Annotated in this window: 53 protein-coding genes and 4 pseudogenes (2 of these 57 cut by a window edge); 25 read left to right on the top strand and 32 right to left on the bottom strand. The window is 63.7% G+C overall.

All coding sequences use genetic code 11. The features are described 5' to 3' along the window. From NCR34_RS15875 to NCR34_RS15865, 3 genes are all read right to left on the bottom strand, one after another. A protein-coding gene (locus NCR34_RS15875) for a metallophosphoesterase family protein (RefSeq protein ID WP_250500420.1) crosses the window boundary here: on the bottom strand, nt 1-658 show its 5' portion. It extends 185 nt beyond the left edge of the window; only the first 658 of its 843 coding nucleotides appear in the window; it begins with the start codon at nt 656-658; its stop codon lies off the left edge, out of view. Further along, the gene (locus tag NCR34_RS15870) at nt 655-1,662 is read right to left on the bottom strand and encodes a diacylglycerol/lipid kinase family protein (protein ID WP_250500419.1); all 1,008 of its coding nucleotides are present in this window, start codon (nt 1,660-1,662) and stop codon (nt 655-657) included. The genes NCR34_RS15875 and NCR34_RS15870 overlap by 4 nt, the downstream gene beginning before the upstream one ends. A gap of 117 nt (nt 1,663-1,779) precedes the next feature. Further along, nucleotides 1,780-2,220 (bottom strand): CBS domain-containing protein, encoded by a 441-nt coding sequence (locus NCR34_RS15865; protein ID WP_175941349.1) that lies wholly within the window; start codon nt 2,218-2,220, stop codon nt 1,780-1,782. 293 nt (nt 2,221-2,513) lie between these two features. Between NCR34_RS15865 and NCR34_RS15860 the strand changes: the two genes are divergently transcribed. After that, nucleotides 2,514-3,470, top strand: coding sequence for a chemotaxis protein (locus tag NCR34_RS15860; RefSeq protein ID WP_175941347.1), 957 nt, complete (start codon nt 2,514-2,516; stop codon nt 3,468-3,470). 121 nt (nt 3,471-3,591) lie between these two features. Here NCR34_RS15860 and NCR34_RS15855 read toward each other — a convergent pair whose 3' ends face one another. The 3 genes from NCR34_RS15855 to NCR34_RS15845 form a co-directional block, all read right to left on the bottom strand. Further along, nucleotides 3,592-3,867 (bottom strand): hypothetical protein, encoded by a 276-nt coding sequence (locus tag NCR34_RS15855; RefSeq protein WP_244850042.1) that lies wholly within the window; start codon nt 3,865-3,867, stop codon nt 3,592-3,594. A gap of 295 nt (nt 3,868-4,162) precedes the next feature. Next, nucleotides 4,163-4,594 carry a response regulator gene (locus NCR34_RS15850; protein WP_175941343.1) on the bottom strand — a complete coding sequence of 144 codons (432 nt, stop codon included), beginning with the start codon at nt 4,592-4,594 and terminating at the stop codon, nt 4,163-4,165. 62 nt (nt 4,595-4,656) lie between these two features. Then, nucleotides 4,657-5,004 carry a hypothetical protein gene (locus tag NCR34_RS15845; protein WP_248322515.1) on the bottom strand — a complete coding sequence of 116 codons (348 nt, stop codon included), beginning with the start codon at nt 5,002-5,004 and terminating at the stop codon, nt 4,657-4,659. Nucleotides 5,005-5,233: 229 nt separating this feature from the next. On the opposite strand from NCR34_RS15845, the pseudogene NCR34_RS15840 reads away from it, so the two are divergent. After that, nucleotides 5,234-6,254, top strand: a pseudogene (locus NCR34_RS15840) (transporter). Nucleotides 6,255-6,275: 21 nt separating this feature from the next. Here NCR34_RS15840 and NCR34_RS15835 read toward each other — a convergent pair. Continuing rightward, nucleotides 6,276-6,743 (bottom strand): nuclear transport factor 2 family protein, encoded by a 468-nt coding sequence (locus NCR34_RS15835; RefSeq protein WP_175941336.1) that lies wholly within the window; start codon nt 6,741-6,743, stop codon nt 6,276-6,278. Between the two features lie 93 nt (nt 6,744-6,836). Here NCR34_RS15835 and NCR34_RS15830 point away from each other — a divergent pair, with 93 nt between their 5' ends. Continuing rightward, nucleotides 6,837-7,421, top strand: a complete 585-nt coding sequence (locus tag NCR34_RS15830) for a TetR/AcrR family transcriptional regulator (RefSeq protein ID WP_250500418.1) — start codon at nt 6,837-6,839, stop codon at nt 7,419-7,421. A 10-nt stretch (nt 7,422-7,431) separates the two neighbouring features. Here NCR34_RS15830 and NCR34_RS15825 read toward each other — a convergent pair whose 3' ends face one another. From NCR34_RS15825 to NCR34_RS15810, 4 genes are read right to left on the bottom strand one after another with little or no spacing between them, the layout of a single operon-like run. Continuing rightward, nucleotides 7,432-8,763, bottom strand: a complete 1,332-nt coding sequence (locus tag NCR34_RS15825) for a TolC family outer membrane protein (protein WP_250500417.1) — start codon at nt 8,761-8,763, stop codon at nt 7,432-7,434. Then, a complete protein-coding gene (locus NCR34_RS15820; RefSeq protein WP_250500416.1) occupies nt 8,756-10,876 on the bottom strand; it encodes a peptidase domain-containing ABC transporter in 2,121 nt (706 codons plus the stop codon). The genes NCR34_RS15825 and NCR34_RS15820 overlap by 8 nt, the downstream gene beginning before the upstream one ends. A gap of 1 nt (nt 10,877) precedes the next feature. Continuing rightward, complete coding sequence (locus NCR34_RS15815) at nt 10,878-12,107, bottom strand: HlyD family secretion protein (RefSeq protein WP_250500415.1); 1,230 nt, start codon at nt 12,105-12,107, stop codon at nt 10,878-10,880. Nucleotides 12,108-12,148: 41 nt separating this feature from the next. Continuing rightward, a complete protein-coding gene (locus NCR34_RS15810) occupies nt 12,149-12,646 on the bottom strand; it encodes a lysophospholipid acyltransferase family protein (RefSeq protein WP_250500414.1) in 498 nt (165 codons plus the stop codon). 39 nt (nt 12,647-12,685) lie between these two features. On the opposite strand from NCR34_RS15810, the gene NCR34_RS15805 reads away from it, so the two are divergent. Both NCR34_RS15805 and NCR34_RS28030 read left to right on the top strand, forming a co-directional pair. Next, a complete protein-coding gene (locus NCR34_RS15805; protein ID WP_250500413.1) occupies nt 12,686-13,360 on the top strand; it encodes a hypothetical protein in 675 nt (224 codons plus the stop codon). A 357-nt stretch (nt 13,361-13,717) separates the two neighbouring features. Further along, nucleotides 13,718-13,852 carry a hypothetical protein gene (locus tag NCR34_RS28030; RefSeq protein WP_284506572.1) on the top strand — a complete coding sequence of 45 codons (135 nt, stop codon included), beginning with the start codon at nt 13,718-13,720 and terminating at the stop codon, nt 13,850-13,852. A 155-nt stretch (nt 13,853-14,007) separates the two neighbouring features. Here the strand turns inward: NCR34_RS28030 and NCR34_RS15800 are convergent, their stop codons facing one another. The 6 genes from NCR34_RS15800 to NCR34_RS15775 all read right to left on the bottom strand — a co-directional run bounded on the left by NCR34_RS15800 (nt 14,008) and on the right by NCR34_RS15775 (nt 22,802). Further along, complete coding sequence (locus NCR34_RS15800; protein WP_250500412.1) at nt 14,008-14,526, bottom strand: fimbrial protein; 519 nt, start codon at nt 14,524-14,526, stop codon at nt 14,008-14,010. Between the two features lie 76 nt (nt 14,527-14,602). Then, nucleotides 14,603-15,685, bottom strand: coding sequence for a fimbrial protein (locus NCR34_RS15795; RefSeq protein ID WP_250500411.1), 1,083 nt, complete (start codon nt 15,683-15,685; stop codon nt 14,603-14,605). Between the two features lie 34 nt (nt 15,686-15,719). Then, entirely contained in the window at nt 15,720-18,311 is a 2,592-nt protein-coding gene (locus NCR34_RS15790) for a fimbria/pilus outer membrane usher protein (RefSeq protein WP_250500410.1), read from the bottom strand. A gap of 136 nt (nt 18,312-18,447) precedes the next feature. After that, complete coding sequence (locus NCR34_RS15785; RefSeq protein WP_250500409.1) at nt 18,448-19,191, bottom strand: fimbria/pilus periplasmic chaperone; 744 nt, start codon at nt 19,189-19,191, stop codon at nt 18,448-18,450. A gap of 117 nt (nt 19,192-19,308) precedes the next feature. Next, nucleotides 19,309-19,854 carry a fimbrial protein gene (locus NCR34_RS15780; RefSeq protein ID WP_250500408.1) on the bottom strand — a complete coding sequence of 182 codons (546 nt, stop codon included), beginning with the start codon at nt 19,852-19,854 and terminating at the stop codon, nt 19,309-19,311. Between the two features lie 422 nt (nt 19,855-20,276). Further along, complete coding sequence (locus NCR34_RS15775) at nt 20,277-22,802, bottom strand: adenosylcobalamin-dependent ribonucleoside-diphosphate reductase (RefSeq protein WP_250500407.1); 2,526 nt, start codon at nt 22,800-22,802, stop codon at nt 20,277-20,279. Nucleotides 22,803-22,979: 177 nt separating this feature from the next. Between NCR34_RS15775 and mobB the strand changes: the two genes are divergently transcribed. After that, complete coding sequence (gene mobB / locus NCR34_RS15770; protein ID WP_250500406.1) at nt 22,980-23,504, top strand: molybdopterin-guanine dinucleotide biosynthesis protein B; 525 nt, start codon at nt 22,980-22,982, stop codon at nt 23,502-23,504. On the opposite strand, the pseudogene NCR34_RS15765 reads toward mobB, so the two are convergent. Then, nucleotides 23,501-23,997, bottom strand: a pseudogene (locus tag NCR34_RS15765) (cupin domain-containing protein). The gene mobB and the pseudogene NCR34_RS15765 overlap by 4 nt on opposite strands. Before the next feature lie 74 nt (nt 23,998-24,071). Here NCR34_RS15765 and NCR34_RS15760 point away from each other — a divergent pair. Continuing rightward, a complete protein-coding gene (locus NCR34_RS15760) occupies nt 24,072-24,809 on the top strand; it encodes an ABC transporter substrate-binding protein (protein ID WP_250500405.1) in 738 nt (245 codons plus the stop codon). 1 nt (nt 24,810) lies between these two features. Then, on the top strand, nt 24,811-25,230 hold the full coding sequence (locus NCR34_RS15755) for a GNAT family N-acetyltransferase (protein ID WP_250500404.1): 420 nt from the start codon (nt 24,811-24,813) through the stop codon (nt 25,228-25,230). Nucleotides 25,231-25,233: 3 nt separating this feature from the next. Here the strand turns inward: NCR34_RS15755 and NCR34_RS15750 are convergent, their stop codons facing one another. After that, on the bottom strand, nt 25,234-25,923 hold the full coding sequence (locus NCR34_RS15750) for a DJ-1/PfpI family protein (RefSeq protein ID WP_250500403.1): 690 nt from the start codon (nt 25,921-25,923) through the stop codon (nt 25,234-25,236). A 92-nt stretch (nt 25,924-26,015) separates the two neighbouring features. Between NCR34_RS15750 and NCR34_RS15745 the strand changes: the two genes are divergently transcribed. Beyond that, the gene (locus NCR34_RS15745) at nt 26,016-27,014 is read left to right on the top strand and encodes a GlxA family transcriptional regulator (protein WP_250500402.1); all 999 of its coding nucleotides are present in this window, start codon (nt 26,016-26,018) and stop codon (nt 27,012-27,014) included. A 136-nt stretch (nt 27,015-27,150) separates the two neighbouring features. Continuing rightward, nucleotides 27,151-30,027: a bifunctional diguanylate cyclase/phosphodiesterase gene (locus tag NCR34_RS15740; RefSeq protein WP_250500401.1), complete on the top strand. Its 2,877-nt coding sequence runs from the start codon at nt 27,151-27,153 to the stop codon at nt 30,025-30,027. A 13-nt stretch (nt 30,028-30,040) separates the two neighbouring features. Here the strand turns inward: NCR34_RS15740 and NCR34_RS15735 are convergent, their stop codons facing one another. Next, a complete protein-coding gene (locus tag NCR34_RS15735; protein WP_250500400.1) occupies nt 30,041-30,277 on the bottom strand; it encodes a hypothetical protein in 237 nt (78 codons plus the stop codon). A gap of 124 nt (nt 30,278-30,401) precedes the next feature. Here NCR34_RS15735 and NCR34_RS15730 point away from each other — a divergent pair, with 124 nt between their 5' ends. Both NCR34_RS15730 and pqqA read left to right on the top strand, forming a co-directional pair. Continuing rightward, nucleotides 30,402-30,635 (top strand): DUF2795 domain-containing protein, encoded by a 234-nt coding sequence (locus NCR34_RS15730; RefSeq protein ID WP_175941298.1) that lies wholly within the window; start codon nt 30,402-30,404, stop codon nt 30,633-30,635. A gap of 389 nt (nt 30,636-31,024) precedes the next feature. Next, nucleotides 31,025-31,099 (top strand): pyrroloquinoline quinone precursor peptide PqqA, encoded by a 75-nt coding sequence (pqqA, locus tag NCR34_RS28025; RefSeq protein ID WP_008353049.1) that lies wholly within the window; start codon nt 31,025-31,027, stop codon nt 31,097-31,099. A gap of 71 nt (nt 31,100-31,170) precedes the next feature. Here pqqA and NCR34_RS15720 read toward each other — a convergent pair whose 3' ends face one another. Then, a complete protein-coding gene (locus NCR34_RS15720; RefSeq protein WP_175941294.1) occupies nt 31,171-31,491 on the bottom strand; it encodes a hypothetical protein in 321 nt (106 codons plus the stop codon). Nucleotides 31,492-31,656: 165 nt separating this feature from the next. On the opposite strand from NCR34_RS15720, the gene NCR34_RS15715 reads away from it, so the two are divergent. The 5 genes from NCR34_RS15715 to NCR34_RS15695 all read left to right on the top strand — a co-directional run bounded on the left by NCR34_RS15715 (nt 31,657) and on the right by NCR34_RS15695 (nt 34,781). Continuing rightward, a complete protein-coding gene (locus NCR34_RS15715) occupies nt 31,657-32,274 on the top strand; it encodes a UdgX family uracil-DNA binding protein (RefSeq protein WP_250500399.1) in 618 nt (205 codons plus the stop codon). Between the two features lie 13 nt (nt 32,275-32,287). Beyond that, on the top strand, nt 32,288-32,704 hold the full coding sequence (locus tag NCR34_RS15710; RefSeq protein WP_250500398.1) for a DUF3175 domain-containing protein: 417 nt from the start codon (nt 32,288-32,290) through the stop codon (nt 32,702-32,704). Nucleotides 32,705-32,782: 78 nt separating this feature from the next. After that, nucleotides 32,783-32,950 (top strand): hypothetical protein, encoded by a 168-nt coding sequence (locus NCR34_RS15705; RefSeq protein WP_175941287.1) that lies wholly within the window; start codon nt 32,783-32,785, stop codon nt 32,948-32,950. Between the two features lie 51 nt (nt 32,951-33,001). Then, the gene (locus NCR34_RS15700; protein WP_250500523.1) at nt 33,002-34,279 is read left to right on the top strand and encodes a PQQ-dependent sugar dehydrogenase; all 1,278 of its coding nucleotides are present in this window, start codon (nt 33,002-33,004) and stop codon (nt 34,277-34,279) included. Between the two features lies 1 nt (nt 34,280). Beyond that, nucleotides 34,281-34,781 (top strand): hypothetical protein, encoded by a 501-nt coding sequence (locus tag NCR34_RS15695; RefSeq protein WP_250500397.1) that lies wholly within the window; start codon nt 34,281-34,283, stop codon nt 34,779-34,781. Between the two features lie 7 nt (nt 34,782-34,788). Here NCR34_RS15695 and NCR34_RS15690 read toward each other — a convergent pair whose 3' ends face one another. After that, complete coding sequence (locus NCR34_RS15690; protein ID WP_250500396.1) at nt 34,789-36,987, bottom strand: hybrid sensor histidine kinase/response regulator family protein; 2,199 nt, start codon at nt 36,985-36,987, stop codon at nt 34,789-34,791. A 321-nt stretch (nt 36,988-37,308) separates the two neighbouring features. Then, on the bottom strand, nt 37,309-38,511 hold the full coding sequence (locus NCR34_RS15685) for an ammonium transporter (RefSeq protein WP_250500522.1): 1,203 nt from the start codon (nt 38,509-38,511) through the stop codon (nt 37,309-37,311). A gap of 397 nt (nt 38,512-38,908) precedes the next feature. Between NCR34_RS15685 and NCR34_RS15680 the strand changes: the two genes are divergently transcribed. From NCR34_RS15680 to NCR34_RS15665, 4 genes are all read left to right on the top strand, one after another. Beyond that, on the top strand, nt 38,909-41,173 hold the full coding sequence (locus NCR34_RS15680) for a TonB-dependent receptor (protein WP_250500395.1): 2,265 nt from the start codon (nt 38,909-38,911) through the stop codon (nt 41,171-41,173). A 69-nt stretch (nt 41,174-41,242) separates the two neighbouring features. Next, a complete protein-coding gene (locus tag NCR34_RS15675; protein WP_175941273.1) occupies nt 41,243-41,929 on the top strand; it encodes a Fe2+-dependent dioxygenase in 687 nt (228 codons plus the stop codon). A 312-nt stretch (nt 41,930-42,241) separates the two neighbouring features. Then, a complete protein-coding gene (gene scpC, locus NCR34_RS15670; RefSeq protein ID WP_250500394.1) occupies nt 42,242-43,759 on the top strand; it encodes a succinyl-CoA:acetate CoA-transferase ScpC in 1,518 nt (505 codons plus the stop codon). After that, nucleotides 43,701-44,165 (top strand): host attachment protein, encoded by a 465-nt coding sequence (locus NCR34_RS15665; RefSeq protein WP_250500393.1) that lies wholly within the window; start codon nt 43,701-43,703, stop codon nt 44,163-44,165. The genes scpC and NCR34_RS15665 overlap by 59 nt, the downstream gene beginning before the upstream one ends. 49 nt (nt 44,166-44,214) lie before the next feature. Here NCR34_RS15665 and NCR34_RS15660 read toward each other — a convergent pair whose 3' ends face one another. After that, entirely contained in the window at nt 44,215-45,600 is a 1,386-nt protein-coding gene (locus tag NCR34_RS15660; RefSeq protein ID WP_250500392.1) for an FAD-binding oxidoreductase, read from the bottom strand. Between the two features lie 464 nt (nt 45,601-46,064). Here NCR34_RS15660 and NCR34_RS15655 point away from each other — a divergent pair, with 464 nt between their 5' ends. Then, entirely contained in the window at nt 46,065-46,343 is a 279-nt protein-coding gene (locus NCR34_RS15655; protein ID WP_250500391.1) for a hypothetical protein, read from the top strand. 70 nt (nt 46,344-46,413) lie between these two features. On the opposite strand, the gene NCR34_RS15650 is transcribed toward NCR34_RS15655, so the two are convergent. Next, the gene (locus NCR34_RS15650) at nt 46,414-46,908 is read right to left on the bottom strand and encodes an LEA/WHy family protein (protein ID WP_250500390.1); all 495 of its coding nucleotides are present in this window, start codon (nt 46,906-46,908) and stop codon (nt 46,414-46,416) included. 48 nt (nt 46,909-46,956) lie between these two features. After that, complete coding sequence (locus NCR34_RS15645) at nt 46,957-47,463, bottom strand: metal-dependent hydrolase (RefSeq protein WP_250500389.1); 507 nt, start codon at nt 47,461-47,463, stop codon at nt 46,957-46,959. Between the two features lie 229 nt (nt 47,464-47,692). Between NCR34_RS15645 and NCR34_RS15640 the strand changes: the two genes are divergently transcribed. Next, nucleotides 47,693-48,199, top strand: a complete 507-nt coding sequence (locus tag NCR34_RS15640; RefSeq protein ID WP_250500388.1) for a M48 metallopeptidase family protein — start codon at nt 47,693-47,695, stop codon at nt 48,197-48,199. A gap of 3 nt (nt 48,200-48,202) precedes the next feature. Here the strand turns inward: NCR34_RS15640 and NCR34_RS15635 are convergent, their stop codons facing one another. The 4 genes and pseudogenes from NCR34_RS15635 to NCR34_RS15620 all read right to left on the bottom strand — a co-directional run bounded on the left by NCR34_RS15635 (nt 48,203) and on the right by NCR34_RS15620 (nt 54,162). Further along, on the bottom strand, nt 48,203-48,883 hold the full coding sequence (locus NCR34_RS15635; protein WP_250500387.1) for a 4'-phosphopantetheinyl transferase superfamily protein: 681 nt from the start codon (nt 48,881-48,883) through the stop codon (nt 48,203-48,205). Nucleotides 48,884-49,306: 423 nt separating this feature from the next. Next, nucleotides 49,307-49,744: pseudogene (locus tag NCR34_RS15630) on the bottom strand (ShlB/FhaC/HecB family hemolysin secretion/activation protein); the annotation flags it as partial. Continuing rightward, nucleotides 49,741-52,923: pseudogene (locus NCR34_RS15625) on the bottom strand (two-partner secretion domain-containing protein); the annotation flags it as partial. The pseudogenes NCR34_RS15625 and NCR34_RS15630, both read right to left, overlap by 4 nt. 804 nt (nt 52,924-53,727) lie before the next feature. Then, nucleotides 53,728-54,162: a DUF3293 domain-containing protein gene (locus NCR34_RS15620; RefSeq protein ID WP_250500386.1), complete on the bottom strand. Its 435-nt coding sequence runs from the start codon at nt 54,160-54,162 to the stop codon at nt 53,728-53,730. A 101-nt stretch (nt 54,163-54,263) separates the two neighbouring features. Here NCR34_RS15620 and NCR34_RS15615 point away from each other — a divergent pair, with 101 nt between their 5' ends. After that, nucleotides 54,264-54,473, top strand: coding sequence for a DUF1059 domain-containing protein (locus NCR34_RS15615; RefSeq protein ID WP_248322558.1), 210 nt, complete (start codon nt 54,264-54,266; stop codon nt 54,471-54,473). A 111-nt stretch (nt 54,474-54,584) separates the two neighbouring features. Here NCR34_RS15615 and NCR34_RS15610 read toward each other — a convergent pair whose 3' ends face one another. After that, nucleotides 54,585-54,824 carry a hypothetical protein gene (locus tag NCR34_RS15610; protein ID WP_248322559.1) on the bottom strand — a complete coding sequence of 80 codons (240 nt, stop codon included), beginning with the start codon at nt 54,822-54,824 and terminating at the stop codon, nt 54,585-54,587. A 356-nt stretch (nt 54,825-55,180) separates the two neighbouring features. Here NCR34_RS15610 and NCR34_RS15605 point away from each other — a divergent pair, with 356 nt between their 5' ends. Continuing rightward, complete coding sequence (locus tag NCR34_RS15605; RefSeq protein ID WP_250500385.1) at nt 55,181-55,426, top strand: DUF4148 domain-containing protein; 246 nt, start codon at nt 55,181-55,183, stop codon at nt 55,424-55,426. Between the two features lie 46 nt (nt 55,427-55,472). Here the strand turns inward: NCR34_RS15605 and NCR34_RS15600 are convergent, their stop codons facing one another. After that, a protein-coding gene (locus NCR34_RS15600) for an acyl-CoA dehydrogenase family protein (RefSeq protein WP_175941238.1) crosses the window boundary here: on the bottom strand, nt 55,473-55,715 show its 3' end. Its footprint extends 930 nt past the window's final position; 243 of the gene's 1,173 nt are visible here — the last part of the coding sequence; the start codon falls outside the window, past its right edge; the stop codon is at nt 55,473-55,475.

Raw genomic sequence — 55,715 nt, 5'->3', positions numbered from 1 at the left:
GCGACGACAGCGCCGTGCCCGCCTGCACCGCCCACATGCGGCGCGGCAGGTCGGAGAACGTATCGTGCAGCGGCAGCACGTACGGCAGATGAACATGCCCGCCGAGAATCAGATCAGCGCCCGCGCGCGCCCAGCGCGGCACCGCGCGCTCGCGCCCGTGCAGCAGGTTCGTCTCGTCGCTCGCGCGCGAGACCGCCACCGGCTGATGCGTGACCACGACGCGCAACTGCGCCGCGCTCGCCGCCTCCAGGCGCGCCGCGACGCGCCGGATCTGCGGCATCGACACTTCGCCGTCCTTGTGGCGATACGGCCGCGTCGTGTTGACGCCGAGCACGAGCACATCGCGCGATTCGAACGACGGCTCCAGTTCCGCGCCGAACGCGCGTTGATGGTTCGCGTAGGGGCGCACGAGCCGCGTGAACACATCGTAGAGCGGAATATCGTGATTGCCCGGCACGATCACGGCGGGCGTCGCGCCGAACGTATTCATGAAGGCGCGCGCCTCGTCGAACTGATAGCGGCGCGCCCGCTGCGTGATATCGCCCGACAGAATCACGACATCGGGCGGCACCGCTTCGGCAAGACGCAGCAGCGCCGCGACGACTTTGGGCCGCTCGGTGCCGAAATGCGGATCGGAGATATGCAGCAATACGGTCATGAGCGATTGGCTTCGGCCACGTCGGGCTCGGGCTTGAGCAACAGCAGCGGCCGTTCGGACACGCGGAATTCGAGGGGCATGTCGAGCCACGCAATCTCGCCGTCGGTCGCGGCTTTCACGCGGCGTCTGCCCGTCGACCGCATGCCACGCGACGGCCGCGTCACCGTGATCTTGTCGAACGTGAAGCTCTCGACGTGATCCGAATCGGCGAGACGTCCCGCCGCGCCGCGCAGCGACAGCAGCAGATGCGCGAGCCGCCCGATCGGTCGCGGCGCAATCGCGACGAGCAAGCCCTGTTCCACTGCGCGGGCCTCGGCCATGCCGATCTGTTCGAGCTGGAGCCGGTTGTTGCCGACGAAGAGCGTCGACGAACGCACTTCGCGCGTGCGTCCCTCATGCTCGATATGCAGCCTCAGATGGCGATGCCGCCGCAACAGCGTGAAAAGCGCCGACCACAGCGCGACGAGCCGGCTGCGGCCGAACTGTCGCTTGTAGGCTTCGCGGTCTTCGAGCAGTTTCGGATACAGCCCGAGACTCGCGTTGACGATGAACATGCGGTCGTTCACGTACCCGACTTGGGCCGGATAGGCGCGCGCGTCGAGCAGCAGTTTCGTGGATGCGTCCAGATCGGCGGGAATGCCGTGATCGCGGCTGAAGTAGTTGAAGGTGCCGCGGGGCAGCACGCCGAACGGCACGTCCGCTTTCAGCGCCGCTTCGGCGACCGTGCAGAGCGTGCCGTCGCCGCCCGCGCCGACGAGCACGCCGCGTTGCGCGCGGGCCTGCTCGGCGGCCTCGCGCGCGGCGGCGGCGAGACGCCGGGGCTTGTCGACCACGCGCAGGTCGAAGCGCCGCCCTGCCGCGCCGAATTCGCGCGCCAAAGCCGCGCGCGTTTCGTCGGCCTGCCTGCGCCCGGAACCGGCGTTCATCACGATGAAAAACGGCGCGTCGGGCGCGAGCGCGCGGGCGGCGGCCGACGCATCGGCCAAAGGTGCGGACACGGTCATCGGCTGCGCTCCTTGCGGTTCGTCGCATGATTGCGTGCGCCGAGACGCATCGAAGCGGCCGGCGAGCGTGCCGATTATAACGAAAGCCTTACAACGGGAGCGTGCGCTGCCTGATGCTTACGTGTGCTCGCCCCGAATGTAGTACTCGAGTTGCTGAATGGTGAACTGCTGCTCGGAGATGATGTTCTTGACCAGATCGCCGATGGAGATCATGCCGACGAGCTTGCCGTTGTCGATCACCGGCAAATGGCGCATGCGCTTGTCGGTCATGAGCGCCATGCAGTCGTCGGTGGTCTGGTCGGGCCGCACGTAGCGCACGTGCGAAGTCATGATGTCGCGCACCGGCGTGTCTTTCGAGGAGCGGTCCATGAGCACGACTTTGCGCGCATAGTCGCGCTCGGTCATGATGCCGACGATTTCGTCGCCGCGCGTGACGATCACCGCGCCGATGTGCTTGTCCGCCATCAGCTTGATCGCGTCGAAGACCGGCGCCGTGTCCGCGATCGTATAGACCGTCTGTTCGGGTTTCGAGCTCAGAACCTTTGCGACTGTTGCCATCGACCGCCTCCGTCTGACTTGCGCGCCGTTCGCCGTCCGCGTGGTGGACGGTCAGGCGCGCTGCGTTGTATCCGGAACACGTTGCTGCGCTGTATGAGCGTAAGGCTTCCGTCCGATGCATTCATCGGCATTAACCCGACCATTCGCGAAGAGTATAGGACACGCATCGCTGTGGCACCTGTGCTTTCCCTGCCTTCAGTTTCGCCGATTCCTGCCGCTAATCAGGCAACGCGCGGAAATTCCGTCTTCCGCCAGGACTACGCGGCGCAAGCGCCCACACCACAGGAGAAGCAGTGAGCAATTCACAACAGGATATCGAGCAGCGCGTGCGGCTCGCGGGCAGCAACATGTTCGAGTTGCTTCTCTTCAAGCTGGGCGAGGCGCCGGACTCGGAGCAGCGCGAACTGTACGGCATCAACGTGTTCAAGGTGCGCGAGATTCTCGCGATGCCGACGATCACCGCCGTCGCCGGTTCCAGCGAGGAGATTCTCGGCGTCGCGGACATTCGCGGGCAGATCATTCCGGTGATCGACCTCGCGCGCATCACCGGCTGCCGCCCGAAGAACGGCCCCAAGATTCTGCTTGTGACCGAGTTCGCGCGCACGACGCAGGGCTTCGCGGTCGAGGAAGTCGACGATATCGTGCGGCTGGAGTGGAATCAGGTGTTGTCGGCGGAGTCGCATTCGAGCGGACGCACGGTGACGAGCTTCGCGCGCCTCGATGGCAACGTCGACGGATCGCGGCTCGCGCAGGTGCTCGATGTCGAGCGCATCGTGCGGGACGTGCTGCCGGGTCAGGAATCGGACATCACGGAAGCGCGCACCGGCCGTCTGCAACTGAAGCCGGGCGCGCGCGTGCTGGCGGCGGACGATTCGGGCGTCGCGCGGGCGCTGATCGAACAGAGCTTGACCGCGATGGGCGTGCCCTTCGTCATGACGAAGACGGGTCAGGAAGCGTGGGATGTGCTCGAAGCCGCGCTGCACAAGGCGCAGAAGCACGGCACCGAGGTCTCGGACGAGATCGCGCTCGTGCTCACCGATCTCGAAATGCCCGAGATGGACGGCTTCACGCTCACGCGCCGAATCAAGGCGGACAGCGGCTTGCAGCACATTCCGGTGGTGATTCACTCGTCGCTGTCGGGATCGGCGAACGAGCAGCACGTACGCAAGGTCGGCGCGAACGCGTACGTCTCGAAGTTCGAGGCGTCGGAACTCGCCAGCGTGATGCGCGGCGCGATCGTCAACGCGTGAATCGGCGGCGCAAAAGCATCGGCGCCCGGAGCGGAGAGACCTTGTGAGTCTGCCGCGCCGGGCGCCGAATGGGTCGCTTCAGTCTTGAGAGCCGGCGGATAAGCCGGCCAGACCGGTTCGATTAGTGACCGAAAAAGACCGAGTTGGTGCTGTTTGCTGCTTGCGTGCGGGCGCCGGACTGAGCCAGCGAGTCACGCGAACCACCGTAGGCGTTAGCATCGACGCCGTGTGCGTGCTCTTCAGCAGCGATCGCTTGGGCGCTCGGGCCTTGTTGCGACGTCGGAGCGCCGGCAGCCGGGCGATAGAACGGAGCCGGGCCGTAGCCGCTTGCGAAAGCGGGCGCAGCGAGGGTGGCGGAAGCGGCGATAAGAAGGGTAGCGAGAAGATTGCGTTTCATGGTGATCTCCAAAGACGGTTGACGTTCAATCAGAAAGCGCCGCAGCGGTCTTGCGAGAAACTGTCTGCTACGTCGATGGAAAGCAGTGTATACCCCTACTATCGTTTTTTTATCCCGATATATTTCAATACACTTTTCATCCAGCGCCAACAATCGCTGGCCGCACGGGTGTGCGAAATGGCTTAGAGCCGCGCTGCGTAAGGCGCTGAGCGCGACGGGCGTCGACCAAGCTGTTCGCTAGGGACAGAACAATCTCGTGCCGATCGGCGTCGTCTAAGGCCGATTCGGGACGTTATCAGTGGACGAGACGCTGCATCAGGTGGACGAGCGTCGCGGGAGAATTGCCCTTCTGGCAGTACGCGTCGAAGCCGGCGTGCAGCCCTTTCGTGCGCACCAGCTCCTCGCCGAGCGCCGTAAACGCGATGATGCCCGCGTCGCGCGTGCGGGCGATGCGCCGCAGGACACGCGCGGTCGCGAAACCGTCGTGCTCCGGCATGCTGATATCGAGAATGACGATGTGCGGCACCCAGCCGTCGACCGCATGCAGCGCGTCGACGCCGGACAAGGCGACTCGCGTCTCGAATCCGTCGGCAGTGAGGGCCGCGGCGAGCGCCTCGGCGCTGGAAGCGTTGTCATCGACGACGAGAATTCGCCAGCACGGGAGATCGACGTCGATACTGCGGTTGGTCCAGAGAGCGCATTGGGGCGAATGCAAATTCACGGGCATGGCAAGTCGCGATATTCATCTGACCGCCGTACCGCACGAATCGCGCCCGGTCGGGCGACCCGTCATGCGCCCGCTTCGCGCTTGCCCTTGCGCCGTTTCGCGGCGCTCTCTTCGCTCTCGCGCAGCCGCGCATTCGCCTGAACGAGCGAGGCGGCGTCGCGCTGCCGCAGCGCCAGGTCGAGCTCGCCGAGCGCGGCCACGAGCGCATCGCGGTCGGCCTGTTCGCATGCCGGTTCGCCGCCGGCCGCCACGCGCCGCGCTTCCTTGTCGAGCCGCTTGAAGAGCTTCGCGCCGAACCGCGTGTCGAGCGCGCCGTCGCGCGCGAGGCCGGATATCACCGAGGCGAGGCGTATCAGTCCCGCCGCGGTGGTTTGCGTCGCGCCATCCAGATCGTCACGGTCATCATCCACAACCCTTCTCCCCAAGTTTGACAGTCGGCGCGCGCCGGGTCCGGCGTCTCGTCGCGTGTCCGGTCATCATACGCTGTCAATATGACAATCATTCTTACATTCGGCGACACGAATGCCGCGATTGTTTCCACGAGCGATGAGCGCCAAACCTGCGTCGCCAGCACCGAGCGGTGGCACACTAGCGCCTGACGAAGCAAGCCGCCAGTCTTCGACCGCACATAACGACCGCATGAAAACCGCTATCCCGCAAACATCGCTCTACGGTTCCGACTTCACCGGCCTCGTCTGCGGCTTCCGTTTTCGCGTCGATCAACCGGGCGAGCCCATCGATTCGGAGCAGGCGAGCGACTGGGTCAGCCGCGACGACACGGCCAAAGAGTTCCTCTGGCTGCACTTCGATCTCGCCAACAGCGCATGCGAGCGCTGGATCAAAACGCGGCTCGGCTTGCCCGACGCGTTCTTCGACACGCTGCACGAGGGCTCGCATTCGACGCGCATCGAGCATCAGGAAGGCGCGTTGTTCGCGGTCATCAACGACGTCATGTTCAATTTCGAGCTGACGCCTTCGGAAATCGCGACGCTCTGGGTGTACACGCATCAGAAGCTGCTCGTCACGGCGCGCATGAAGCCGCTACGTTCCATCGATTCGTTGCGCGAGTCGGTGCGGCGCGGCGAAGTGTTCCGCTCGCCAGCGGAACTGCTCGCGCATCTGCTGCGCGACCAGGCGGATCTGCTCGTGCATATCGTGCGGCGGACGAGCGCGGAAGTGGACGGCATCGAAGATCGCTTTCTGTCGACGCACGCGTCCACGACCCGCTCCGATCTCGGCGCGCAGCGGCGCGTGCTCGTGAGGCTGCAACGGCTGCTCGCGCCCGAACCGGGCTCGGTGTTCCGGCTGCTCGCGCCCGCCGCGCTGGCTGCACGCGCAGGACATCCAGGACCTGCGCGACGCGACCGAGGAATTCTCGCTCGTCCTCAACGACCTCGCCGGGCTCGTCGAGCGCATCAAGCTGCTACAGGAAGAAATCGCGACGCGCATGGACGAGCAGAGCAACCGCACGCTTTTCACGCTGACGCTCGTGACCGTGCTCGCGCTGCCGATCAATATCGTGGCCGGTTTCTTCGGCATGAACGTCGGCGGCATACCGCTCGCCGAGAATCATCACGGCTTCTGGCTGCTCGTGGCGATCGTCGCGAGCTTCACCGTGCTCGCCGGATGTTGGGCGTTCCGCCGGCGGCGCGATATGTGAGCGTCGCTCGCCTCTTTTCGGCTAAAGCCCGAGATCGCTCAGTCCCGGGTGATCGTCGGGGCGACGCCCGAGCGGCCAGTGATACTTGCGCTCGGATTCTTTGATCGGCAGATCGTTGATCGACGCATGCCGATGCGTCATGAGCCCGGCCTCGTTGAACTGCCAGTTCTCGTTGCCATAGCTGCGGTGCCAGTTGCCCGAATCGTCATGCCATTCATACGCGAAGCGCACGGCGATGCGGTTTCCGGTGAACGCCCATAGCTCCTTGATGAGCCGATAATCGAGCTCTCGCACCCACTTGCGATGCAGAAACGCCTCGACTTCCGCGCGTCCGTTGACGAACTCCGCGCGGTTGCGCCAGCGCGTGTCCTCGGTGTACGCAAGCGCGACGCGCTTCGGATCGCGCGTGTTCCAGCCGTCTTCGGCGAGACGAACCTTCAGGGCGGCGGTTTCAGCGTCGAACGGCGGGAGAGGCGGTCTGGTTTCCATGGCATGTCCTGTTGACGTTGCGCGTGGTAGACAGGGTTGTCTACCTGAAGCGCACTCTAGCGCAGGTAGACAGACCTGTCTACAATTGGCTGCATGAACATGATCGCCTCCCCTGCCGACTCGACCGAGCTTCCACCGGATGCCCGCATTCTGCGCACCGCGCACGACCTCTTCTACCGCGACGGCATCCGCGCAACGGGAATCGACCGCGTGATCGCCGAATCGGGCGTGGCGAAGAAAACGTTCTATCGATACTTCGCGAGCAAGGACGACCTCATCGTCGCGTTTCTCGAATACCGGCACGACAACTGGATGACGTGGTTCCGCGACGGCCTTTCGCGTCACGGCGGCACACTCTCGGCGCTCGTACCGACGCTCGCGGAATGGTTCGGCGGCGAGGCGTATCGCGGTTGCGCGTTCATCAATTCGGTGGTCGAAGTCGGGGGCATGCTGCCGCAGGCCGTCGAGATCGCGCGGCGGCACAAGCGCGACATGACCGCCGCGATTCGCGCGCTGATGCCGCCGTCACGCACCGCGAAGGCCGACGCGCAGGCGCTCGCGCTCGCCGTAGATGGCGCGATCGTCGCGGCGCAATTCGCCGACGCCCCCGCCGATGCGTTGAAAGCCCTCGCGCGTGTTGTCCGCGCGGTGAAGCGCGCGGCAGCGAGCGCGGAGTGACGGGCGACGTCTAGCGCGCGTCCGCGCTCGACGTCTGCAATGCGCAGCAGAGCTTGCCGTTCAGGTCCGCGATGTCGTCGGTGCTCAAGGTAGCGACGTCCGCCTTCAACTGCAGGAACGCGACGACCGCCGCATAGCGCGAGCGCAGCAGATCGCGGCGGGCGGTGTACAGCGCGTCGATGGCGCGTAGCACGTCGTTGCCCGTGCGGCTTCCGATCTTGAAACCGACTTCCGTGGCACTGAGCGTATCGCGGGCGCTTTCCACGAGATGCGAGAGCGCATCCGTCCGCTGGCGTTCGCGCACGTATTTGGCAAAGTTGTCGCGGGCGGAAGCCTCTGCCTGATTCGAAGCAAGCTCGTAGCCCTCTTTGGCCTTGTCTTCAAGCGCTAGCGACTGCTTCATGCGCGCCTGAATCTCGCCGCCGGAATACAGCGGAATCTGGATTTGCAGCATGCCGGTCGTGGTGGTCGTCGGGCGCGAATAACCGGAGGCAGCGCCGGCGGGCGTATAACTGCCCGTCACGCTGACAACCGGATAATGCGCCGCCCGAGCCTTCGCCGAATCGAACTTCGCGATTTCCCAGCCGAGTTGCTTCGACTGCACCTCGTAGCCGCGGGCCTTCGCTTGGTCGACCCACGATTCCTCGCCTCCCGCGAGCGTCGGCAAGGCCGTTCCCGCCGGCAACGGGGCGAGCGCCGCGAACGGCCGCCCGGTCACCTGCTGCAACGCGCGGCGCTTCGCGCTGAGTTCTTCACGCGCATCGCCCTGTTGCAGTTGCGCCTGCTCGCGCGCGGTGTCGGCTTCGCGCTGGTCGATGAGCGTCACCTCCCCCACGGCGCGCTTTCGACGCACCTGTTCCAGTTGCGTGTCGATGGCGGCGAGGTACTCCGTGCTCCGTCTCACTTCGTCCTCGGCCGCAAGCTCGTCGAAATACGCGCGCACGGCCCGCAGAATCGACGCCTGCTGTGCGCCGGCGAAATCCACCGCGCCCTGTGCGACGACGAAATCCGCCTGCCGGTAAGCGGTCCACTTGCTCCAGTCGAAGAGCGGCTGCGTCATGGTCACCGTCCAGCCGTTCTGCCAATACTTCTGGCGCGGAAACCCATCCATGTCGATGCGGTTGTATGACCTTCCCCACCCGCCCGCGATCTGCGGCAATAGCGCCGCCCGAGCGATGGGCACCGCCTGCTTCGCGGCTTCATACGCGGCCTGCGCCTGACCGAGTTCCGCGTCGTGATCGAGCGCCTGTTGCACGATCGCGACGAGATCGTCCGCCCGCGCGGCATCGGCAAAGACGAGCGCGCACGCCAGCGCGGCCAGCGAAATGCGTCGCTTAAGCATGGAGCGTCTCGCCTGCCGTGGCCGTGCTCGATGCATCGCTCTCCGGCACCAGCGCGCCGGCCGCGAACCGATAACGCGTGTCGAACGCGGTAGCGAGCGACATGTCATGCGTGATTACGACGACCGTGCGATCGAGATTGCGCAGCAGCGACGCGATGCGCCGCACGGACGCCGGATCGAGATTCGAAGTCGGTTCGTCCAGCAGCAGCAGTTCGCGCTGCTGATACAGCGCGCGCGCGAGCAACAGCCGCTGGCGCTGACCGGCCGAGATATTCGCGATCGTGTCGCTGATGACGGTGCGCGTGCGCATCGGCAAACGCATGATGTCGTCGAGGAGGCCGACGTCGGCGAGAATCGCGTGGATGCGGTCTTCGTCGGTCTCGGCAGCGAACAGCGTCACGTTATCCGCAATGGAGCCGTGCAAAATGATGTCGCCCTGCCGCATGTGCGCCTGATGGCGGCGGATCTCATCGACCGTCAGGTTCGGCCATGCGATGCCATTGAGCGCAATATGTCCATGCTGGAGCGGTTCCGCCGCCGACAGCAGCTTGAACAGCGTGGACTTGCCGCTGCCCGAAGGACCGGTGATCGCGATCTTCTCGCCCCGGCGGATATGGATGCTTGCGCTCCTGAGAATCGGCTCGTCGGAAATGCCGTAGCTAAACGTCACGTCGCGCACTTCGATATCGTTGAAGGACCGAACTTCGGTGGCGCGCTGCGTATCGGCGAGCGGCGTATAACGTTCGTTCTCGCTTTCCACGATATCGTCGACGCGCGCAGTGGGCACGCTCAGCATGAAGTACTGGAACGTGGCGTTGATCCCGCTCGCGAGCCGCTCGGACATGAGCGACTTGTAGATCAGGAACGAATAGAACACGCCGACCGACACCTTCCCGCCGAGCATCAGCCGCGCGGCCAGCCACGTGATGACGATGGTATCGGCGTAAGTCACGAGCTTCAGCAAGCCGTCGCGCGTGCACGTTAGACGGCTGCTCTTGAGAAGCGCCGCCGCATACGCCTTGTAGATCGTCATGTAGATGGCGGTGCGCCGCGTCTCGCCTTGCGCCAGCTTCAGCAGCGAGGCGGCGCGAATGGTTTCGATCAGCGAGTCGTCGCAACGCGCGGATGTTTCCAGCACCAGTGCATGGTTGTCGCGCATGGCCGCGAACATGCTGACCGCCAGCCCAACGTAGACGGCGAAAATCAGCAATGCCACGCCGGCCAGCTGACGGCTCTGTATCAGCATCAGCACGAGCGCGAGCGCGCCGACCGTCAGGTCGATGAAAAGCGACACCGTGGTGCGCGTGGTGAACACGCTGATCTCGTCCTGCGCCTTCACGCGCGCGAAGACATCGCCGACGTGGCGCTTTTCGAACCACGGCATCGGATTGCGCAGCAAATGCCCGAGCAGGCCCTCGGTCGAGTTGATCTGCGTGATGTTGTAGAGCAACTCGGTGAGGTACTTCTGGACGAATTCGCTGAGCGCCCCCAGCAAGAAGATGCTGGCGAAGGTGGCGACGAGCACGTTCAGCAGATTGCGGTTGTCCGCCGCCACCACGTAGTCGAGCACGAGGTTGCCGAAGTACGGCGCGGCGAGAATGGCGAACTGGCTGCCGAGCGCGACGAACACGATCTTGCCGATCTGCGCCTTCATCTGCGGACTGAGGGCCCGCACGCGCTTGAGCGCCGCAGGCACGCGCGACTTTGCGCGAATACGCGGCATCTGCGGCGTGGGCGCGAATTCGAGCAGAAAGCCCGAGACGGCGGAGCGGAACGTGTCCATCGACACGCGGCGGCGACCCGTGGCGGGATCGATCACGCGGACATAGCCGTGCCCCGCTTTCTCGAACACGACGAAGTGAGCGCCGCCGAAATGCAAGATAGAGCCCTTCTTGACCGCGGAGAGGTCCGATGCATCGAAACGATACGCCTGCACGGCAAGCCCGAAGTCGATGGCGACATCGTACAGGTCCATCAGCGACAGGCCATTGGCCGAGATCGGTTTGTACGCAGACAGCTCGCGCACTTCGGTCGCGCGGCCGAGATGGGACAGCACCATCGCCAGACACGCATAGCCACATTCGGCGACTTCGTTTTGATAGATAACGCGCACATCAACCTCTCAGCATTCTGAACAGCGGCGCCAGCACCCACTCAGCAATCGTCCGGCGCTCGACGACGATGCTGGCCGTCGCGCGCATGCCCGGAAGAATCTTGAAGTGCTGCCCGTCGAAATCGAAGGTATTGCCGCGCAGCGTCGCCCAGGCCAGATAGTCGCCGTCGGACTCCTTCGTGGTTTGCGTCTCTTCGGACGGGTCGGGCGCGCCGGGCGTGCCGGGCGGCGCGACCGGGCTCGCGGGCAGCACGGTGGTCCCGGAAATGGAATCGATGCGCGCCTCGTATGTCCCGAACTTCGCGTACGGAAACGCATCGAACTTGAGGCGCACGATCTGGCCTTCGCGCACGAAGCCGCGTCGGCGCGAAGGAATGCTCAACGCCACGCGCAGCGGACCGCTCTCTTGGTTGGAAATCACCATCGCGACATCGCCCGTCGCGAGCATGCGGCCCGCCACCAGACTGGAAAACGTGACGACGCCGCCCTTCGGCGCAGACACCGTCGAGTCCTGACGCTCGCGCTCGAAACGTGCACGGACGTCCTGCACGTCGCGTGCATGGCGTGCATCGAGTTCGCGCAACTGCGCTTCCAGATCGGTCTGGCTGCTGGTCGACGCGCCCAGCTCGCCCGCCAGTTGCTGCCTGCGCGCGATGCTCTGCGCGACCGTCACCTTGCCCTGATGCACATCGGCGCGAGCCTGTTCGAGCTTGTCCGCCGTCACGTACTCGGAGACTGAACTGAGGCGCGCGAGCCGTTGCTCGAATTCGCCGACGAGCTGGGTGTTTTGCGCAATCTGGGCATCGAGCGAGCCGAGTTCCGCGCGCTTGCTGGCTTCGCTCAGCCGCGCCGTCTCGCGCTGCGCATTCAATTGAACCCGGCGCTCGCTGTACTGCTCGTCGATCGAGCGGATCTGGTCGTCGCGCATCTTTTCGTCGAAGGTTTGCCGACGCAGGCCGTCCGTGGTCAGCGAAAAGTCTCGCTGGAGACGGAACAGCGGCGTGCCCGGATCGACATGCTCCGATGGCCGCGCGTAGATCGCCGACACGAGCCCCGCCAGTCCCTGAACCTTGACCTCGGTTGCGGACACGACCTCACCGGTCACGTCCTGCTTGAGCTCGACCTCATGCACGAAACCGAAGGCAACCGCGACGAGGGTGAAGATCGAGGTGGCGTACGCTATCCAGCACCACGGGACATCTTTAAATTCGGGAATATCGGTCGGTTGCATGAATGGTTGCGTGTAATACGATGCCGGTTCGCGTGCAGCGTCTATCGCGAGGGCGCGAATGCGTACATGGCGGGATGGCCAGCCGGGAGCCACTGCTCGTAGTTGTCGGCGAGCGCCGTTTCGATATAGCCGGCGAGACGCTGCGGCGATTCGGGCGCGTCGAGCGGAAGAGGATCGAACAGACGCGCCTCGAAGCGCCCACGCGCGAACCGAAGATAGAACGGCAACAGCACCGCGCCGAACGTCTCACCCATGCGAAACACGCCGTTGTGTATGCGGGCGCTCTTGCCGAACATGGTGACTTCCACGGTCTCCATCGGGTAGCGGTGCATGGTGAACGGCGGCACGTCGCTGAACAGCACCGCCACGCCGTCGCGCTTGAGCGAGCGCGCCACGCGCACGCCGAGCCCGTTGCGGTTCGCGTCGCCATAGGTGTAAAGCACCTTGATGCCGGGAATGAGCGCGTGGTCGTCGCCGTATTGATTCCGCGGCACGCCGGAGACCACGGACATCGACTGCAAGCCCAGCAGCGCCGCCATGCGCTCGACGATATAAATATTCGCGTATTGCGATACGAAGTGGAACGGCGAGATGAATACCGGCCGCTCTGGCGCTTCGCGTTTGAGCTTTTCAACGGCACTCACCAAGATCTTGGCGATGGCATCCAGATCTGCCCACGCTTCGCGCTTGCGAATATCGCGGCCGAAATAAATGCGCTGATCGATGAGTTTCTCGACCTGCGCGCCGAAGCACGCCCGGTTCGCGCGGCCTGGTGGCAGACGAAGAACCGCGCTTCCAATTTCAGCGCGAATGCGGCCATTGGCTCGGCAAGTCGCGTCGAACAGGCTACGCACGCGCCACGACAAACGCGCAAGCATTTCGACCGAACGCATGGGAATGCGGCCGACGATAAACCGCCGCATGCGATGCTTTCGCAAGGCAAGCCATTTTTTCAGCGCGGGACGCAAAGCAGGCATGAAGAACTCTTTCTCAAACACGGCGGGGCGGGTCCGCGGCCCTGCCCCGCTCTGGCTGTCCCTCGCCGATACGGCTCGGGCGAGGAAACAGCCGGTTATGCGAAGCGCAGCGACTTACCTACCCTGGATGTAGATCACCACCGTCGTGTTCGCCGACGAGCGGCTGCTTGCCTTGTGGCAACCGCCAGCCAGCGATGCTTGAGCCAGTGCGTTACGTTCGATTTTCTGCATTTCAACTCCTCCTGCAAATTGCTAAATATGCGTGGTCCGAACTGAACCCGGTCCACGCGATCATCTGCCCTTCCTGCTTCCGGGCTTCATCAGGAAATGTTTAATATTCCTGAACGACGGATCTTAGATAGTTCGCGTATGCCGGTAAACCACGAAAACTCTGAAAGAAGCGACAAGAGGCAATTCCAGTCCATAAATCGTTTGGGAATGGCAGCTTATTAATCGACTCGTAAGCGAAGCGACGCGATATCCATGTGAACTCGCAGATTGATCGGGCATATGACTGTTCAACGGCAGCAAACAAGCGTCACGTGAACGCCCAAAAGAAAAAGGCCATCCTCGACCGAGGATGGCCTTCTTTACTGAGCCGACGATCAGTGCGTGCTCACTCCGATAGCGAGCGTGGCTTTGTCATTCGGGTTGTCGTTCGCCCCGCCGCCGCCCCCGCTCGATGCCCCCGCAATCGAAATCCTGACGTTCGTGGTGGATGACGCGCTGCTCGATGCCTTGGCGGCGCCGCCCGCCACATCGCTGTAATTCAAGCCGTTTCGGTCAATTCTTTGCATTTCAGTTTCTCTAGGTTCCAACATACATGGGACGATGACGCCGTTGGCGCGTCAACGTCCCGATTTTCCGCGCAGACCCGGCGCAACACTATAGGGTCTCGCGCGGATATTCTGCAATCCTGCTGATCAGTTATAGGCGAAGTTGACGGTGGCCGTGGCGGACACGGTGCCGCCTGTCATGGCACCGAGGCGATAGAACTGGGCCACCATCGGAATCGTCAGGGTGTTGGTCGCACCGACCGTTCCTATGTTCAGAGACGAGTTGAGCGTGATCGGCGAGCCGGTCGTATCGCCGGCGTTGACGGCCTTCAGCAGCTGCACGCCGACTTGCCCGGCCGTGCCCGTATTCTTGAGCACGCTTTGCACCGTATCGGAGGTTCCGTTGACCGTCATCGCCACGTTCGTGTTCGGTGCGCAGCTGTTCAGCGTGATGTTGAAGGCCGTCGGGTTCTTCGTGTTGCCCACGGCGGCGAAGTCCGTCGTCCTCGCGGTGCCGAGCGCAATCGTTTGATTGACCGAGTTCGAATCCACGGTACAGGTCGGCAGAATAATGGTGCCGGTGAATGTCAGCGTTGCATCGGCCGCGAACGCCGACGCAGCACTCGTCAGCCCAAGCGCCACGAGCCCGATTTTCAGTTTCTTCATTTTTGCTTCTCCTTGATCTCTGTTGCTGGCCGCTCGACGGCGATAGGGACACCCGCCCATGCCGCCGCCGAACGGATCACTGGTACAGCACGGTCATCGTCATGGTCGCGTTCGCGGGACCGGCGCCGAGCGCGCCTGTGCGGTAATAGCGCGCTTGCATCGGTATCGTGTAGTTGCCGCCGTTCGTACTGTCGAAGCCGTTCAGCGTCATATACGTGCCATACGGAAACACTGCGCCCGTCTGGTCGTAGAGCTGAATGCCGACGCCCGCCGCGCTCGGCGACCCGCTCAACGAGGCGACGTTGCTATAACCCGACACCAGTCCGTTCGACGGATCGATCCTGTACTGGATGCTGTGAATCTGCCCCGCCAACGTTCCGCTCACCGCCGTTCCGCCCGGGCAGTTATTCATGCTCAGGTTGAACGACGACACCTTGTTCGGCGCCGGCCCGATGTTCGGCAGGTCCGCCGGTCCCTGAATGCCCATGGGCACCGTGACATCGGGCGTCTGGCACGTCAGCACGGTAATGACCACCGGCGTGATATAGAAGTTGATGACACCGGCCGACGGCACGTCGCCCGCGGGCGGCGGCGTCAGCGTTTGCCACGAGAACGCCTGCGCGACCATGCCGTTTACGGTGCCCGGCGTGATGTCGCCGATCTTGACCAGCGCGACGATCAACTGTCCGCCGTTGTAGATCGTGCCGTTCGTATTCCACTGACGCCCGAGCTTCGAGAACGTGCGCGGCCCGGCGGGCAGGCTGTTCGGAATGACATAGCCGCCCATTGCGATGCCCACGACCGGCACGTTGGTCGGATACACCTCGAATTCGACGCCCTGGTAGTTGGCCGTGTACACCGTCGGCCCGCCTGTGGTGATGCCTGCCGTTTCGAAGTCGGTCCCCGTATAGACCTGCCCTGTGACGATGCAGGTCCAATAGTCGTTCTTCGAGGCGGAAAGCGACCATGCCGTCAGAATCGATCCATTCGGCAAGTCGCGCGCCACCGCCACCGACGGCGGCAGCGTCAACGTGAACGAACTGTAGTTGACCGTGCAGTTCGCCGTCGCCCATGCGGACGACGGCACGAACACCAGTGCAGCGATCCAGCACAACACACACCGCAGCAGTCCGGCTGCAAGCCGATCCATGAATTTCATTTTGATTTCCTGATTCAATGAATGTGAACGGCGCTCACTGACAGACAGCGTCCGATATGCTGATGGAGTTCGGCTTCGAGGCATCCGTCACCGCGGGCAACTGATAGCGCACCGCGCAACGCTGCTCGGGTGCTTCGCCCCACTTCACGTTCAGCGTGCCGGCGTCGGCCTTCAGCCCGGTCGCAATGATGCGGCTGCCCTGCGCCACCGTGCCGACGCTGCGATTCTCGGCGTCGAACACTTCCGAGCCGAACGGCAGCGGCTTGCCATCCGCCTGCGAGACGCGCATCACCGCCGGCTTGCCCATGTTCTCCGTCTCGAACTTGAGGCGCACTACCGCGCCCGCAGTCGGCGCCGTGCGCTGCACGGTCGACTTCAGCGCGATGTTGATCGGCAAGCCCTTCGGGTCCAGCTCGATGTCGTTGTTCGAATACGGCTGCATGCCGGAGACGACAGCGTGTCCCCACCGGTCCACGCGCAAGCCCGCGCCGTTAGCGAGGCGCGCGCCGGCCGCGTCGCTTGCTTCGACCACCGCGACCGTATCGCCCATGTTCGGCGTGAACGCGACGCCGTCGCGCCATGCCACGACCCCGCCCGACATGCCCGCACCGACCTGCGAGAAGTTGCGGCCCGTGCTCGCGTTCGCGGTAAGCATCGCAAACGGCGCGACATAACCGACGTTGCCGCCCGCGCTCGCCGAACTGCTCGCGTGGCTGCCGCCGTCGTTGAAGTTCGCGTTGATGCCGTAGCTGAATGCGTTGTCGACCCCGAGCGTACCCGTGACCGATTGCTGAATGGTCGAGCTGCCGTCGCTGCTGTCGTGCTGGAAGTTGGTCGTCGACTGCGGCGCGTGCGCCCCGAATCCGAGCGGGATGGACATGTTCAGCATGATGCGGTTGTCCCACCGGGCCGTATTCACCTGGAACTGCCGCACGAACGACGCGCCGTAGGTCATGCGCTTCCAGCTGTTGGTGTAGCCGATTTGCAGCTGCGTATCGTGACTGGAGCGGTTCCAGTACGTCTGGAACGAACCCATCGCATACAGCGAGCCGTAGCGCGCGCCCTCGCCGATGCTCTGATTCAGCGTGAACTGCACGCGCGACTTTTGCAGCGCGGTCATGAGACCGAGTTGATGCTCTGCGTTCAGCTGACGCATCATCACCGCATCGGGCAGCGAGAAGAAGCCGCTCGTCGAATAGCGATACGCGGCAATCGCGATATTCGTATTCGTCGGCTCGAACAGGCGCGAATAGCTGAGCCGCACGCTCGCGCCGTTGCGCGTGCCGTAGCCCTTGAAGCTCGCGCTTGCCTGCGTCACGTCGAGACCGAACGCGCCGACGCTCGTATTGAGCGCGGTGCCGATCATCGTCGAGAAGTACATGTCCGCCGCGCTCACGCCGCCGTACAGCGTCACCAGATTGCTGATGCCCCGCTGCAGCGTGAACTGCGACACGAACGGATGAATATTGATGTTCGGATCGCGATACTCGCCGATGCTCGCGCTATAACGCGTGACGCCCGGCCGCAGCGCATTCACCGCCGCCGCATAGGGAACCGTCGAGATGTGCTGCGTGCCGTCGGCCTCGGTGACGATCACATCGAGATTGCCGCCATAGCCCGTCGGATACAGGTCGTCGATCTCGAACGCGCCCGGCGCGACCGTCGTCTCGTAGATGATGTTGCCGTTCTGCCGGACCTGCACGCGGGCATTGCTATTGGCGATGCCATGCACCACCGGCGCGTAGCCGCGCTGCGACTCCGGGAACATGCGGTCGTCGGTGCCGAGCGTGGCGCCGCGCAAGCCGAAGCTGTCGAACAGCGCGCCGTCCGTGAACGTGTCGCCGACCGTGAACTGGCTCTTGATGTCCTTGAACGCACGCTGCGCATAGGTCTGCACGCTTTGATAATGCGAGCCGCCGATGCTGTTGTGCGTAACGTTGCCCTGATAGCGGAAGCGCCACGGACCGACGTTGATGCCGCCGATCAGCCCGAGGTAAGCCGAGTTGTTGTCGTAGCCGCCGGCGGAACTGTGATACACGTTCGCGTTGTACTGGAACGTGCCCGCGTTGATGCCATCGTCCCAATACTTCGGATCGACATAGCCGCGCGCCCTGCTGTTCATCGCGATTTGCGGCACGCTCACATCGAGGCGCTGCTCGCCGCCGTCGAACGTGGCGATCGCGCCCGGGATCAACTCAGGCAGCGTCAGGCACGCATTGCCGGCCGCTTCGAGCTTCGCGGCGGCTTCGGGCGAGAGCTTGCGCAAATCGACACCGAAGCGTTCGAGCAGATCCGCCGTCACGCACGGTTGCACGACGCCGGGATGCTCCGCGGAGTCGCGCACATCGACGCTGAACTTGCCGCGCCATACGTTGTTGACGTAAGTATCGGCGCGATACGTGCCCGGCAGGACCGGCTGTCCGTGATTGAAGCGTGAGATGTCCAGCTTCTGGCTCCCGCCGGAATCGAGAAACTGCTCGTTGAATTCGACGGCTGCGGGCTGCGCAGAAGCGTCCGCCCACGCGTGGGCGCTCACGCCCATTGCGGCCAACGCCTGGAGCGTGAACAGCGTGACAGGTCTTAAACGCGCGCCGGACAGGTGGGCGCTGCAGTAGTGCGTTTTCATTCAGGTATCCGAAGTGTTCGGGCAAAGCCAGTCCCCGGCATGCCAGGCGGGCATGCACGCTAGTTCATCTTTACGGGGTCATTGCGGCGCGCGCGCCGCGCGGCGGTCGGCTCGCGCTGGTCGGCGATGCCGCCGGTCAGGGCGCGAGCGTGGCGTCACCGGCCTGCGGTCCGCCGTAGTCGTTGATCGCGGTATAACGCACCTTCGCGCCGGCTGCGGGAAGCTCGCCCTTGAGCGGGAACGCGCGGCTCTGGCCCGGTCCGACCATGCCGCCGTCGGTGAATTGCGCCGTATGCACGCCATCCGTGAGGTCGATGCGGTCGAACGATACGTGGTACTGCGTGGGGTTATCGGCCACCAGCGTGTTCTTGCCGCCTTCGCGCTTCAGATGCCACACGATGGCTTCGGGCGCGTCGCTCGCCTGCCCCTTCAGCCCCGTCGGGCGATAGAAGAACTTGACGCGCGTGCGGAACGCGAGTTGCAGCTGATTGGCGCTGGCTTCATCGCCTGTCGGCTTGGGCGGCACTTCCAGCACGTTCAGATAGAGGACGGATTCGGCGTCGCCGGGAAGCGGCTCGCCGGTCGACATGATGCGCAGCGTTTGCGACTTGCCCGGATCGATACGCATCATCGGCGGGGTGATGGTGAACGGCACGTCGATCGTATCCGGCTTGGCGTCGGCATCGCCCTTGTCGATCCAGACCTTCGTGAGACCGGGGAGCTTGCCGTTGTTGGTCAGCTTGACGGTAACTTCTGAATCGCTCTGGTTGTACACCACGCGCGTACCGGCGATGACCACCGAAGCACGGGCCTGCGGGGCGAAGCCCTGGATCGCGGCGAGGAGCACCGCGACGGATGCGAGTCGGCTAAACAGTTTCATAGTGACGAAGAAGCGCCCAAGCGAAGCACGATATCAAGGAGAGGCGGGCTTGCGCCCGCCCTTGCACCGGACCATTCGCGCATGTGCGAAGCAAATGGTCCGCTGTCACGACACCGCTTATTGGTAGTCGATGCTGTACACGACCGACGAGTTCGCCGGACCTGCGGACGTCGCGCCGGTGGCGTAGTAGCGGACGTCGTAGTACAGCGTGGCCGCGCCCGACGCGATGGACGCCGGCTTCGAGTTCTGGAGGTCGGTCGAGTAGCCCGCCTTGATCTGCGATCCGTCCTGGTTCAGCAGTTCCAGCTTGACGTTGCCCGCGCCGCCGGCAGCGACGAGCAGACGACCATCGGAAGGATCGACCGTGGTGCCCGCCTCATAGAACACCGATGCCTTGCTCGTGCTCGTGACCGGCGAGCACGCGCTGAGCGCGATGCTGTACGAGGTGGTGCCAGCCGTCTGGCCGGCCGCGGTCAGCGTCGAGGTGGAAACGGTCGGCAGCGTGACCGTGAAGTCCTTCGACGACGTGCCGTTGCCGTTGATCGTGCAGGTGGCGGCCGTGAGCGCGCCGTTGAACGTGATGGTTCCATCGGACGCGAACGCGCCGCCGGCAGCCAGGCTCAACACGCCAGCGATGAAAGCCGAGATAACGGACTTCTTCATTTTCGAAACTCCAAGCAAGTAAAAAAAGTGGGATCCAAATTCGAGCGCGGCGCTGCGCCGATACGGCAACAGCGCACGCTCCCCTTGACGCCGGACAAGTGCATTCGCCTGTGGCCGAGACTGCGTGAGCAAGCGACGGCGCGGCCCTCGGTTGTTTTTTAGCCTGTCCAGTTGAAAGCACCCGGGCGGAATTCTCCAATCAATCGAGTTCGAAAGACACCCGAGAATTCTTAATTAGTAAGTCGTCTTTAATGATTGACGGGGCGCGATGGAAGCGGCTGTTCGCTTGGGGAGAGGCAGTGTTGCGGGGTGAAGGGAGGAGAGAGAAATGGGCAGCAGCGAGTCGGGGAGAATCGCTGCTGACCTGAAGTTATCGGCGCGCGAATGGCGCTTTGGATTTTGAATTCAAGTGAACCGGTGGCTCACCCACACGCACCAATCTCCCCACAGGCGGTGCAGAAATCACACCCGTCCTTGCGAATCACCGCATTCGCGCCGCACGTCGCGCATTTGCGCCCGTGCATCTGTGCGAGTCCATGCAGATCGACGGGCGCTTCAACGACGTCGTCGTGCGCGTCCTGCTCGTCTTCGGGCTGCAACGTGCGCAGAGGCGCCGCCGCTTCGCTGCGCTTGCGCGCGAGCACGCGCGAAGGAACCTGATTGCCTTCTGCATCCAAAAAACCGCGTCGATACAGAATCTGCTGGATCGCGTACGCCAGCGCCGCGACTTCGGAGTCGTGCCAACGTGGACTGCGATGACCGTCGAGCCGCTCGACATAGCCGAGCCGCACTTGTCCCCGATCCCACGACACCTTGCGCATGTCCTGCAACGTGCGCGCCGCGAACCCGCCACGCGCGGCGAGCGAAAGCGAACGCATCGTCGCCGTGATCCACTGCTGCGATTCGTCGCTCTGCCCTGTCGGTATAAAGAATTCAATCGGACGCTCGATGGTCACGTCCTCGCCCGCGATGCGCCCGGTCACTTCGATGAACGACACCGCGAGATACAGCGACTTCTTCCCCGCTTGCGTCAGATATTCGACCTTTTCGATGATCGCGGGCAATTCACCGCGCGGCCGATGGTCGATCGCGATGCGCAGCGGATCGAGGTCGAGTTCGGGATCGGGAGAATCGCTCGGCGTCTCCTGCGGCGTCACCGAAAGCACCGCGCCGAGCGTATCGTTCGGGCGGTACGTGGCAAGACCCTTGAGCCCGCGCCGCCATGCTTCGAAGTAGAGGTCCTGGAACTTGTCGAACGGATAGTCGGCCGGCACGTTCACCGTCTTCGAGATGGACGTATCCACGAAAGGCTGCACCGCCGCCATCATTTCGAGGTGATCGTGGGCGGACATGTCGAGCGCGCTCACGAAGTATTCGGGCAACGCGTTCACGTCGCCGCCCATCTCGCGATAAAGACGGTACGCATGGTCTTCCACCGCGAAGCTCTGCCGCGAGCCGTCCGCCATGCGCTTGGTGCGTTGATACGTCCACGAGAACGCGGGCTCGATGCCGTTCGACGCGTTGTCCGCGAACGCGAGGCTCACAGTGCCGGTCGGCGCGATGGAAAGCAGATGGCTGTTGCGAATGCCGTGCGCGCGAATCGCGCTGGTGATGTCGTCGGGCAGGCGCGATGCGAACGTGCCCTGTTCCAGATAGCGCCGCGCGTCGAAAAGCGGGAAAGCGCCGCGCTCGCGCGCCAGTTGCACGGATGCGCGATACGCCTCGTCGCGCATGGTGCGCGCCACGCGCGCCGCGAAGTCGCGTCCTTCCTGCGAGTCGTATCGCAAGCCGAGCATGACGAGCGTATCGCCGAGCCCCGTGAAGCCCACGCCGATGCGCCGCTTCGCCTGCGCTTCGCGCGCCTGTTCCGGCAGCGGCCAGAGCGTCACGTCGAGCACGTCGTCCAGAAAGCGGACTTGCGTGCGCGTCGTCTGCGCGAGGCCGTCCCAATGGAAGCTGGGCGCGCCGCCACGCATCTGCGCGAAGGGATCGGACACGAAGCGCGTGAGATTGAGCGGCCCGAGATTGCAGCAGCCATACGCGGGAAGCGGCTGCTCGCCGCACGGATTCGTCGCGCGAATGGCTTCGAGCGAACGCAGGTTGTTGTCGTCGTTCATGCGCGATATGAAGACGACGCCCGGCTCCGCGACATCGTAAGTAGAACGCATGATCGTGTCCCACACCTCGCGCGCGCGCACTTCGCGATACACCCACAGGCCGTCTTCGCGTTGCCGGATATCGGCCGATGTGCGTTGCGCCGGCGAGGGCTCTGCCTTGTGCACGAGCTGCCAGACGGCGTCATCGGCGACGGCCTGCATGAATTCGTCCGTCACCGCAACCGATACGTTGAAGTTGTTCCAGCGCCCTTTCGTGTGCTTTGCCGCGATGAATTCGAGCAGGTCCGGATGCGTGCAGTCGAGAATGCCCATTTGCGCGCCGCGACGCGAGCCCGCGCTTTCTACGGTGCGGCACGAGGCATCGAACACGTCCATGTAGCTGCACGGCCCCGACGCGGCGGATCCTGTCGAATGCACGCGCGCGCCGCGCGGACGGATTGCCGAAAAGTTATACCCCACGCCGCCGCCTCGCCGCATGGTCTCGGCGGCCTGCAACAGCGCGACGTAGATGCCGGGAAGACCGTTGTCATCGACACCTTGTATCGCATCGCCGACCGGCTGCACGAAGCAGTTGATGAGCGTGGCATCGATGCCCGCGCCCGCCGCGCTCATGATGCGGCCCGCGCCCAGTGCGCCGCGCTTGAAGTTATCGACGAACTCGGCTTCGATCTTCGCGCGCGCTTCGGGCGGTTCCGCGAGCGCGACGCCGCGCGCGACGCGTCGATAGATATCGTCGACGCGCGTCTCGTCGCCCTTGGCGTACTTTTCGAGCATGACGTCGATGGAAAATTGCTGCGGAGCGAGAGCGGTGCTGAGATTGTCTTCGGCCATGTCCTGATCCTGTGAAGTGCGCTGATGCTCGACATGCGTCAAGTGCCTCGCGCGTTACGCAATGCAGCGCGGTCGATGCAAGCACGATGCCTGACGATAGCGCGATTCGGCCCGGCTCGCCACGGAGCCGCTACACTTGCCGAACCCGTTCGATGACGACAACGACACAACCATCGCATGAATTCGTCGCACCCGCCGCTTTTCGGCATTACCGGGCGCTCCGGCCAGGGCAAGACCACGTTGATCGAAGCCCTGCTGCCGTGGTTTCGAGCGCAAGGACTCACGGTTAACGTCATCAAGCATAGTCATCATTCCATCGAGCTCGAGCCGCCGGGCAAGGACAGCGCGCGCTTTCGTGGCGCGGGCGCGAGTGAAGTGCTGATCGCGTCGCCGTATCGCTATGCCATCTTGCACGAACTCAACGATGAAGCCGAGCCGCCGCTCGCGGCGCTTGCCGCGCGCCTTTCGCACGCCGACTTCGTGATCGTGGAAGGCTTCGCGCGTGAAGCCATGCCACGGCTCGAAGTCGTGCGGCCGTCGACGGGCAAGGACCCGCTCTATCTGACCGATGTCGAGATTCTCGCCATCGCAACGGATAACGCCGCCGCCATCGAATCGGCCTTGCCTGTGCTCGCTCTCGATGACATAGAGGGCATCGGCGCGTTCGTCTGCGCGACGCTCGGCATTGCGCTGCCTCGCTAAGCGAGCCGTTCGATCAGTTCGCGATGCTGCGGATAAAGCGCCGCCAGTTCATCGCAACGGGCCAGCTCGAACTCGCTGAATTCGAAGCCCGGCGCAACCGTGCACCCGACGAGCGACGCGCCCGACGCGATGCTGCATTCGGCGGCGAACCAGTTGCCCGCTTGGACGACCGCCTGAAACACCGTGTCGGCATGCTGCGTCATGTCGCCCAGCCGGTGCGTGGTGAGCGCGCCGTGCGCATCGAGCACATGCACGAGGAGCGGATCGCCCGCATGGAAGTGCCAGACTTCGTCGGAGCGAATGCGATGCCACGCCGAATGCGCGCCTTCGCATAGCAGATAGTAGATTGCCGTCGATGCCGAACGCGTTTCGCTCGCGCCGTCGCGCGTCACGCGCTGCTCTGCGCGATACGTCTCACAAAATAGCCGCCTTCGGGATGCGGCTGCAGGTCGAGGCGCGTGATGAGGGCTTTGGCATCGAGCGGTGCGGGCATGGCAGTATCCTTTTGCAAGCGTGGTCACGGTTCGCGTATTCTGCATGCTCATGCAACATGAGGCGCACGAAGCCATGACTCTTTCTTCGACCTTGCTGCAAGCCATCGCCCCGACAGGCGTGCTGCGCGCATCCCTCAATCTGGGCAATCCCATTCTTGCGCACCGCGATAGCGAAGGGGAGCCCGGCGGCGTATCGGTCGATCTCGCGCGGGAACTGGCGTCGCGGCTCGGCGTGGAAGTCGCGTTCGCGGCTTTCGACACCGCGGCGAAATCAGTGGAGACCGTCACGAATGAAGCGGCCGACATCGGCTTCTTCGCGATCGATCCCTCGCGCGGCGCGGGCATCGCCTTCACTGGGCCTTACGTGTTGATCGAAGGCTTCTACCTCGTCCGCAACGACTCGCCGCTCACGCGCAACGACGAAGTGGACCGCGCGGACAATCGCATCGTGGTCGGCAAGGGCAGCGCGTATGACCTCTTTCTCACGCGCGAGATCAGGCATGCGCAGATCGTTCGCGCGGCTTCGTCGCAAGCGGTCGTCGAGACCTTTCTGCGCGACGGGCTCGAAGTGGCTGCGGGCGTCAAGCAGCAACTCGAAGCCGATGCCGCGCGCACGCCCGACCTGCGTCTCTTGAACGAACGCTTCATGGTCATTCAGCAGGCGATGGGGCTGCCGAAATCGCGCGGCGAAGCAGCCGCCGACATGCTGCGCGAATTCGTCGAAGACGTGAAGCGCTCCGGTTTCGTCGCCGAAGCACTCGCGCGGCACGGGATCAAGGGCGCATCCGTCGCGCCGGCCGCGAGCGTGTGACATGAGCGACGTCAGCGTGTCCGTCACTGACTGGATCGACGAATCGTTCGAAGAGGAAGTCGCGGGCGGGCTCGCCGCGTTCAATGCGGCACAGCTCGGACCGAGCGGTCATCGCGATCTCGCCGTGTCGCTCTACGTGGACGACGCGTTCGTCGGCGGACTCGCGGGCTTCACCGCGTGGAACTGGCTCTTCGTGAAATGGCTCTGGATACGCGAGGACGCGCGCGGCCGCGGCCTCGCCACGCGCGCCCTCGTAGCGGCGGAAGCGGAAGCGAAAAAGCGCGGCTGCGGCGCCGCGTGGCTGGACACGCTGAATCCGCAGGCGCGCGATCTCTACGCGCGCTGCGGCTATCAGACCTTCGGCGAGCTGCCGGGCTTCCACGGCGAACGGTCGCGCTACTTCATGCAGAAGCGCTTCTAGTGCTCATGCGCTCGCGTTGAGCCGTTGCGCGACGCGCTGCGTGATGTCACGCCGTGCCGCCAGCGACGCAGCCTCGTGCTGTCGCACCATCTCGACCACATCGGGGCTCGCGCGGTCAGGATCGCCGGCATCGAAGGGGGGCGCGGGCGCGTATTCCATCGCGAGCTGAATCGCCTGCGCGCCCTGCTCGCCGATGAGTTCCGCCGCGAGCGTCAACGCGAAGTCGATGCCCGCCGTAATGCCGCCGCCCGTCAGCACGTTGCCGTCGCGCACCACGCGCCCGCGCACCGGTATCGCGCCGAGGTCGGCGAGCAGCGCGTGATACGCCCAATGCGTCGTCGCCCGCTTGCCGCGCAATAACCCGGCCGCGCCGAGCACGAGCGCGCCCGTGCAAACGGACGTCACATAGCGCGCGTCCGACGCTTGCCGGCGCAGGAACGCGAGCGTCTCGTCGTCCTCCATCAGCGCGCCGACGCCCCCGCCGCCGGGCACGCACAACACGTCGAGCGCGGGGCAGTCGGCGAATGTCGTGTCCGGCGTGAGCACCATGCCCGCCGTCGATCGCACCGGCTCGCGCGTCTTCCAGATCAGGTGAACTTCTGCGCCGGGCATGTGCGCGAAGACGTCGTAGTGGCCGGTCATGTCGAGTTGCTGCACGCCCGGAAACAGCAACAGGCCGATGTGCAAGGTCATCGCTTTCTCCTTGGTCGATGGTAAGTGGACGAACCCATGCTACCCGGCTACGCTATGGCGAAATCGACAGCCAGCCCACGTTTTCCGCCATCATGAGCCGCCCTTCCGATCCGACGCCGCGCGACGTCGACGTCCTCGCCTTTCCCGATGTTCAACTGCTCGATGTCGCCGGGCCGCTGCAAGTGTTCGCGTCGGCGAACGAACTGGCCGTGGCGGCGGGCATGCCGCGGCCGTATCGCGCGCGGGTGATCATGCCCGGCGCGGCGGCGACGGCTTCGGCGGGCCTCGGCCTCGTGGGTCATCCGCTGCCGGCGGCCGACGCGCCGTGCGACACGCTGGTCGTCGCGGGCGGCTGGGGCGTGCACGGCGCGGTGCGCGACACGGCGCTCGTCGACTGGCTGCGCGAACGCGCCAGACACGCGCGGCGCACCGCGTCGGTGTGTACCGGCGCGTTTCTGCTCGCGGCGGCGGGCCTGCTGAACGAGCGCCGCGCCGTCACGCACTGGACCCGCTGCGAGGAGCTTGCCGCGCGCTTTCCGGCCGTGCGCGTGGAGTCCGATCCCATCTTTATTCGCGACGGCGCTGTGTGGACGTCGGCCGGCGTCACGGCGGGCATCGATCTGGCGCTGGCGCTCGTCGAGGAGGATCTCGGGCGCGCGCTTGCGCTCGAAGTCGCGCGTCATCTCGTCGTATTCCTGAAGCGCCCCGGCGGGCAGGCGCAGTTCAGCGCCGCGCTGTCGCTGCAAAAAGCGGGCGACCGCTTCGGCGAGCTGCACGCGTGGATCGCCGAGAATCTGGCGGCGGACCTCTCCGTGGCGACGCTCGCGGCGCGAGTCGGCATGAGCGAGCGCAGCTTCGTGCGCCATTACCGCGCGCAAACCGGCGTGACGCCCGCGCGCTCCATCGAACGGATGCGGCTGGAAGCCGCGCGGCGTCTTCTCGGCGATACCGCGCTGCCCGTCAAGCGTGTGGCGGCGCGCTGCGGCTTCGGCACCGAGGAAACCATGCGGCGCGGCTTCCTGCGCTCGCTCGGCGTGTCGCCGCAGGCCTACCGCGAACGTTTTGCGGGCAGCGGCGCGTCCGCTGGCTGACACGCTCTCGCACGATTTTTTTCCGTGAAGCTCAAGCCTGTATTCTGGCTGCCGTTAGCCCGGTAAGAGCGAACGCTCGAAAAAGAGCGGACCGCCGGCTCGGCGGTCAACGAAATCCGAATGGCCTGGAGCGCCGATGAGTGTGTTTTCCGCGTACAACGCGCCCGTTTCGACGCCCGGCGCGCCCGGAACCGACGTGTCCGATGCCGACCCGATCGAGGCGTTGCTGCGCGACGCCGCCGCGACGGGCTGCGGGCAGGCGTGGGCGTGGTATCGCGCGGGTGAGCAACTGCATCTCGCGCGGCGTGGCGACGCCCCGCTCGTCTGGCCGCGCAGCATCCCCGAGGAGCGCCTGGACGGTCTGTGCGCCGCGCACGGCTGGCACCGCTGGCCGACCGGCCGCGGCGAAGGCGTGCTCGGCTGGCTGCTCGCGCCGCTCGCGCAACGCGACGACGCGCATCTCGCCGAGCTCGCGCGGCGTCTGGGCGAGCGCGTGCAGTCCGACGCCCTCGCGCGCGCGCAACTCACGCAGCGCGTGCTGTACGAGATCGCTTATCTGGCGAGTTCGGTGCCTGACCGCGCCGGGTTTCTGCGCTGCGTGCACGAGCGCCTCGGCACGCTGATCGACGCGGAAAACTTCTATCTCGCGCTGTACGACCGCAAGACCGGCAAGATCACGTATCCGTATTACGTGGATGTGATCGACAAGGACGTCGTCGAAGCCGACAACTTCGATATTCTCGACCCCGATCATCTCTCGATGACAGGCCGCGTGCTGACGAGCGGCAAGCCGCTCTTCGTGACCACGGCGGACATTACCGCGGCCGAGCGCGAGGGCCGCTTCTACTGCCTCGGCGACCGCCCCGAGTTCTGGATGGGCGCGCCGCTGAAGAACGCCTCCGACGAAGTGTTCGGCATGCTCGCGATGCAGGTCTACGACGTCTCGCGCATCTATACGGCGGAGGACCGCGCGCTCTTTCTCGTGGTCGCACGGCATGTCGCGATGGCGCTCGACCGCATCCTGCATCGCGCGGATCTCGAAGAAAAGGTCGCGCGCCGCACGTCGGAACTATCGCAACTGAACGCCGCGCTGCGCCACGGCATTGCGGAGCGCGAGCGCTCCGAGCATCTGCAGGCGGCGCTCTATCAGATCGCCGAACTGTCGAGCCGGCCGGGCGACACGATGGAGTTCTTTCGCAGTCTGCACGGCATCGTCGGCGAACTGCTCTATGCGCGCAACTTCTATATCGCGCTGTACGAGACGGAAACCGACGAGGTGTCGTTCCCGTATTACGTGGACGAGATCGTGCACGAACGCCCCGACCCGCGACGCGGCCGGCGCGGGTTGACCGAATACGTGATCCGCGAGCGTCGCCCGCGGCTGATCGATCATCAGGAAGCGGTGCGGCTCATCAGCGAAGGCGCGTTCGAGGCGGACAGCGATTCGGTACGGCTGCGCTCGTGGCTCGGCATTCCGCTTTTCGACGGCGATGTCGTGCGCGGCGTGCTGGCCGTGCAAAGCTATTCGCCGCTCGTGCGTTACTCGCTGCGCGATCAGGAACTGCTGACTTTCGTATCGCGCCATATCGACACGGCTCTCTCGCGCCGTCGCGACGCCGAAGCGTTGCACGCTGCGAATCTCGAACTCGAAGCGCGCGTGCAGGCACGCACGCGCGAACTCGACGAAGTGAATGCGCGCCTCGTCTATGAGAATTCGCATGACTCGCTCACGGGCTTGCCTAACCGAAGCCATCTGATGCAGCGGCTCCAGGGCGCATGGAACGACTATCGGGCGCGCGGCCACGATCTTTCGGTGATGTTCATCGACCTCGACCGCTTCAAGGTCGTGAACGACAGCCTCGGTCATCATTTCGGCGACATGCTGCTCGTGCAGGCCGCCGCGCGCCTCGGCGCCTGCGTGCGCGCGTCGGATCTGCTCGCGCGTCTGGGCGGCGACGAGTTCGCCATTCTTTCGCCGAACGCGGTCGTTCAGGATGCCGTCTCCATCGCGAAACGCATTCTCGCGGCCTTCGATCTGCCGTTTCATATCGAAGAGCACGTGGTGTTTTCGTCGTGCAGTATCGGCATCGTCAGCGCGGACAGTCAGTTTCACACCGAGCCCGCCGATCTGTTGCGCGACGCCGATACCGCCATGTATCGCGTGAAAAACGCGGGACGCGACAGCTTCGTCGTGTTCAATCAGGAACTGCGCCGGCAAGTGTCCGATCAGGTCGAACGCGAAGGCGCGTTGCGCAATGCAATGAAACGCGACGATGAACTGCTGCCCTACTTCCAGCCGATCGTCGATGTGAAAAGCGGTGAAGTGGTGGCGCTCGAAGCGCTGATTCGCTGGCGGCAGGCGGATGGGCGCATCGTGGGGCCGGGGGAATTTCTGCCTGCGGTGGAAGGGCTGCGACTCATCGGCCGACTCGATCTCTACATGCTCGAACGTGTCGCGGCCATTCTCTCGAACGAGCGTTTCGCGCACTGGCCGCCGGTTCACGTCAACTGTTCGAGCTATAGCATGACGCGTCCCGAGTTCGCCGACGACGTGCTCGCGCTATTGCGGCGGTATCGCGTGTCGCCGTCGCGCGTGTGCCTCGAACTGACCGAAGGCGCGCTCGTCGCCGAACCGGATCTCGCGCGGCGCACGATGCAGCGGCTGGCCGATAACGGCATGTCCGTCGTGCTCGACGATTTCGGCTCGGGCTTTTCGTCGCTCAGTTACGTGCATCAGTATCAGTTCAGCGGCCTGAAGATCGACAAGTCCTTCATTCTCGAACTGACGCGCAGCCCGCGCAGCCGCGCTATCGTGCGGGCGATCGTGCGCATGGCCGAATCACTCGACCTGACGCTCGTCGCCGAAGGCGTCGAAGATGCGGCGACGCTAGCGGTCCTGCGCGACATGGGCGCCGCGCAGGCGCAAGGCTATTTCTTCGACAAGCCATTGCCGCTCGAAGCCTTGACGCGCGAATCGCTCGCGCCGCGTTCGACGACGCACTCGCTGCTGTGATCGCGAACGGCGATCAGGGCATGCCGCCGAGCGACGGCGAAATAATGCTGCCCGGCTCGCCTTCTGCGGGGCCGCCCGTCGTCGTCGCGGCGCGCGTGGAGACAGGCGCGTGGTGGCGCGTGCAGGTGTCGAGCGTGTCGCTTCCCAGACATTGCTGGAACGCGTCTGCCCTGTCTTTGCCATCGAACGTATAGATGGTCTCTTCGACCTTGACCTCGGTATCGGAGAGTCGCTCCGCGGAAATAGTCATGCGCGTGTCCTCCTTCTGACGTTTGTTATGGGTTGCGTAGCATCAGTCGCGCCCGGGATGAGCCTGCACGGGTATGCGCGTTGCTGCCCTCTCGACGTTGCAGATCAACTGGAAAGGAGGCGCTATGTCACAACATCCCGCGCAGTCGCAGGACCAACGGCATCTGGACGAGCCGGGGCCGGACGCCATCGCGCGCGCGCTCAAGGGCGCGGAATACCCGATGCACAAGGAAAAGCTGATGGCGCTCGCGAAAAGCAACGGCGCGGACGGCGAAGTGCTGGCCGTGCTCAGGAAAATCGCCGATCGCAATTACGACAGTGACTCCGCCGTGCTGCGCGAAGCGGCGCGCGCCGAATGAATCATCGTACGAGGCAATCCAATGGCTGAAACCCCGAAAGCACCCGATACACACGACAAATCGCACGCGCCCGGCGGCAACGAGCTGAACAATATACGGCCGGAAGATGTAGATAGGGTTATCCCGCGTCCGGGCGAAATGATGGAACGCGACGAAGCAACCGACCCTGACAAAGTCAGTACGAACCCTGACGATTCCGGAAGCCGACCCCGACCGCTATGACGCCATAAATAAATTAAATGAATGCCGAGGCAATTTCCAATGATGCAGGCGGCGAAGTCGCGCTAGGATGAAAGAGCGTCGATTTGAGCGCCGCGCTGCACGCGCTCAGGAAAACAACCGCGCAACGGCTCGGCATCCGTCGGCCGCTCAATGCACAAGGAGGCTCTATGAAGTGGGAAACCCCTAGCTTCACCGATATGCGCTTTGGCTTTGAAATCACGATGTACATTGCCACGCGTTGATCGGCACATCCGTATGAAAGCAAAGCGGCCGCGATAAGCGGCCGCTTTGCTTTTGCGCTTTTACTTCGTGGTTAATTTCCGCGCGGCGGCACGTCCTGTCCCGGCGATGCCGCGACGTCGCTGACCTGTCCGCCTCGTCCCGCCGGCTCCGGCCGATTGCCCGAGCCGAGCGGCACTTCCGCTGTCTGATGCGGCTGCTGATCCAGACGGCGATTCTCCGGTTCCACTTCGCCCGCATTCGGCTGACGCACGCCCTGATGCGGATCGCCGCCCGTCGCCGCGCCCGGCCCCGGAAGATTGCCGAACGAACCGCCACCGGTGGCTCCGCTGCCTGCATCGCCGAGCGGCTTGTCGGTGCTGCCCGGTCCTTCGATACGATCGTTGTTGCTCATCGCTGGCCTCCTTTGCTCAGGTACTCAGGGAATCAGCAACGGGCATTCCCACAGTTTTGCGGACGAAGGTTCGGCAATTGCTACTCGCTTCCAAAAGTTTCGGAGAACGCATGCCCATGATTCCGTTTACGGCCTTGTCACCCCGCCCCTTCGCGTAAGGTCCTCATGGCCACGACCCCGCAGCCCGGCGTAGAGCCCGATCAAACACCGGACTCGCTCGACGCTTGTCATCGTTGCGCGTTGTACAAGGACGCGACGCAAGCGGTCCCGGGCGCCGGTCCGCGCCACGCGCCGCTGATGATCGTCGGCGAACAACCGGGCGATCAGGAAGATCTGCAAGGCAAGCCCTTCGTCGGCCCGGCCGGCGCGATGCTGGACCGCGCGCTCGAAGAAGCCGGCGTCGCGCGCAAGGAAGTCTATGTGACCAATGCCGTCAAGCACTTCAAATGGGAACCGCGCGGCAAGCGCCGCATGCACAAGACACCGGCTCAGCGCGAGATCGACGCGTGCCACTACTGGATGGACCGCGAGACGGCCGACATCGACCCGAAGGTGATCGTCGCGCTGGGCGCGACCGCGCTGAAGTCGGTGCTGCGCGATTCGAAGGCCAAGCTGCAAGCGTCGATGGGCCACCCTATCGAGCACGAGGGGCGCGTGGTCGTCGCCACGTATCACCCGTCGTATGTATTGCGCGCGCCCGATCCCGAGACGCGCCATGCTGCTTATCAGGCTATCGTCGATGCCCTGCGGGAAGCGCATCGGCTGATGAAACATAAACGTTAATGGAGGAACCGTCATGCCGACGGAACGTAAGACCAAGAAGACCGGAGGAAGCGCAGGCAAGACGGGTTCGGGCAAGCGCAGCACCACGCGGCAGCGCCATACGCTCGCGAGCGATCACAAGAAATCCGGAAGCAAGAAAGCGAAGTCCGACAATTCGACGCACCGCTGGTCGCATCATGTGATGGAAACGAGCGACGCGATGGATATTCAGCGCGATATCTTCAAGAACGGCAACGCCGAAGAAATTGCACAGTCGCTCAAACGCTCGTCGACCGAGAGCAAGCGGCGCAAGGGCACGCCGTTTCAGTCGGCCATGTCGATGCTCAACTTCTATATCAATCGCGCCGGCCGCAACTTGCCGAAGACGCGGCGCAATACGCTCGAGCAAGCGAAGCGGCACTTGCGCGAAGCATTCGGACGCAAGCCCTGAAGACGAACGCGCCGCTTGGCACGTCACCGCGGAATATTCTTTGCTTCTCGCCAAGGCATACCAACCTAGGAGACAGTCATGGCGCAAGAACCTCCTCTCAGTCCGGGCGATGAAGCCGAGCCCGGCGCACCCGGCACCGGCGAAGACATCTGTCCCGACTGCAACGGCACAGGCAAGCAAGACGGCGGCGATTGTCCCACTTGCGACGGCACGGGAAAGATCGTGCAGGGCATCGGCGGAGGCTGATGGATGGCGCTTTCCGACGCGCGCAAGTGCCTACGCGTGACGCTCGTCGCGATGCTGACCGTCTCGTGCAGCATCGCGCTCGCGGATGACTATCCGACCGACTTCGGGCCCGATCCCGAGCTTCCCGCGCCGCGCCGCGCGTTGTTGCCGACGGTGAACATCGCGCCCGCGAAGCAGTGGGCCGAAGGCCAGAAGCCCATATCGCCAGCGGGCTTTGACGTAACCGCCTTCGCGTCCGGCCTCGATCATCCGCGCTGGATGATCACGCTGCCCAACGGCGACGTGCTCGTTGCCGAGAGCAATGCTCCCGCCGAGCACGATACGAACTCGGGCATTAAGGGCGCCGTCATGAAGAAGGTGATGAAGCGCGCGGGCGCGGGCATGGCGAGTCCCGATCGCATCGTTTTGTTGCGCGATGCCGACGGCGACGGCGTCGCGGAGACGCGGACCGTATTCATCGATCATCTGCATTCGCCCTTCGGCATGGCGCTGGTCGGAGACGATCTCTATGTCGCCGATACCGATGCCGTGCTGCGCTTCAAGTATCGGACAGGCGACACAACGATCGAATCGACGGGCGAAAAATTCATCGACCTGCCCGCAGGTCCGATCAACCATCACTGGACGAAGAACATCATCGCGAGTCCGGATGGCAAGCGGCTGTACGTGACGGTCGGCTCGAACAGCAATGCGGCGGAGAACGGCATCGAGGCGGAGAACGGGCGCGCGGCCATCATGGAAGTGGATATCGCGAGTAGACAGACCCGTCTCTATGCAACCGGGCTTCGCAATCCGAACGGAATGTCGTGGCAGCCGCAAACCAGCGCGTTATGGACAGCCGTGAATGAGCGCGATGAACTCGGCAACGAGCTCGTCCCCGACTACATGACGGCGGTGAAGGACGGTGCATTCTATGGCTGGCCTTATAGCTATTACGGCCAGCATGTCGATGATCGCGTGAAGCCGCAACGCGCGGATCTGGTCGAGTCGGCCACCGTGCCTGACTACGCGCTCGGCGCGCATACGGCCTCGCTCGGTCTCGTGTTCTACGACGCAAAAGCCTTCCCGCAGCATTACTGGAACGGCGCGTTCATCGGTCAGCACGGGTCGTGGAATCGCAAGCCGAGAAGCGGTTATAAGGTCATCTTCGTTCCGTTCCAGGATGGCAAGCCTTCCGGTCCGCCCGAAGATATCCTGACCGGTTTTCTTTCGGCAGCCGGGCATGCGCTTGGTCGTCCTGTCGGCGTGGCCGTGGACCACGCAGGCGGCCTGCTGGTCGCCGACGATGTAGGCAATACGGTATGGCGGGTCGCGCCCGCATTGAAATAACATGGCCGCCCGTAAATCTGCATCGAAGGCAAGCGCTGCCCGGAAGACGAGTCTTTTTGCGCTTGCCGAACGGCAGATCGTCGGCTTATACGATGCCGGCGTGCTCTCGCCTGCGGTGCTGCAACATGTGATCGCGGCGTATGCCGGGAGCGGCATCGACTGGAATGAAGGAGGCACGCTGCATACCGTCGACGATCACACCGTGCAGGAAGCGGTCGTGCTCATCATGATGCCGGGGCGCGCGCTCAAGTCTGCGCAGAAGGACTTCGTCTCCGTCATGGAGCATCTTGCGGGCGCCGGACAAGCGACCGCCGCAGCCGCGCAAGACGACGCGGAAGCAGACGAAGAAGCTACTGACGACGAAGACCTGCTCGATCAGCTCGGCGGCAAGCGCACGAATGCGCGCCGCGCGAAAGCATCGGCCGACGAGGAAGCGTCGACAGAGAAGCGCCGGTCGTTCAATCCTCTCGTCGGCGCGCGCCCCATGCCGAAGCATAAGTAACGTCCACTCAGTGCGGCACGCCGTCCATGATGAGATCGCGCAAGTCGTCCATGTCGAACGGCTTCGCGAGAATCGGCACGCCGAGATGCTTCGCGCGTTCGATCTCGTCCGCATAGCCCGTCATCAGCACGAGCTTTTGCGATGGCAGCCGCTTCGTGATCTGCTCCGCGAGGTCGATGCCGTTCATCTTGCCGGGCATCTGCACGTCCGAGAGCACGAGATCGAAACTGTAGCCCTCGCCCATGAGCGCGAACGCCGCATCCGCGCTTTCCTCGTGATGCACGGTGCACCCGAAGACTTCGAGCACCGCCATGACGCCCGCCGCGACGTCGGTGTTGTCTTCCACGAGCAGCACCGACATGCCTCTGAACGGATGGTCGTCGTCCGCCACTTGCTGCGGTTTGGCCGGCGGCTTCTCCTTCTCCATCTCGACGGGCTTCATCGCAGGCGCCGTTACCGGTCCGTGATGCCTCGGCAGATAAAGCCGAACCGTGGTGCCCGCGCCCGGCACGCTCGTGATGCGCGCGCTGCCGCCCGCCTGTTCGCACGCGGCCAGCACTTGCGAGAGTCCAAGACCCGTGCCCGCGCCGCGTACCTTGGTCGTGAAGAGTGGTTCGAACGCGCGGCGCAGTACCGCTTCGCTCATGCCTTCGCCGTTGTCCGTCACGGAGATGAGCACGTATTCGCCATCGGGCAGATCCGTTTCCGCGCCACGCAAACGCGCGTTCTGACAGCGAATGACGATGCGCCCGCCATGCGGCATCGCCTCGCTCGCATTCGCGACGATGTTGACGAGCGCCAGTTCGAGCTCGACTGCATCCGCCATGATGGGCCACACGTCCGCTGAGAACTCGACCGTCAGCGAGACCGACGGATGCACCGCGCGCTTCACGATTTCGAGCATGCTTCTGATCCACGCGGCGGGGTCGATGACTTCCTGCTTCAGCGGATGCTTGCGCGCGACGCTCATCAGCCGCCGCGCGAGCGACTCCGCGCCGGCCGTCGCGCGTTCCACCGCGAGCACTTCGCTCTCGACATCGTTGAAATGCTTGCGGCGCGCCAAGGCCATGTTCGACGACACGACCATCAGCAGGTTATTGAAGTCATGCGCGACGTTCGCCACCAGATTGCCGAGCGCGCCCATGCGCCGCAATTGCCGCGTCGATGCTTCGACGGACAACCTCGTCGCAACTTCCGCCTGCCAGCGTTCCCACGCGACGCGCTCCGCATCGAGACGGCGAATTGAGAACGCGATGAGAAGCCATACGGCCATGCATGGCAACGCCGCGATCGCTGCGACGAGCGCGAGGTTCTGCCGCCACTGCGCCCGCACGACCGACGTCGCATAGCCGGTCGCGACATAGAGCGGAAAATCGCCGACACGCCGGTACGCAAGCACGCGCTCGACGTGATCGATGGTCGATGTCATGCGCACGCGTCCGAAGAGCTCGTTGTTGCGGAACGCGTCGGTGAAGGGCGTGTTGTTCGCGGCTTGCGACGACGCCGGGCTCGGCGGATAGCGCACGAGAATGCCGCCATCGCGCCGATAAAGACCGATCACGAGCGCCGAGTCGCCCGCTGCGATCTCGCGATAGAAGTCGACGAAATAATCGCGGTTCAGCGCAATCGACACGACGCCGAGAAACTGCCCGTTATGGCTGATGCGCCCCATCGTCGTCGTGAACACGTCCGATTGCGCCACCTTGCCGCGCAACGGCAATGAGAAATAGGTGACGGGCGCGAACGCGCGGGCCGAGAGGAAGTCGTCGCGCTCGGCAATCGACACGTCCGGCGCAGGATACCGGCGGCTATTCACGAGCAGCGCGCCGTTCGCGCCGAAGACCGAAATGGCGGCGACCTGCGCGAGCGTGCCGCTCATGTCGTCGAGCGCGCGATGCAAGGCTTCCTCGCGCAACTTGACGTCCGCGTCGCCACTGTCGCCCAGCATGTCGACGACGCGCGTCTCCAGTTGCTGATTCAGGTCCAGCACTTTGAGCGCGTGTTCGTTCGCCACGCGCGCGAGCCGCTCGGTCAGGTCGCCGGCCTCGGCGAACCGGCGCTGATAGTCGTAATAGCCATAGATAGCGAGACAGGCAAGCGGAACGGCGACAGACGCGGCCAGGACGAGCAGCAGCACGCGTCGCGTCAACGAGAAGTTGCGCGACGGGAGCGGCAAATCGAAGGACCCGGTCTCTGTAGGATTCAAGCTCTCGGCCTTGTTGGGGATCGGCCGGTATATCGTAACCGGCGAGCACGCATCGGCATAGCAAGCCGACCGTGACCGGGCCGCGATTCTCGTCAATCGAAGGTTCTGCGTCAATCAGGCAAAGCACGCGTCGCTCTGCCGGTTCGGCGCCGGTCATGTCGCAGCGGTCGCTTTCAGCGAAGCGCATGCCCGGGCTTTTTTTCATCGCTTTGCGCCGGCTCTCGACAAGTCGCTGATCCGGCCGGCGACGGCATGCAAGATGCCAATGCGGTGCATCTTGCATGCAATCCGGCGCTGACGGCAGAAGGGCGAACTGCGACTTCAGCCGGCCATTTCTCGATCCGGCGTCGACGAGATGCGATGGATGGCCAGGTCCGCGCCGTTGAACTCGTCCTCGCGGTCGAGGCGCAGTCCCACCGTCATCTTGATGACGCCGTAAACGGCAGCGCCGCCCGCGAGCGCGAGCAAGACCGCGCCGACGGTGCCGATGCATTGCGACCCCATCGACACGCCGCCGATGCCGCCGAACGTCTTCTGCCCGAAGAGGCCTGCCGCGATGCCGCCCCACGCGCCGCAGAGGCCATGCAGCGGCCAGACGCCGAGCACGTCGTCGATCCGCCAGCGGTTCTGCACACACGTGAACATCTGCACGAACAGCACGCCCGCCACGGCGCCGACGATCAACGCGCCGAGCGGATGCATCACGTCGGACCCGGCGCATACCGCGACCAGTCCGGCCAGCGGGCCGTTATAGGCAAAGCCCGGATCGTTGCGCCCTGCGACCCATGCGGCGAGCGTGCCGCCGACCATCGCCATCAGTGAATTCACCGCAACCAGACCGCTAATTTTGTCGACCGTCTGCGCGCTCATCACGTTGAAGCCGAACCAGCCGACCGCGAGCACCCACGCACCGAGCGCGAGAAAAGGAATGCTCGACGGCGGGTGCGCGGCGATGCGTCCATCCTTGTGATAACGACCGTGGCGCGGCCCGAGCAGCAGCACCGCCGGCAACGCGACCCAGCCGCCGAACGCGTGCACGACGACCGAACCGGCGAAGTCGTGAAACGGCGCACCGAAAGCCTGCGTGAGCCACGACTGAACGCCGAACCGTTCGTTCCACGCGATGCCTTCGAGTAGCGGATAAATGAACCCGACGATCACGCAGGTCGCGAACAACTGCGGGTTGAACTTCGAACGCTCGGCGATGCCGCCCGACACGATCGCCGGCACCGCCGCCGCGAACGTCAAGAGGAAGAAGAAGCGCACGAGCGCATAGCCGTTGTGCTGCGCGAGCACGTCGGCTCCGTGCATGAACTGCACGCCGTATGCAATGTTGTAGCCGATGAAGAAGTACGCGAGGGTGGACACGGCGAAGTCCACGAGGATCTTGACGAGCGCGTTCACCTGATTCTCGCGCCTGACCGTTCCCAGTTCGAGGAACGCGAAACCGGCGTGCATGGCAAGCACCATGGCGGCGCCCAGCAATAGGAACAGGGTGTCGGTACCAGATTGAAGTGCCTGCATGTCGGCGGACGTCTCGAAAAAAAACGGCGACATGTGCAATATCCGGGCCATCCGCGCATTTTGTGTGCATTGCCGTGCGCGAAAGCTGTGCGGGCGCTTATGGACAGTGCAACGCCCTTGTCGCGCGAAGCTGCGGTAGATCCAGCTTGGTGCGAACGCTTCGTCAATGCGCACTAGAAGTGCATTTTGCGCACCGAATGGTGCATGCAGCCTGCAAACTGCCGCGCGCCAGAAACCCCACTAGCTCCAACGGCTACTTACAAAATCTTGTCACATCGTGTAATGATACTGATTCTCATTTAGCGCCGCGCAGCCAAGCCGGATGCAAATGACGCGTGGCGGACAAGCAGCCGTCCGTCGACGTTCCGAATCCACTAACAAAATATCGGGGAACGATATGCTGAGGAAAACGCCGCTCGCCGCGGCCCTGGTCAGTGTGGCAACCGTGCCGATGGCCACGCCGCTCTACGCGCAAACGGCAATAGAGAACACGCGAGCCGCTGCCTCCGTTCAAAGCGGCTCCGCAGACAGCACCAGGGACGCCGCAGGCGCGAATGCAGACTCCGCCACGGCCGCGCCGGAAACCGCCGCCCTGCCCGCCGTCAAAGTGACGGGACAAAGCGACACGGCGCGCGACTTTCAGCCCGAAGTATCGAGCGTCGGGGCGAAGGTGCCCACCGCATTGCGCGATATTCCGCAAGCAGTCGTCGTCGTGCCGAAAGCGGTTCTGCAATCGCAGGCGGTCAGCTCGTTTTCCGACGCGCTGCGCAATGTGCCGGGCGTCACGCTCGGCGCAGCGGAAGGCGGCCAGATCGGCAATAACATCAACTTGCGCGGCTTCACCGCGCGCACCGATATCTACCTCGACGGCTTTCGCGACCGCGGCCAGTACTATCGCGATACCTTCAACCTCGAATCCATCGATGTGCTGTACGGTCCGTCATCCCTGTACTTCGGGCGCGGCTCGACAGGCGGCGTCATCAATCAGGTGAGCAAGCAGCCGGAGCTGAAGCCGCGCGCCGATGTATCCGTGCAAGCGGGCACGCACGACCGCTACCGCACGACCGTCGACATCAATCAGCCGATGACCGAGACTTCCGCGTTTCGCATCAACGCGTTCGGTCAGGACCTGGGCTCGACTCGCGATCAGATGAAAAGCAAGGATTACGGCGTCGCGCCGGAAGTGAAGTTTGGCATCGGCACGCCGACGCAAGTGACCCTATCCGCCCTCATTCAGCACAACCGCGATCAGCCCGACTACGGCATTCCGCCGCTCAACGGACATCCAGCGCCGGTCGATACGAAGACGTTTTATGGCTTTACCGACGACCGCACGATTCAGGACGTGCAAACGCTCAACGCGCGCGTGGAGCATCGCTTCAACGATGTCTTCACGCTGCGCAATCAGACGCAATTCAGTCACTACAGCACCGAAGCGCGCGCGACGAACGCGGCCGCCGTGCTGACTGGACCGCTCGGCACATCCCCTGCACTGACGAACGGAAACTACACCACGCTGCCGCTTTCTTCGCTTTACGTGCGACTGCAAGGCAAGGACCGCAACATCAACGATCACTCGGTCTACAACACGACCGACTTCGAAGGCAAGTTCGCGACGGGCTTCCTCAAGCACGACGTGCTCGTCGGCGTCGATCTGAGCCACGAGACCTATAGCAACCAGAGCTTCACCGCGACCACGCCGGGTCTGCCGTCCAATACGCTCGCTATCGTGCCGCTCGTCGATCCGACCTACACGACGCGTCCGTTGAATTATCGCGAGGTCGCCACCAATCTTGCGGAATCCAGCGCGAACGGCATCGGGCTTTATCTCAACGACACCGTCTCCTTCGGCGAGCATTGGAAGTGGATCGGCGGCGTGCGCTGGGATCGCTATGAAGCATCGATTCATAACTCGATCAACGCACCGGGTTATGCCACGCAGACGAACTACTTCACGAGCGTGCGCACCGGCGTCGTATGGCAACCGACCGAATGGCAGTCGTACTACGTGTCGTATGGCACGTCGTTCAATCCGTCGCTAGAAGCCCTCACGCTGACCAACAACCAGCAGAACACGCCGCCGGAAAAGAACCGTTCGTATGAGATCGGCTCGAAGTGGGACCTGCTGAACGGCGGGCTTTCGCTGACGCAATCGCTCTTCAACATCGAGAAAACCAACGCGCGCACTCAGGTCTCCACCGGCGAATACACGCTCGATGGCGATGTGCGCGTGCGCGGCTATCAGCTCGGCGTCGCGGGCCACATCACGAACAAGTGGCAGGTGTTTGGCGGATACACGTATATGGACGGCACCGTGCAGAAGGCGCTCGACGGCACCACCGGCCACACGCTCGCCAACACGCCGCATCACATGCTCACGCTGTGGTCCACGTATAACGTCACGCCGAACTGGGAATTCGGCGGCGGTCCATCGTACGTGTCGTCGCGCTATGCGGCCAACAACAACCTCGTGCAGGTCGGCGGCTATACACGATGGGATGCGATGGCCGCGTATCATCAGAAACGCTACGATATCCAGTTCAACGTGGTGAACCTGACGGACAAGAAGTACTACGATGCCCTGATTCCGTCCGACGGCGGACGCGCGGTGCCGGGCCTTGGCCGCACGTTCCTCGCGACGTTGAATTACCGCTTCCGCTGATGCACCTTTGACCATAAGCGCGCGTCACTCGCACGTTGGCGCGCGCAGCGACATCACCGAGCCCTTGCCATGATTCTTTCGATACCGGGCGTCCTGAGCGCCGAAGACGCCGCTGCGATGCGCTCGCGCCTCGAAGCCGACACCGACTCATGGGTCGATGGCCGCGCCACCGCGGGTTATCAAGGCGCGCCCGTCAAACGCAATCAACAGATTGCCGAAGGCTCCGCCATTGCCCGCGAAATGGGCGATGTGATCGTCGGTGCGCTCGAACGTCATCCACTTTTCATCAGCGCGGTGCTGCCCAACCGCGTATATCCGCCGCTTTTCAATCGCTACGAAGGCGGCATGCATTTCGGCAGTCACGTCGATGGCGCCATTCGCATCGTGCCGGGCCACGGAGCCCGTGTCCGTACGGATGTATCGATCACACTCTTTCTTTCGCGCCCTGAAGATTACGACGGTGGCGAACTCGTCATCGAAGACACATACGGCGTGCAGGAAGTGAAGCTTCCCGCGGGCCATGCCATCGTGTATCCGGCAACGAGCCTACATCAGGTGCGTCCGGTTACGCGCGGCGCGCGCGTGTCCAGCTTCTTCTGGGCGCAGAGCCTCGTCCGCGACGATGCGCAACGCGCGCTGCTTTTCGATCTCGACAACTCGATACAGCGTCTCAATGCGACGAATGGCGACGAAGCCGCGAAGCGCTCGCTCGTCGGCTGCTATCACAACCTGCTGCGCATGTGGAGCGAAACGTGAGAACGTGAGAACGTGAGCGGAGTCATTGCCGGCAATTGCAGCGGCATGAAATTAGACAAAGCGCAAAAGAACGGCATCTTGAACAGTCGAGCAATGACACGCCACTATGAAAGCGCCCATGAATACCTATAATCGCGGCGGCGCTCGCAAGCCTCTCTTCGCCTCCGACCCTCGCGCACTGCCGCGATAAGCCAGTCATCACGATCTATTCGAAACCGGCGCCAACGTGCGTCCGTGTTTGCGCGCCCGTTCGTCCTGTCGGGGCAAGGCGCATGCGAGCGCTCGATTCATTCAGTGTTCGTGGAGATTTTGATGTTGGAAGACCGCATTCGTTGTGCCGCGCTACGCGCAAAGATCACATCCGCGGCCGATGCAGCGCAGCTCGTGCGCGATGGCATGCGCGTGGGTGCAAGCGGCTTTACCCGCGCCGGCGATGCGAAAGCGGTACCCCTCGAAATAGCGCGCCGCGCACGCGAAGAGAGCGATCCGCTGCGCATTACGCTCATGACCGGCGCGTCGCTCGGCAACGACATCGACCGCCTTCTCACGGAAGCGGGCGCATTGGAGCGTCGCTTGCCGTTTCAGGTCGATGCCACGTTGCGTCGCGCCATCAATCGCGGCGACGTCATGTTCGTCGATCAGCATCTGTCGGAGACCGTCGAGCTACTGCGCGACCAGCGCCTCGGCGCACTCGATCTCGCGATCATCGAAGCTGTGGCGATCACTGAGTCGGGCGGCATTGTGCCGAGCACGTCCGTCGGCAATTCGGCGACCTTTGCGATGCTGGCGAACAAGGTCATCGTGGAGATCAATCTTGCGCAGCCGCTCGCGCTGGAAGGCTTGCACGATATCTGGTCGCCCGCGCCGCGGCCTTCACGCGCTCCGCTGCCGATCGTTAGTCCGAGCGATCGTATCGGTGGCACTTGCATCGACGTTCCCATCGAAAAGATCGCGGCCATCGTCATTACGAATCAGCCTGACAGTCCTTCGACCGTGCTGCCCGCAGATGAAGAAACCGCGCTGATCGCCGGTCATCTCATCGAGTTCTTTCAGCATGAAGTGTCGCGCGGCCGTCTGCCGAAGACCTTGCCGCCGTTGCAGGCCGGCATCGGCACCATTGCGAACGCGGTGCTGTCGGGATTCGCCGCGTCGCCCTTCGAAGCACTGACGCTCTATTCCGAGGTGCTGCAAGACTCGGCTTTCGATCTCTTCGATGCCGGCGAGCTCGCCTTCGCGTCGGGCGCGTCGATGACGCTCTCCGCCAAACGCCAGGAACAGGTTCTGAACGATCTCGACCGCTATCGCGACCGGCTCGTGCTGCGCCCGCAAGAAGTGAGCAATCATCCCGAAGTCATTCGCCGGCTCGGACTCATCGCGATCAACACCGCGCTGGAAGCCGATATCTACGGCAACGTGAATTCGACGCATGTCGGCGGCACGCACATGATGAACGGCATCGGCGGCTCGGGCGACTTCGCGCGCAATGCATCGTATGCTGTGTTCGCGACGAAATCGATTGCGAAGGACGGCCGCATTTCGAGCATCGTTCCGATGGTGCCGCATTGCGATCACAATGAACACGATGTCGATGTGATCGTGACCGAGCGCGGGCTCGCGAACCTGACCGGCCTTGCGCCTCGTGAACGCGCACTGACGGTGATCGACAAGTGCGCGCACCCGCTATATCGCGATTTCTTGCGCGACTATTACCGCGACGCACAAGCGCGCGGCGGCCACACACCGCATTGTCTGGAGAAGGCTTTCGCGCTGCATGAACGCTTCGCGCGGACCGGTTCCATGCTGCAACGCGGTAATACAACGGACTGTTGAGCAGCGCGAATCGGCGCACAATGACGCGAGCGTCGCTCGAAGCCGGCGAACAGGAGGAAGCATCATGACCGCCATCACGTGGGTTCTTGCCGCCGACGAGCATCGCGCCCGCATCTTCGAAACGCGCGGACTCAAGGTCGATCTTCAGCAAGTGGAGGACATCAGGAATACCGCTCCCGCGCGAAGCGACGCGAGCGGTAAAGACCGCGAGACGTTTGCCCGAGCCATTGCCGCGTATCTCGAACAGGCCCGGTTGCAGCATCGCTTCAATCGATTGCGTCTTGCCGTGGACGCAAGATTCCTCGGCGTGTTGCAAGCCTGCTTGAGCAGCGAAACACGCATGCTGGTTTATGACGACAACGGCAACGGCGCCGTGAGCGGGCAGCGCTACGTGGAACGTCGATAAACGTCGCTGAACGACGCGCGCCGCCCGCTCGCGCGGCGCGCGTGGATCGTTACGCAGGCTGGATGTTCTGATTACTGCGGAACACGTTCTCCGGATCGTAACGGCGCTTCACTTCTACGAGCCGCTCGTAGTTCGGTCCATAGGCCGCTTTCACGCGATCACCCTCGTCGCCCGTCAGGAAATTCACGTAGACGCTGCCCAGCGCATGCGGCGTCAGCGCGGTGAACATGTCGCGCGCCCATTGCGTGCAGGTGTCGTCGTCCGCCGCTTCCGTCCAGCGACCGTGTATGTTGATGGTGAATACCGAATCGCGATTCGCGTAAGCGGTGGCATTCCCGGGAACGCGGTTCGTCTGGCCGGCCATCGCGCCGATGAAGATCTCGCAATGTGGCGACGGCAACGCCTTCACGGCATCCGTGAGAATGCGCAAAGTCTCGTCGTTGAGCGCGGCGAAGTTGTGAGACTTCCAATAATTGCGCGCGCCGGGTGTCAGCAACGGATCGAACGCCTTCTGCCACGCGGTGAAAGGCATCGGGCCGAGGTGCTCGCCATACGGCGTGCCGAATTCGCGCACGGCCTGCAACGCCTCAGGACCGCGCCCGACATCACCGATATAGCAGCACGCCAGCGCAATGACCGGCTTGCCATGCACCTCGGCCGGCAGGAACGGCAGTGGGGGCGCCAGGCGCAGGACGGCCCATACCGTCAGGTCGTCGGGCGCGTCGGCGATGAACGCGCGATACTTCGGCAAGACCTGATCCGCCTGTTCGAGCGGATACACGACGAGCCCGCCAAAGATCTGCGGCCCCACTTCGTGCAGGCGGAATTCGAACATCGTCACGATGCCGAAGTTGCCTCCGCCGCCGCGCAGCGCCCAGAAAAGCTCCGGCTCCGATTCCGCGCTGACGCGGCGCCACTTGCCGTCTGCCGTCACGATGTCCGCGGCGACGAGATTGTCCACCGTCACGCCATATTTGCGGCTGATCCATCCGAAGCCGCCGCCTAACGTGAGACCCGCCACACCCGTCGTCGAGTTGATGCCGAGCGGTGTCGCGAGACCGAAGGCCTGTGCTTCGTGATCGAAGTCGGAAAGCAGAGCGCCCGGCTCGACATAGGCGCGTTTCGCTTGCGGATCGATACGGACCGACTTCATCGCGGACAGGTCGATCATGAGTGCATCGTCGCTCACCGCGCTGCCCGCGATATTGTGCGCGCCGCCGCGTATCGAAAGCAGCGCGCCGTGTTCGCGCGCGAAACCGAGCGCCGCGATCACGTCGGCCGTTCCCGCGCAACGCACGATGAGCGCCGGGCGCCTGTCGATGGTTGCGTTCCACACCTTGCGTGCTTCGTCGTAGTCGGAGTCGGTGGGCGAAATGACTTTGCCGCGCACGGCGGATTTGAGCGTGTCGATTGCGTCGACCGGGAAGTTGATCATGGATGACCTCGCTGCATGAGAAGCGCGCCGCGACGTGCCCGACCTGCCATCTGGAACGTGAAAGCGCAAGAATTCCGCTTCGCGCGCCACCGACGCTAGGCATCGGAGAGGAAGCGGATTGCGATGACGGACATGTTCGTCCGCTCGTTGATTAAAGTCTTGCGATTACGAAATGTAAAGACAAGCACCCGCAATTTCGCGCACAACATCTAGCATGCATCGGCCAAAGTTTCCGAAAGCGCGCGTTGTGAAAGGCAGTACTCCGTTCATTGCTTCGCATGCCTTACTTCATGCGCCGTTAAGGATGCATTGCTTACATAGACCGCTTCGACTTAGCGCGGATCTGCGAAACATTGTTGAATGTCCTTACACCAAAGCAACAGGCGTCAACGCGCGACGAATGGGAACGTTGGTTGGGCATGGCAGATCATCCGGTCTGCATGTTTACAGTAAGGAAGTTCGACATGAAAAAGCTGTTTGCTGCTGCTCTCATCGCCTGCCTGTCGGCCGGTGCATTTGCCAAGTCACACGAAGCCGAGCGCCATTTCCGACTCGAGCGCAAGGAGCATCGCGAGCGCGTCGACGAGGCACGCCAGCGCGATGCCCGCAACGAACGCGAAGCGCGTGCGGCGCGTGAAGAACATAAGCGCCAGGAAGAGATCGCCCGTCGCGACGCAGCACCGGGCAACGCGCACGTCGAAGTCCACCACGACGAGGCAAACGGCCTGCACGTCACGCACTAAGGCGCGTAGATCGACGAGCCGTTGATTCGAACGAGCGCCTGCGGGCGCTCGTTGCATGTTTAGCGATAGATCAATAGCCGAACGCGCCGCTTCCGGTCGGGAAGTCGATCGTTCCCTGGTCTGAGAAGCGCGCGCCGCCGAACGGACCGCCCGCGAGACGACCACGCGCCACGTACGACACCTTGGTCACCTCGTCGCCGCTCGCAAAACCCAACGCTTGCCGCGCGACCGACCACGCCGACACCGTCACCGGCACGGACACCACCAGTTCGCCGAAACGCGGCACGGATCCGCGCTGCGGACTCACGCCGCTCGCGAAAGCGCGGCCGTTGACATCGAGATCGAGCGCGACGCCGTCGAAGTCGATCGGCGTATCGTTCGGATTCTGCACGCGCAGCTTGACGGCGAAGCGCATTTCCAGTCCCTGCCCTTCGAGCGGCTCGATGCCCGCCACGCTGACGCGCAACGCATCGCGGTTCATGAAGCCCGCGCATCCGCCGAGCATGAGCGTGGCCAATACGAAGAGGACGAGAAAGATGCGGTTACGCGCTTGATTCATATGCATGGGTCGAGGTCCGGTAGCGTAGTGAGAACTGGCAGGATTCTATTGCGATCAGACGCGCAACGCGTTGAGCAGCATGCGGCCATACGCATGATGAAACCAGACACCGTCGGCGACATAAAGTGCCGCAATCCACGCCGCGCCGACGACGATCAGGTCGCAATGCCCGCTCGTCCACAATCTCAACGAATGGCGTCCACCGATCCAGGGGACGCCGAGCGGGTTCGGCCAGTCCGCGAGCAAATGCATGATGCCGCCGCACGCGAAGCCGAATGCGAACGGCACGGCGGGGTGTTTCCCGAGCAGACGCCATGACAACGCCAGAAGCGCGGCCCAGCCCACGCCCCAATGCGTGAGCGTGCGATGCGTGATCCACAGCTTGCGCTTGCGGGTCCACCACGCCACTTCGAGCCAGTCCGGCGCGGTCGCCCCGATCACGCCGCCGAGAACGGCCAGCGTACAGGACAGATAGTCGACGCCTGCCGCCTTCGTGACCAGCGCCGCCGCGATGATTCCCGCCGCCCATCCCGTCGCATGATGGGCCTTGCTCGATGCCATGTGAACCTGCCTTGAACGGCTTGCTTAAGAAAGCGCGCATATTCGCACGGCGCATGCTTCAGTGTGCGACGCGATACACAAACTTACGCAATTGCGTGCGCTCGGGCACCATTCGCGCGCGGCAGCGGCGAGTTCGCGCGTCTATGACTAAAATGATTGATGGCAACGTTGCGCGACTACCCGCGCGCGTCGACGTATCCCGCCAAGGCCCTCTATCTCGTCAGCCGTCATGCAACACCTGAAATACCTGAGCGCCTACCCGATCACGCTTCAGGAAAAGGTGCGCCGACTCATCGCCCAGCAGCAGCTCGGGCCGTATCTCGACGCGCGCTATCCCTCGAAGCACGCCATCCAGTCGGACCGCGCGCTGTATCAGTACTGCGCCGATCTGAAGAACGAATTCCTGCGTGTTGCGCCGGCCATCGACAAGGTCTGTTATGACAGCAAGCTCGACGTGCTACGGCACGCGCTCGGCCTGCATACCGCCATTTCGCGCGTGCAAGGCGGCAAGCTGAAGGCGAAGAAGGAGATCCGCATCGCGTCGTTGTTCAGGGACACGGCGCCGGAATTTCTGCGAATGATCGTCGTGCACGAACTCGCGCATCTCAAGGAGAGCGACCACAACAAGGCGTTTTATCGCCTGTGCGAGCTGATGCAGCCGGGCTACCATCAGATCGAGTTCGATTTGCGTCTGTATCTCACGCATCGCGATCTGATGCGCAATCATACGGTCTGACGTTCACTCGACCGACCACGCCAGCGCGGCCGCGTAGCCGCGAGGCCCGGCGAGCGACACTGCGCGATACGCGCCTGCTTCATCGGACAGCGAGTAGCGCGCGCCATTGCGCGGCAGGACCGAAAAGCCGTGCATCGCCAGTCCCTGGCTGCCGATGCCTACGCCATGCGCCTTCAGCACCGCCTCTTTTGCGGTCCAGCATGCGAGGAAAGCGTCGGGCTGATCGGCTTGCGGCAGGGCGTCGATGATGCGCTGGTCCGCTGCATGCAGAACGGTCGATTGCAGTTTGCGCCAGTCGAAGGAATGCCGCGCCTCTTCGATGTCCACACCCACGCTCCGCTCGAACGACATCGCGATCAATCCATGAGCGCCCGAATGCGCGACGTTGAAATCGGGCGCGTCGGGGATGGCGAGCGTGGGGCGGCCGTTTGTATCCGAAACAAGCGCGAGACTCGCGGGCGAGCCGCCGAGTTGCGCGGCGAGCAGGCGGCGCAGCGCGGCGCGCATCGTGGCAAAGCGGGCGGCATCTTCATGTCGCAGGAAGCGGGCTGCGCGTTGGAGCTCGTCGGCATGCAAGATGCCATCGGCTGCTTCCGGCAAAGGCGCGTTAAGATCGATGTCGACGAGCCATACGCGGACGTCGGCGGGGGCTTCGGTGGACAGGGGCGTGCACGGCGCTGTCATTTGGAGTTGCCGTTGTGACGAGGTGATTGAATATGCACCGGGCGGGCGGTTCACGCCGGCTTCAGTCGGACGGATGGCGTGTCAACCCGCTTTCGTCATACTTACCCCGTCTCGCAAACGCGTCTCGTGAATCGTATCAAGCGCTGCGGGCATTCACAAAAAGCTTGCGCGAGTGCGGCTTACTGTTCGCTTGACTTGCCTCGCTGATATCGACGCCCGTGAGTGGACCATAAGGGATAGCGGTTTAGCAGTTCGGTGAAGGAGCCGTATGCCGACGTCGCGCCATCGGCGCCGGCATAGACGTCGACATCCGGAACAGCGCATGGCGTCGAACCGGTAGCGAGTGCAGCCGAGTTGCGACGCGCGCGCGTCTAGCTTCGTCAACGAGGGCGGTGACGGTAGGGATGACGCATGTTCGTCGCCTCAGAACTGCGCGGTCATCTGAAAACCGACCGTCACGCGTGACGTATCCAACGTGGCCGGTTTGTAGAGCGGCGTGCCGGCGAACAGGTCGTAGCTGAAGCCAGCGTATTTCGACGGTACACCCCCGCGAAGGCCGATCACCGCGCCGACGAGTTGCGTTCCGGCTAGAAACGCCGTGTTCGGACCGAAGACGTGGCCATAGTCGATCCCCGCGTACAGCGTCTGCCCGCTCCTGCCGATCGGCGCTTGCAGTTCGTTGCGCCAGTAGAAGCCCTTCTCGCCTGCGAGCATCTGCTCGCCGTCGAAGCCGCGCACGGTGTATCGGCTGCCGATGGTCAGGTCGTCGATGTAGAACAACGTGTCGTTCGTGTATTGGCCGTGGAAGGTCGTCACGTAGCGAAGCGGTTGAGATGCGATTGCGAACGGCACCGACAGGTTACCGATACATCGCCATTGCCGCCGATCACGCCGTTATTCGTGTTGGTCAATGCGCCGCGAGCCGCGACGGCGGTCGCCCCGCTGCCGCCGTTTGCGATCGTGCCGCCATCGTTGACGAGGTCTTGAGCCGTCACGCCGAGCACGCCGTTTGCTTGCAGGGTGCCGCCGGTGTTGTTGAGCGTACCGGCATCGTCGACGGATACGTTCTTCGCGCCGACATAGCCGCCCGCGCTGTTATCGAGCGATGCCACCGACAGCCCCGCCGATGTCTGCCCCGCGAGCGTGCCGCCACGATTCGACACCGCGCCGCTCTTCACGACGAGCGCGCCGTTGGTCGCGATCGAGCCGCCGTTGTTCGATACGCTGCCGCTGCTAATCGACAGCGTGCCGCTACCCGAACTCGTGATCGTGCCGTTGTCGTTCACGAGGGCTGCGGGCGCGAGCGTCAGATCGGCGGCGTTGGTCTGAATGGAGCCGGACGTGTTGTCCAGCGTGCCGGTCACGGTGAACGTCGTCGGCGCGGTGCCTGTCTGCGTGATCGTGCCGTTGCGGTTGACGAGGTCATACGCCGAAAGGGCGAGCTGACTGCCCGCGATCGTTCCCGAGTTGGTCAGCGTCGTGCCCGCCGAAAGTTGCGCACTGCCGTTTGCAGCGAGCGTGCCGCTGTTGACAAGCGTCTGCACCGCGCGCGCGATCAGGCTTTGCATCGCGGTAATCGAGCCCGCATTGGCAAGCTGGCCCGCTTGCAGCGTGAGATTGCCGTTGCTCGCGATCTGGCCGCTCGACCCGTTATTGAGTAGTCCAGTCGTCGCGACCGTAAGACCGCTCGCGTTCAACGACGTGATGTGGCCGCCCGTGTTGTCGAGGCTGGCGGCTTGCGCATTGAGCGCGCCGCCGGACTGAAGCGTGCCGCCCTGATTGGCAATCGCCCCGCTGACGGTCGCGTTCAGTGCGCCGTTCGTCGCAATCGTGCCGCCATTGTTCGACAATGCACCGCTATTGATCGAGAGCGTGCCGGTGCCCGAACTCGTGATCTTGCCGTTGTCGTTCAGAAGCGCAGCCGGCGTAAGCGACAAATCCGCGGCATTAGTCTGGATCGATCCGTTCGCGTTATCGAGCGTTCCAGTGACAGCGATCGTCGTCGCGCCCGTGCCGGTCTGCGTCACACTGCCACTGCGATTGACGAGATTGGTCGTCGTGAGCGCCACCTGATTGCCCGTGATCGCGCCATCGCTGTTGTCGAGCGTGGCGGCTTTCACGTTTACGAGCTTGCCTGCGGAGATCGCGCCGCCGGCATCGGTGAGCGTGGTGCCGGCCGCAACGCTCGCGTTGCCGTTCGCGGCCAGCGTGCCCGCGTTGGCGAGCGTTTGCGTGGCCGTCGCGGCGAGGTCCTGCACCGCCGTGATCAACCCGCTATTAACGAGTTGCCCCGCCTGCACAACGACGTTGCCGTTCCCGCCGATTGCGCCGCCCTGCGCGTTGTTGAGCAAACCGGAGGTGGTGACGCTCAGGCCGTCGGCGTTCAGGGACGTGAAGTGGCCCGCAGTATTGTCGATACTGCCCGCTTGCACGCCGAGCGCGCCCGCCGCCTGAATCGTGCCGCCCTGGTTCTGCAGCGCGGACGCTACGTTAGCGGTCAGCGAACCGCCCGAAATCATCTGCCCGTTGCGGTTCGAGAGTGCGCCGGCCGCGATCGTCTGTGCAGCGCCGGACTTCAACGCGCCGTTATCGTTCGCGAGCGTGCCTGCCGCGTTCGCGTTGATCCCGCCGCCGGCTGTCGTGGTCGCTGACGACAAGTTGATGTCGCCCGCCGCCGCCGCGAGCCCAAGATTGCCGTTCGCCGTGGTCGAACTTCCGGCGAGATTCACCGACGTGCCTTGCACAACAGCGCTGCCGCCTGCCGCGTTGCGTCCGGTCGCGGAGATGGCGCCGCTCGACGTCACGTTCAGGTCGCCAGAACCGGCGATCGACCCGTCGCTGTTCACGCCCGCGCCGAGCGTGCCCGTCGACGCGACGCTGCCCGCGTTGATCGTCGTGTTGTTCTGCGCGGCGAGGACGCCCGAATTGGAAAGCGCCCCGCCGGTGGTCGCAACGACATTTTGTTGCGCGTACGTCGTCCCGCTGTTCTGAATGCCCTGCGCGGCGCTCGCATTGATGGAGCCGCTCGCGTTAGTCGTTCCGGCGAGCACGAGTTGGCCGTTGGATTGCAGCGTCAGGTCACCTGCTTGCGCGGCCAGCACGCCCCTGTTCGAAACGCCGACGCCATATTCGTTCGACACCAGATAAATTCGGTTGGCATACATGCCGCCCAGCGCGCTGACGTCGATTGCAACGGATGGCGCGGGTCCACTACCTGAGATGGGCGTGGCCGCGAGCGTGTTGTGGTCGACCTGATTCGAGCCGGCGACCACGTTCAAGTTGTTGGCATAAATCGCGGCATTGACCTGAATAGCACGCGAGAGCAAGTCCACCTGATCGACGTTCGTCGCGTTCAGCCCCGCGCCTTGCACGGTGATATTGCCGCTGGTGACGTTGAAGCCCGCGAGACTGCCATTCGCGCCGAAGTTCGGCGTACCGGTCGTGAGAATGGCGCGCGAAGTGTTGATGAAGCCCCCGCCATTCACCACCAGGCCATTCGGGTTGGCAACCACGACTTCCGCGCGCTGCCCGGCCACCTCAAGATAGCCGTTCAGTTGCGACGGCGAATTGCTCAGCACCTGATTGACGATGATCCCCGCCGCTTGCCCCGGCGAGAGATTCGGGTTGCCGTTGATATAACCCGCCTGCTGCGTCGAAACGATGGTCGGCGAGTTATTGAGAATCGCGCCCTTCCCCGGTACGTCGAACTGCGAATAATTGTTGAGGGAAACGCCGGCAGCAGACGGCTTGGCGATGTTGACCTGCTGGAGTCCGTTCTGCGTCTGGATCACTTGCGCAGCCGACCCGGGTGCTGCGACGATCTGCGCGTGCGACACCGACATAGCCGTACCCAGCAGCAGCATGGCGGCGAACGCCACGGCACGCATGGGAAGGCTCGAACCGATGCGCAAAGACGATGCGACCGACCCGCGTTGCGTCGCGCTACCGCCTCGTGCGGTTTCTCCGGTGGCGAAATCCGCGACCGCCACCATCATGTGCCGCACGCGGCTGAAGACCAGCTTGTAAATCCCGTTATTCATTATTCAATGCTTCGCTTTTTTACGGTGCGGAGCGCGAAGGGCAACCCGCGAACAGCCCGTGAGTGTTTCCGCGATCAGCATTGGGGAATATGGGAATAGTCCGAAATCGACAGCGCTGGTCCCGCTCGATCACATATGACCTGTCGCAGGCTTGAAGTTGGATTTGTCGATGCGCCCGTGCTCAGTTGCGAGAACGCAACGGGTGATGCTGCGTTGGTGCTACCGCGCGTTCGGGAAGCTGGATGCGGTCGCCCTGCACGCCTATAGCGCTCAGCGCGTGATCGACCGAAACGGAGGTGCAGGCCGCCAACGCGAGCGATATGAGCGGCATGCCGTGATATGCGTTCGCTTCGCGCGACGTTAGTGAGTGCGCAAATGTGCTAGCCCGTTTCGGACGCTCACCAAGAGTGCCTCATGACGCGGTTGGCGCTCGGTCGGCCGCGCCGGTGAGCCCCATCATTGGTCGACGTGCCCAGTCAGCAGCGCGCGTTGGATCGTCGTGCCGTCGATGCATCGTCTGGTGCGCAGTACGCCAGCGCGACGGTAAGCTCGTTTGCAGTACTTACAAAACTGCGCTATCGTGCGGCGCATTCATGCTTTCATAGATGGGCAGGTCGAATGCAGCGGACTTTGAATTCGCTCGCGAATATCGCGTCAAGGGCGAGCGACCCGCCCGGCATCAGCCAGCGCGCGCATTCGCGAGAGCACGAACAAGAGGGCCGTTCAAGCCGCGCGCGAACATCGCGCGACACGCGACGCCTTTTCCCTGCATCAGGTCGCGCGGCGTCGAAGCGCTCGGTCAAGTCACCTATATCGCGGATGCACGCGCAATCGCGGCACGCCATCATCCCCGACGACCACGACGGCGTTCTGCTCATACGCCAGCATGAAATCGTCGGCGTCGAGCACGGTCGCGCCGAGCACGAACAGACTCGCTTCGGCGCTCCATACGTTGTTCGGATCCAAGCCTTCGCCCGCTAGCGCCATCCACCCTGCTTGCGCGATGTGCGCTTCGAGCGCCCGCTGCCTCGCGGCGTTCTGCTCGGCGCTCAGCTCACAGCCAAACGGATTGAACGCGGTCACGAACACTGCGCTGCCAACACCGTGACGGCCCAGCAGCGCGGCGACGGACGCGTTCTTCTCGCCGATCTTCATATCGATGGGCGGCTCGCCGTGTATCCGGTAGATGGCAGCGCGGTACGCTGCAAGGGTCGTGTCGGGAATCGAAAAACCGTTCATGAGCATGAACGTTACGCGACTGCGCAGGCGCGCGCAAACCGCCATCGCAGCCGAAACGACGGCCTATACTGAAGTCAGCGCCTTCATGCCAGGAGGACGCCATGACACGCATGTACATCGATTGCCGCGAGTGCTCGAGCGACAGCAACTGCACGATCGCCCTCGCCGCCGACTCCGAAGACGAATTGATGCAGGCCGCCGTGCAACATGCGGTGAGCATGCATCAGCATGAAGATTCGCCGGAGCTGAGAACGGAACTCAAGAAGTTCTTTCACGAGGGCACGCCGCCGCTCGAAAGGCCGTCCGCATAAGACGCGGAGGCAGTTGATTGCCGCCACAAGCTAGCGTTTCTTAACACGCTAGGCGGTGGGGCCTTGTCGCTTGATGGAAGATGAGGAAGAAGGCAGCGACGCGCCGCAATTTCAAGAACAGCCGGTGCGCCGCTCGCTGCGGCTGAATCGTTGACGCGAACGCCAGTCTTCCGAGCGCAGCACGTGTTCGCCGTCTTCGCGGGCTTCGTCTTCGGAATCGAAGCCTTCGTCGCTATAGGCGACCACCTTCATGCCGCCGCCTGCCGCGCGCTCGACGGTGATGCCCCAATGCCATCCGCCTTCCTGGTGGAAGATATGCAGCGTCGGCTTCGATGATCCGGTCAAGTCCATACATGCGGCTCCTTCAAGTTGACGTCCGTAAGGCTTGCTGCCTTGCCTAGACGAACGCCCTTGATGTCGGGCGCTTCTCTTTGCGTTGCCCGTACGCGGAAATCGTTCAGGGCATCATGACTAAACGAGGGGCGTCAGCGCCCGCTTAAGACAGCATACTCAATGACATGCTGCATTGCAACACGGGCTTTCCCCAGTCGTGCGCTTGCGAGACACCGCTTCACTGAACGAAAGGCGAATGGAAGCGGTCCTTTCGTTGCAAAAGTCATCGGACTGTCACGCTGAGCGCGCGCCGGTGACATTCGGCGTTGTGTCCTAGAATGAGTAAGCCGTCATCAGCGGCGTAAGAGGGACTCATGAAAGCTACTTCCCGAATCATGCTCGGCGCGCTCGCTGCGTGCTGGGCCGCGTCTGCATTCGCGCAGCCGCTCGCCGACAATTCGTCCACGCCCAAGACACGCGCTCAGGTTCGTTATGAACTACACGCGTGGATCGCTGCGGGCTACGATCCGAACGACTGGATCAACTATCCGGACAATGCCATGCGCGCGGGCCGCATCGTGGCGCAGCGACGAGCCGACGCGCCGCCCATGACGCACTGAAGCGGCGCGCGTCATCGCGCTCAAGCAGCCGGCTCAAGCAGCCCCCTCAAGCAGCCGGCTTCGGCCCACGCAAGATGCGCCGCGCGATGCTCCAGCGATGCACTTCCGACGGGCCGTCGTAGATTCGGAACGCGCGCATGTCCGCGAAAATTCGCGCGACGACCGTCTCGTGCGTGACGCCCTGCCCGCCCAGCACTTGCACGCAACGGTCGACGACGCGCCACAGCGCCTCCGACGACACGACCTTCGCGATGCTCGATTCGTGCTTGCCGAGCACGCCCTGATCCAG

Origin of the sequence: Caballeronia sp. GAWG1-5s-s, from assembly GCF_023631445.1 — a bacterium.
Taxonomy (GTDB): domain Bacteria; phylum Pseudomonadota; class Gammaproteobacteria; order Burkholderiales; family Burkholderiaceae; genus Caballeronia.
This window is presented reverse-complemented; position numbering and strand designations above follow the sequence as displayed.

What these genes read in the sequence shown, in the direction of transcription:
- NCR34_RS15870 (WP_250500419.1), bottom strand. Translation starts at nt 1,662, where the DNA reads ATGACCGTGTCCGCACCTTTGGCCGATGCGTCGGCCGCCGCCCGCGCG.
- NCR34_RS15865 (WP_175941349.1), bottom strand. Translation starts at nt 2,220, where the DNA reads ATGGCAACAGTCGCAAAGGTTCTGAGCTCGAAACCCGAACAGACGGTC.
- NCR34_RS15855 (WP_244850042.1), bottom strand. Translation starts at nt 3,867, where the DNA reads ATGAAACGCAATCTTCTCGCTACCCTTCTTATCGCCGCTTCCGCCACC.
- NCR34_RS15850 (WP_175941343.1), bottom strand. Translation starts at nt 4,594, where the DNA reads ATGCCCGTGAATTTGCATTCGCCCCAATGCGCTCTCTGGACCAACCGC.
- NCR34_RS15835 (WP_175941336.1), bottom strand. Translation starts at nt 6,743, where the DNA reads ATGGAAACCAGACCGCCTCTCCCGCCGTTCGACGCTGAAACCGCCGCC.
- NCR34_RS15830 (WP_250500418.1), top strand. Translation starts at nt 6,837, where the DNA reads ATGAACATGATCGCCTCCCCTGCCGACTCGACCGAGCTTCCACCGGAT.
- NCR34_RS15825 (WP_250500417.1), bottom strand. Translation starts at nt 8,763, where the DNA reads ATGCTTAAGCGACGCATTTCGCTGGCCGCGCTGGCGTGCGCGCTCGTC.
- NCR34_RS15815 (WP_250500415.1), bottom strand. Translation starts at nt 12,107, where the DNA reads ATGCAACCGACCGATATTCCCGAATTTAAAGATGTCCCGTGGTGCTGG.
- NCR34_RS15810 (WP_250500414.1), bottom strand. Translation starts at nt 12,646, where the DNA reads ATGGCGGCGCTGCTGGGCTTGCAGTCGATGTCCGTGGTCTCCGGCGTG.
- NCR34_RS15800 (WP_250500412.1), bottom strand. Translation starts at nt 14,526, where the DNA reads ATGAAGAAACTGAAAATCGGGCTCGTGGCGCTTGGGCTGACGAGTGCT.
- NCR34_RS15795 (WP_250500411.1), bottom strand. Translation starts at nt 15,685, where the DNA reads ATGAAATTCATGGATCGGCTTGCAGCCGGACTGCTGCGGTGTGTGTTG.
- NCR34_RS15790 (WP_250500410.1), bottom strand. Translation starts at nt 18,311, where the DNA reads ATGAAAACGCACTACTGCAGCGCCCACCTGTCCGGCGCGCGTTTAAGA.
- NCR34_RS15785 (WP_250500409.1), bottom strand. Translation starts at nt 19,191, where the DNA reads ATGAAACTGTTTAGCCGACTCGCATCCGTCGCGGTGCTCCTCGCCGCG.
- NCR34_RS15780 (WP_250500408.1), bottom strand. Translation starts at nt 19,854, where the DNA reads ATGAAGAAGTCCGTTATCTCGGCTTTCATCGCTGGCGTGTTGAGCCTG.
- NCR34_RS15775 (WP_250500407.1), bottom strand. Translation starts at nt 22,802, where the DNA reads ATGGCCGAAGACAATCTCAGCACCGCTCTCGCTCCGCAGCAATTTTCC.
- mobB (WP_250500406.1), top strand. Translation starts at nt 22,980, where the DNA reads ATGAATTCGTCGCACCCGCCGCTTTTCGGCATTACCGGGCGCTCCGGC.
- NCR34_RS15760 (WP_250500405.1), top strand. Translation starts at nt 24,072, where the DNA reads ATGACTCTTTCTTCGACCTTGCTGCAAGCCATCGCCCCGACAGGCGTG.
- NCR34_RS15755 (WP_250500404.1), top strand. Translation starts at nt 24,811, where the DNA reads ATGAGCGACGTCAGCGTGTCCGTCACTGACTGGATCGACGAATCGTTC.
- NCR34_RS15750 (WP_250500403.1), bottom strand. Translation starts at nt 25,923, where the DNA reads ATGACCTTGCACATCGGCCTGTTGCTGTTTCCGGGCGTGCAGCAACTC.
- NCR34_RS15745 (WP_250500402.1), top strand. Translation starts at nt 26,016, where the DNA reads ATGAGCCGCCCTTCCGATCCGACGCCGCGCGACGTCGACGTCCTCGCC.
- NCR34_RS15740 (WP_250500401.1), top strand. Translation starts at nt 27,151, where the DNA reads ATGAGTGTGTTTTCCGCGTACAACGCGCCCGTTTCGACGCCCGGCGCG.
- NCR34_RS15735 (WP_250500400.1), bottom strand. Translation starts at nt 30,277, where the DNA reads ATGACTATTTCCGCGGAGCGACTCTCCGATACCGAGGTCAAGGTCGAA.
- NCR34_RS15730 (WP_175941298.1), top strand. Translation starts at nt 30,402, where the DNA reads ATGTCACAACATCCCGCGCAGTCGCAGGACCAACGGCATCTGGACGAG.
- NCR34_RS15720 (WP_175941294.1), bottom strand. Translation starts at nt 31,491, where the DNA reads ATGAGCAACAACGATCGTATCGAAGGACCGGGCAGCACCGACAAGCCG.
- NCR34_RS15715 (WP_250500399.1), top strand. Translation starts at nt 31,657, where the DNA reads ATGGCCACGACCCCGCAGCCCGGCGTAGAGCCCGATCAAACACCGGAC.
- NCR34_RS15710 (WP_250500398.1), top strand. Translation starts at nt 32,288, where the DNA reads ATGCCGACGGAACGTAAGACCAAGAAGACCGGAGGAAGCGCAGGCAAG.
- NCR34_RS15705 (WP_175941287.1), top strand. Translation starts at nt 32,783, where the DNA reads ATGGCGCAAGAACCTCCTCTCAGTCCGGGCGATGAAGCCGAGCCCGGC.
- NCR34_RS15700 (WP_250500523.1), top strand. Translation starts at nt 33,002, where the DNA reads ATGCTGACCGTCTCGTGCAGCATCGCGCTCGCGGATGACTATCCGACC.
- NCR34_RS15695 (WP_250500397.1), top strand. Translation starts at nt 34,281, where the DNA reads ATGGCCGCCCGTAAATCTGCATCGAAGGCAAGCGCTGCCCGGAAGACG.
- NCR34_RS15685 (WP_250500522.1), bottom strand. Translation starts at nt 38,511, where the DNA reads ATGCAGGCACTTCAATCTGGTACCGACACCCTGTTCCTATTGCTGGGC.
- NCR34_RS15680 (WP_250500395.1), top strand. Translation starts at nt 38,909, where the DNA reads ATGCTGAGGAAAACGCCGCTCGCCGCGGCCCTGGTCAGTGTGGCAACC.
- NCR34_RS15675 (WP_175941273.1), top strand. Translation starts at nt 41,243, where the DNA reads ATGATTCTTTCGATACCGGGCGTCCTGAGCGCCGAAGACGCCGCTGCG.
- scpC (WP_250500394.1), top strand. Translation starts at nt 42,242, where the DNA reads ATGTTGGAAGACCGCATTCGTTGTGCCGCGCTACGCGCAAAGATCACA.
- NCR34_RS15665 (WP_250500393.1), top strand. Translation starts at nt 43,701, where the DNA reads ATGAACGCTTCGCGCGGACCGGTTCCATGCTGCAACGCGGTAATACAA.
- NCR34_RS15660 (WP_250500392.1), bottom strand. Translation starts at nt 45,600, where the DNA reads ATGATCAACTTCCCGGTCGACGCAATCGACACGCTCAAATCCGCCGTG.
- NCR34_RS15655 (WP_250500391.1), top strand. Translation starts at nt 46,065, where the DNA reads ATGAAAAAGCTGTTTGCTGCTGCTCTCATCGCCTGCCTGTCGGCCGGT.
- NCR34_RS15650 (WP_250500390.1), bottom strand. Translation starts at nt 46,908, where the DNA reads ATGCATATGAATCAAGCGCGTAACCGCATCTTTCTCGTCCTCTTCGTA.
- NCR34_RS15645 (WP_250500389.1), bottom strand. Translation starts at nt 47,463, where the DNA reads ATGGCATCGAGCAAGGCCCATCATGCGACGGGATGGGCGGCGGGAATC.
- NCR34_RS15640 (WP_250500388.1), top strand. Translation starts at nt 47,693, where the DNA reads ATGCAACACCTGAAATACCTGAGCGCCTACCCGATCACGCTTCAGGAA.
- NCR34_RS15635 (WP_250500387.1), bottom strand. Translation starts at nt 48,883, where the DNA reads ATGACAGCGCCGTGCACGCCCCTGTCCACCGAAGCCCCCGCCGACGTC.
- NCR34_RS15620 (WP_250500386.1), bottom strand. Translation starts at nt 54,162, where the DNA reads ATGAACGGTTTTTCGATTCCCGACACGACCCTTGCAGCGTACCGCGCT.
- NCR34_RS15615 (WP_248322558.1), top strand. Translation starts at nt 54,264, where the DNA reads ATGACACGCATGTACATCGATTGCCGCGAGTGCTCGAGCGACAGCAAC.
- NCR34_RS15610 (WP_248322559.1), bottom strand. Translation starts at nt 54,824, where the DNA reads ATGGACTTGACCGGATCATCGAAGCCGACGCTGCATATCTTCCACCAG.
- NCR34_RS15605 (WP_250500385.1), top strand. Translation starts at nt 55,181, where the DNA reads ATGAAAGCTACTTCCCGAATCATGCTCGGCGCGCTCGCTGCGTGCTGG.